This window comes from Kaistia granuli DSM 23481 (assembly GCF_000380505.1).
In the GTDB taxonomy this organism is placed as follows: domain Bacteria; phylum Pseudomonadota; class Alphaproteobacteria; order Rhizobiales; family Kaistiaceae; genus Kaistia; species Kaistia granuli.
Map to the genome: position 1 here is coordinate 228,692 of NZ_AQYH01000004.1, position 55,621 is coordinate 284,312.

The 55,621-nt window shown below is 66.2% G+C and carries 53 protein-coding genes, 1 tRNA gene and 1 riboswitch (2 of these 55 cut by a window edge); of the genes, 29 read left to right on the forward strand and 25 right to left on the reverse strand.

The window, feature by feature from the left end:
* The 7 genes from G342_RS0104965 to phoB form a co-directional block, all read left to right on the forward strand.
* Positions 1-252, forward strand: the end of a protein-coding gene (locus G342_RS0104965) for an ATP-binding protein (RefSeq protein ID WP_018182004.1). Its footprint begins 1,083 nt before the window's first position; only the last 252 of its 1,335 coding nucleotides appear in the window; the start codon falls outside the window, past its left edge; it ends in the stop codon at positions 250-252.
* A gap of 144 nt (positions 253-396) precedes the next feature.
* On the forward strand, positions 397-1,443 hold the full coding sequence (gene pstS, locus G342_RS0104970) for a phosphate ABC transporter substrate-binding protein PstS (RefSeq protein WP_018182005.1): 1,047 nt from the start codon (positions 397-399) through the stop codon (positions 1,441-1,443).
* Positions 1,444-1,568: 125 nt separating this feature from the next.
* Positions 1,569-2,522, forward strand: coding sequence for a phosphate ABC transporter permease subunit PstC (gene pstC, locus G342_RS0104975; protein WP_425402199.1), 954 nt, complete (start codon positions 1,569-1,571; stop codon positions 2,520-2,522).
* Positions 2,523-2,533: 11 nt separating this feature from the next.
* Positions 2,534-3,436 carry a phosphate ABC transporter permease PstA gene (gene pstA / locus G342_RS23285; RefSeq protein WP_018182007.1) on the forward strand — a complete coding sequence of 301 codons (903 nt, stop codon included), beginning with the start codon at positions 2,534-2,536 and terminating at the stop codon, positions 3,434-3,436.
* Positions 3,433-4,218: a phosphate ABC transporter ATP-binding protein PstB gene (pstB, locus tag G342_RS0104985; RefSeq protein ID WP_018182008.1), complete on the forward strand. Its 786-nt coding sequence runs from the start codon at positions 3,433-3,435 to the stop codon at positions 4,216-4,218. Before pstA ends, pstB begins: the two co-directional genes overlap by 4 nt.
* A gap of 25 nt (positions 4,219-4,243) precedes the next feature.
* The gene (gene phoU / locus G342_RS0104990; protein ID WP_018182009.1) at positions 4,244-4,960 is read left to right on the forward strand and encodes a phosphate signaling complex protein PhoU; all 717 of its coding nucleotides are present in this window, start codon (positions 4,244-4,246) and stop codon (positions 4,958-4,960) included.
* 32 nt (positions 4,961-4,992) lie between these two features.
* Entirely contained in the window at positions 4,993-5,691 is a 699-nt protein-coding gene (gene phoB, locus G342_RS0104995; protein ID WP_018182010.1) for a phosphate regulon transcriptional regulator PhoB, read from the forward strand.
* A gap of 231 nt (positions 5,692-5,922) precedes the next feature.
* Here phoB and G342_RS0105000 read toward each other — a convergent pair whose 3' ends face one another.
* Positions 5,923-6,456 carry a GcrA family cell cycle regulator gene (locus tag G342_RS0105000; RefSeq protein WP_026304136.1) on the reverse strand — a complete coding sequence of 178 codons (534 nt, stop codon included), beginning with the start codon at positions 6,454-6,456 and terminating at the stop codon, positions 5,923-5,925.
* Between the two features lie 408 nt (positions 6,457-6,864).
* Between G342_RS0105000 and G342_RS0105005 the strand changes: the two genes are divergently transcribed.
* Genes G342_RS0105005 through G342_RS0105015 form a run of 3 tightly spaced genes read left to right on the forward strand, consistent with a single transcriptional unit; the run spans position 6,865 to position 10,034 of the window.
* Positions 6,865-8,097 (forward strand): aspartate aminotransferase family protein, encoded by a 1,233-nt coding sequence (locus tag G342_RS0105005; RefSeq protein WP_018182012.1) that lies wholly within the window; start codon positions 6,865-6,867, stop codon positions 8,095-8,097.
* An 18-nt stretch (positions 8,098-8,115) separates the two neighbouring features.
* Entirely contained in the window at positions 8,116-9,039 is a 924-nt protein-coding gene (argF, locus tag G342_RS0105010) for an ornithine carbamoyltransferase (protein ID WP_018182013.1), read from the forward strand.
* The gene (locus G342_RS0105015) at positions 9,039-10,034 is read left to right on the forward strand and encodes an Hsp33 family molecular chaperone (RefSeq protein ID WP_018182014.1); all 996 of its coding nucleotides are present in this window, start codon (positions 9,039-9,041) and stop codon (positions 10,032-10,034) included. The genes argF and G342_RS0105015 overlap by 1 nt, the downstream gene beginning before the upstream one ends.
* 182 nt (positions 10,035-10,216) lie before the next feature.
* Here G342_RS0105015 and apaG read toward each other — a convergent pair whose 3' ends face one another.
* Complete coding sequence (apaG, locus tag G342_RS0105020; RefSeq protein ID WP_018182015.1) at positions 10,217-10,609, reverse strand: Co2+/Mg2+ efflux protein ApaG; 393 nt, start codon at positions 10,607-10,609, stop codon at positions 10,217-10,219.
* Positions 10,610-10,828: 219 nt separating this feature from the next.
* Here apaG and mscL point away from each other — a divergent pair, with 219 nt between their 5' ends.
* Together mscL and G342_RS0105030 are read left to right on the forward strand one after the other, a co-directional pair.
* The gene (gene mscL / locus G342_RS0105025) at positions 10,829-11,239 is read left to right on the forward strand and encodes a large conductance mechanosensitive channel protein MscL (protein WP_018182016.1); all 411 of its coding nucleotides are present in this window, start codon (positions 10,829-10,831) and stop codon (positions 11,237-11,239) included.
* 157 nt (positions 11,240-11,396) lie between these two features.
* Positions 11,397-12,563, forward strand: coding sequence for a pyridoxal phosphate-dependent aminotransferase (locus G342_RS0105030; protein WP_040878303.1), 1,167 nt, complete (start codon positions 11,397-11,399; stop codon positions 12,561-12,563).
* A gap of 43 nt (positions 12,564-12,606) precedes the next feature.
* Here the strand turns inward: G342_RS0105030 and G342_RS0105035 are convergent, their stop codons facing one another.
* Positions 12,607-13,104 carry a DUF1801 domain-containing protein gene (locus G342_RS0105035; RefSeq protein WP_018182018.1) on the reverse strand — a complete coding sequence of 166 codons (498 nt, stop codon included), beginning with the start codon at positions 13,102-13,104 and terminating at the stop codon, positions 12,607-12,609.
* Complete coding sequence (locus G342_RS0105040) at positions 13,101-13,952, reverse strand: AraC family transcriptional regulator (RefSeq protein WP_018182019.1); 852 nt, start codon at positions 13,950-13,952, stop codon at positions 13,101-13,103. Before G342_RS0105040 ends, G342_RS0105035 begins: the two co-directional genes overlap by 4 nt.
* Before the next feature lie 249 nt (positions 13,953-14,201).
* Here G342_RS0105040 and G342_RS0105045 point away from each other — a divergent pair, with 249 nt between their 5' ends.
* On the forward strand, positions 14,202-14,960 hold the full coding sequence (locus G342_RS0105045) for an SDR family oxidoreductase (protein WP_018182020.1): 759 nt from the start codon (positions 14,202-14,204) through the stop codon (positions 14,958-14,960).
* Between the two features lie 97 nt (positions 14,961-15,057).
* On the opposite strand, the gene hemA is transcribed toward G342_RS0105045, so the two are convergent.
* Positions 15,058-16,341: a 5-aminolevulinate synthase gene (gene hemA, locus G342_RS0105050; RefSeq protein ID WP_018182021.1), complete on the reverse strand. Its 1,284-nt coding sequence runs from the start codon at positions 16,339-16,341 to the stop codon at positions 15,058-15,060.
* A 264-nt stretch (positions 16,342-16,605) separates the two neighbouring features.
* The gene (locus G342_RS0105055) at positions 16,606-17,802 is read right to left on the reverse strand and encodes an O-succinylhomoserine sulfhydrylase (protein ID WP_026304137.1); all 1,197 of its coding nucleotides are present in this window, start codon (positions 17,800-17,802) and stop codon (positions 16,606-16,608) included.
* Between the two features lie 59 nt (positions 17,803-17,861).
* Positions 17,862-17,942, reverse strand: a riboswitch (SAM riboswitch).
* A gap of 111 nt (positions 17,943-18,053) precedes the next feature.
* On the opposite strand from G342_RS0105055, the gene G342_RS0105060 reads away from it, so the two are divergent.
* Positions 18,054-19,139: a 2'-deoxycytidine 5'-triphosphate deaminase gene (locus G342_RS0105060; RefSeq protein ID WP_018182023.1), complete on the forward strand. Its 1,086-nt coding sequence runs from the start codon at positions 18,054-18,056 to the stop codon at positions 19,137-19,139.
* A gap of 243 nt (positions 19,140-19,382) precedes the next feature.
* Here G342_RS0105060 and G342_RS0105065 read toward each other — a convergent pair whose 3' ends face one another.
* Positions 19,383-20,189: a 2-keto-4-pentenoate hydratase gene (locus tag G342_RS0105065; RefSeq protein WP_018182024.1), complete on the reverse strand. Its 807-nt coding sequence runs from the start codon at positions 20,187-20,189 to the stop codon at positions 19,383-19,385.
* Between the two features lie 199 nt (positions 20,190-20,388).
* On the opposite strand from G342_RS0105065, the gene G342_RS0105070 reads away from it, so the two are divergent.
* The 4 genes from G342_RS0105070 to G342_RS0105085 all read left to right on the forward strand — a co-directional run bounded on the left by G342_RS0105070 (position 20,389) and on the right by G342_RS0105085 (position 24,063).
* Positions 20,389-21,174, forward strand: a complete 786-nt coding sequence (locus G342_RS0105070) for an SDR family oxidoreductase (protein WP_018182025.1) — start codon at positions 20,389-20,391, stop codon at positions 21,172-21,174.
* A gap of 46 nt (positions 21,175-21,220) precedes the next feature.
* Positions 21,221-21,853, forward strand: a complete 633-nt coding sequence (locus tag G342_RS0105075) for a hypothetical protein (RefSeq protein WP_156830807.1) — start codon at positions 21,221-21,223, stop codon at positions 21,851-21,853.
* 87 nt (positions 21,854-21,940) lie between these two features.
* Positions 21,941-23,227: a glycerate kinase type-2 family protein gene (locus tag G342_RS0105080; RefSeq protein WP_018182027.1), complete on the forward strand. Its 1,287-nt coding sequence runs from the start codon at positions 21,941-21,943 to the stop codon at positions 23,225-23,227.
* Between the two features lie 200 nt (positions 23,228-23,427).
* Entirely contained in the window at positions 23,428-24,063 is a 636-nt protein-coding gene (locus G342_RS0105085; protein WP_018182028.1) for an outer membrane protein, read from the forward strand.
* A 133-nt stretch (positions 24,064-24,196) separates the two neighbouring features.
* Here G342_RS0105085 and G342_RS0105090 read toward each other — a convergent pair whose 3' ends face one another.
* A complete protein-coding gene (locus G342_RS0105090; RefSeq protein WP_018182029.1) occupies positions 24,197-25,258 on the reverse strand; it encodes an aldo/keto reductase in 1,062 nt (353 codons plus the stop codon).
* A 95-nt stretch (positions 25,259-25,353) separates the two neighbouring features.
* On the reverse strand, positions 25,354-26,364 hold the full coding sequence (locus G342_RS0105095; RefSeq protein ID WP_018182030.1) for a zinc-binding alcohol dehydrogenase family protein: 1,011 nt from the start codon (positions 26,362-26,364) through the stop codon (positions 25,354-25,356).
* 212 nt (positions 26,365-26,576) lie between these two features.
* On the opposite strand from G342_RS0105095, the gene dps reads away from it, so the two are divergent.
* The gene (dps, locus tag G342_RS0105100; RefSeq protein WP_018182031.1) at positions 26,577-27,056 is read left to right on the forward strand and encodes a DNA starvation/stationary phase protection protein Dps; all 480 of its coding nucleotides are present in this window, start codon (positions 26,577-26,579) and stop codon (positions 27,054-27,056) included.
* A gap of 162 nt (positions 27,057-27,218) precedes the next feature.
* Here the strand turns inward: dps and G342_RS0105105 are convergent, their stop codons facing one another.
* Complete coding sequence (locus tag G342_RS0105105; RefSeq protein WP_018182032.1) at positions 27,219-27,731, reverse strand: BA14K family protein; 513 nt, start codon at positions 27,729-27,731, stop codon at positions 27,219-27,221.
* A gap of 211 nt (positions 27,732-27,942) precedes the next feature.
* Between G342_RS0105105 and G342_RS23290 the strand changes: the two genes are divergently transcribed.
* From G342_RS23290 to G342_RS0105120, 3 genes are read left to right on the forward strand one after another with little or no spacing between them, the layout of a single operon-like run.
* Positions 27,943-29,838 (forward strand): methylmalonyl-CoA mutase subunit beta, encoded by a 1,896-nt coding sequence (locus G342_RS23290; RefSeq protein WP_018182033.1) that lies wholly within the window; start codon positions 27,943-27,945, stop codon positions 29,836-29,838.
* Positions 29,835-32,000 (forward strand): methylmalonyl-CoA mutase, encoded by a 2,166-nt coding sequence (gene scpA / locus G342_RS0105115; protein ID WP_018182034.1) that lies wholly within the window; start codon positions 29,835-29,837, stop codon positions 31,998-32,000. The genes G342_RS23290 and scpA overlap by 4 nt, the downstream gene beginning before the upstream one ends.
* Before the next feature lie 22 nt (positions 32,001-32,022).
* Positions 32,023-32,958, forward strand: coding sequence for a lytic transglycosylase domain-containing protein (locus G342_RS0105120; protein ID WP_018182035.1), 936 nt, complete (start codon positions 32,023-32,025; stop codon positions 32,956-32,958).
* Positions 32,959-33,204: 246 nt separating this feature from the next.
* Here G342_RS0105120 and G342_RS0105125 read toward each other — a convergent pair whose 3' ends face one another.
* From G342_RS0105125 to G342_RS0105150, 6 genes are all read right to left on the reverse strand, one after another.
* Positions 33,205-35,121 carry an ABC transporter substrate-binding protein gene (locus tag G342_RS0105125; protein WP_018182036.1) on the reverse strand — a complete coding sequence of 639 codons (1,917 nt, stop codon included), beginning with the start codon at positions 35,119-35,121 and terminating at the stop codon, positions 33,205-33,207.
* Between the two features lie 130 nt (positions 35,122-35,251).
* On the reverse strand, positions 35,252-36,127 hold the full coding sequence (locus G342_RS0105130) for an ABC transporter ATP-binding protein (protein WP_018182037.1): 876 nt from the start codon (positions 36,125-36,127) through the stop codon (positions 35,252-35,254).
* 10 nt (positions 36,128-36,137) lie between these two features.
* Positions 36,138-37,097 (reverse strand): ABC transporter ATP-binding protein, encoded by a 960-nt coding sequence (locus G342_RS0105135; protein WP_018182038.1) that lies wholly within the window; start codon positions 37,095-37,097, stop codon positions 36,138-36,140.
* A complete protein-coding gene (locus G342_RS0105140; RefSeq protein ID WP_051094120.1) occupies positions 37,097-37,939 on the reverse strand; it encodes an ABC transporter permease in 843 nt (280 codons plus the stop codon). Before G342_RS0105140 ends, G342_RS0105135 begins: the two co-directional genes overlap by 1 nt.
* Before the next feature lie 2 nt (positions 37,940-37,941).
* Complete coding sequence (locus tag G342_RS0105145) at positions 37,942-38,940, reverse strand: ABC transporter permease (RefSeq protein WP_018182040.1); 999 nt, start codon at positions 38,938-38,940, stop codon at positions 37,942-37,944.
* A 185-nt stretch (positions 38,941-39,125) separates the two neighbouring features.
* Positions 39,126-40,229 carry a glycoside hydrolase family 172 protein gene (locus G342_RS0105150; RefSeq protein ID WP_018182041.1) on the reverse strand — a complete coding sequence of 368 codons (1,104 nt, stop codon included), beginning with the start codon at positions 40,227-40,229 and terminating at the stop codon, positions 39,126-39,128.
* A 328-nt stretch (positions 40,230-40,557) separates the two neighbouring features.
* On the opposite strand from G342_RS0105150, the gene G342_RS23295 reads away from it, so the two are divergent.
* Entirely contained in the window at positions 40,558-41,319 is a 762-nt protein-coding gene (locus G342_RS23295) for a GntR family transcriptional regulator (protein WP_018182042.1), read from the forward strand.
* A gap of 96 nt (positions 41,320-41,415) precedes the next feature.
* On the opposite strand, the gene G342_RS25600 is transcribed toward G342_RS23295, so the two are convergent.
* Positions 41,416-42,051 carry a BA14K family protein gene (locus G342_RS25600; protein ID WP_026304140.1) on the reverse strand — a complete coding sequence of 212 codons (636 nt, stop codon included), beginning with the start codon at positions 42,049-42,051 and terminating at the stop codon, positions 41,416-41,418.
* A 589-nt stretch (positions 42,052-42,640) separates the two neighbouring features.
* Between G342_RS25600 and G342_RS0105165 the strand changes: the two genes are divergently transcribed.
* The gene (locus G342_RS0105165) at positions 42,641-43,381 is read left to right on the forward strand and encodes an outer membrane protein (protein ID WP_083931091.1); all 741 of its coding nucleotides are present in this window, start codon (positions 42,641-42,643) and stop codon (positions 43,379-43,381) included.
* Between the two features lie 286 nt (positions 43,382-43,667).
* Here G342_RS0105165 and G342_RS0105170 read toward each other — a convergent pair.
* Positions 43,668-43,742 (reverse strand) — tRNA-Gly (locus G342_RS0105170).
* Positions 43,743-44,065: 323 nt separating this feature from the next.
* Between G342_RS0105170 and G342_RS0105175 the strand changes: the two genes are divergently transcribed.
* The gene (locus G342_RS0105175; RefSeq protein ID WP_018182044.1) at positions 44,066-45,937 is read left to right on the forward strand and encodes a glycosyltransferase family 2 protein; all 1,872 of its coding nucleotides are present in this window, start codon (positions 44,066-44,068) and stop codon (positions 45,935-45,937) included.
* On the opposite strand, the gene G342_RS25150 is transcribed toward G342_RS0105175, so the two are convergent.
* Positions 45,899-46,639: a class I SAM-dependent methyltransferase gene (locus G342_RS25150; RefSeq protein WP_018182045.1), complete on the reverse strand. Its 741-nt coding sequence runs from the start codon at positions 46,637-46,639 to the stop codon at positions 45,899-45,901. The two genes, G342_RS0105175 and G342_RS25150, sit on opposite strands and share 39 nt — an antisense overlap.
* Before the next feature lie 240 nt (positions 46,640-46,879).
* Between G342_RS25150 and G342_RS25155 the strand changes: the two genes are divergently transcribed.
* Entirely contained in the window at positions 46,880-48,919 is a 2,040-nt protein-coding gene (locus tag G342_RS25155; RefSeq protein WP_156830810.1) for a glycosyltransferase, read from the forward strand.
* Positions 48,920-48,951: 32 nt separating this feature from the next.
* Here the strand turns inward: G342_RS25155 and G342_RS0105190 are convergent, their stop codons facing one another.
* From G342_RS0105190 to G342_RS26405, 5 genes are all read right to left on the reverse strand, one after another.
* Complete coding sequence (locus G342_RS0105190) at positions 48,952-49,338, reverse strand: hypothetical protein (RefSeq protein ID WP_018182047.1); 387 nt, start codon at positions 49,336-49,338, stop codon at positions 48,952-48,954.
* Between the two features lie 135 nt (positions 49,339-49,473).
* Positions 49,474-49,776, reverse strand: coding sequence for a hypothetical protein (locus G342_RS0105195; RefSeq protein WP_018182048.1), 303 nt, complete (start codon positions 49,774-49,776; stop codon positions 49,474-49,476).
* A gap of 156 nt (positions 49,777-49,932) precedes the next feature.
* On the reverse strand, positions 49,933-50,145 hold the full coding sequence (locus G342_RS0105200; RefSeq protein WP_018182049.1) for a hypothetical protein: 213 nt from the start codon (positions 50,143-50,145) through the stop codon (positions 49,933-49,935).
* Positions 50,146-50,503: 358 nt separating this feature from the next.
* Positions 50,504-51,664 (reverse strand): FMNH2-dependent alkanesulfonate monooxygenase, encoded by a 1,161-nt coding sequence (gene ssuD, locus G342_RS0105205; RefSeq protein WP_018182050.1) that lies wholly within the window; start codon positions 51,662-51,664, stop codon positions 50,504-50,506.
* Positions 51,665-51,735: 71 nt separating this feature from the next.
* A complete protein-coding gene (locus tag G342_RS26405) occupies positions 51,736-52,113 on the reverse strand; it encodes an NAD(P)H-dependent oxidoreductase (RefSeq protein WP_342665157.1) in 378 nt (125 codons plus the stop codon).
* 512 nt (positions 52,114-52,625) lie between these two features.
* Between G342_RS26405 and G342_RS0105215 the strand changes: the two genes are divergently transcribed.
* Positions 52,626-52,886: a hypothetical protein gene (locus G342_RS0105215; RefSeq protein ID WP_156830811.1), complete on the forward strand. Its 261-nt coding sequence runs from the start codon at positions 52,626-52,628 to the stop codon at positions 52,884-52,886.
* Positions 52,887-52,925: 39 nt separating this feature from the next.
* On the opposite strand, the gene G342_RS0105220 is transcribed toward G342_RS0105215, so the two are convergent.
* Positions 52,926-53,828 (reverse strand): histone deacetylase family protein, encoded by a 903-nt coding sequence (locus G342_RS0105220; protein ID WP_018182053.1) that lies wholly within the window; start codon positions 53,826-53,828, stop codon positions 52,926-52,928.
* A 73-nt stretch (positions 53,829-53,901) separates the two neighbouring features.
* On the opposite strand from G342_RS0105220, the gene G342_RS0105225 reads away from it, so the two are divergent.
* Together G342_RS0105225 and G342_RS0105230 are read left to right on the forward strand one after the other, a co-directional pair.
* Complete coding sequence (locus G342_RS0105225; protein WP_018182054.1) at positions 53,902-54,519, forward strand: class I SAM-dependent methyltransferase; 618 nt, start codon at positions 53,902-53,904, stop codon at positions 54,517-54,519.
* Between the two features lie 73 nt (positions 54,520-54,592).
* Positions 54,593-55,621 carry the 5' portion of an MATE family efflux transporter gene (locus tag G342_RS0105230; protein WP_018182055.1) on the forward strand. It continues 315 nt past the right edge of the window, so 1,029 of the gene's 1,344 nt are visible here — the first part of the coding sequence; the start codon lies at positions 54,593-54,595; its stop codon lies off the right edge, out of view.

The window sequence follows — 55,621 nt, forward strand, 5'->3', positions numbered from 1 at the left end:
CGCGATTTCGGCGCCGGAATTCCGGCCGAACACCTGCCGCGTCTGACCGAGCGCTTTTACCGGGCCGACATCCAGGCAAGCCACGCCCAGCGTGGCACCGGGCTCGGCCTCGCCATCGCCAAGCACATCCTGAATCGGCACCGCGCCCGGCTCCTGATCGAAAGCCGGGCCGGCGAAGGGGCTACCTTCACTGTCGCATTCACCACCTCGCTGACATTGCCTGATTCTGAGAAATCGGAGAAAGCCGTTTGATTTCAGTCCGTTGGACTGTCACAAAACAGTAATGGTATCGTCATAGAACCATTACCTGCCGGCTCTAGGGTCGCCTCGCGTCCCGGTCGTCATCGGCGGGGACAAGCAACCGCAAGTCCCGAACCTTCGTCAGGGAGACGTCAGGTGAAACTCAAGAACTTCGCTCTCGCCGCCGGCCTTTTCGCCGCCACCATCGGCCTCGGTTCGGCGCAGGCCGCCGACATTTCCGGCGCTGGCGCGACCTTCCCCTATCCGGTCTACGCCAAGTGGGCGGATAGCTATAAGAAGGAAACCGGCATCGGCATGAACTACCAGTCGATCGGTTCCGGCGGTGGCATCAAGCAGATCAAGGCCAAGACGGTCACCTTCGGCGCCTCCGACGCGCCGCTCAAGCCCGAAGAGCTCGAGAAGGCCGGCCTGGTCCAGTTCCCGACCGTCATCGGCGGTGTCGTTCCGATCATCAACGTTCCGGGCCTGAAGCCGGGCGAGCTCGTCCTCGACGGCCAGACGCTGGCCGACATCTTCCAGGGCAAGATCGGCAAGTGGAACGACGAGGCGATCCAGAAGCTCAACCCGTCGCTGACGCTGCCGGACATGGCGATCGCCGTCGTGCGCCGCTCGGACGGTTCGGGCACCAGCTTCGTGTTCACCACCTATCTCTCGCAGGTCTCGAAGGCCTGGGCCGACGAAGTCGGCGCCGCTTCGGCCGTCGAATGGCCGGTCGGCCTCGGCGCCAAGGGCAATGAAGGCGTCGCCGCCAATGTCGGCCAGACGCAGGGTTCGATCGGCTACGTCGAGTATGCCTTCGCCGCCCAGAACGGCATGTCCTACGCCAAGCTGGTCAACAAGGACGGCCAGACGGTCGGTCCGGACGCTGCCAACTTCGCCGCCGCCGCTGCCAACGTCGATTGGGCCAATGCTCCCGGCTACTACGTCCTGCTGACGAACGAGCCCGGCGCCACCTCCTGGCCGATCACCGCCGCCACCTTCATCCTGATGTACAAGCAGCCGGATGACGCGGCCGCTGTCGCCGAAGCCCTGAAGTTCTTCAACTGGGCCTACGACAAGGGCGACGCGATGGCCGAGGAACTGCACTACATCCCGCTGCCGGACTCGGTCGTCGCCAACATCAAGGCGACCTGGGCCAAGGAAATCCTTGCCGACGGCAAGCCGGTCTTCGCGGCCAACTAAGCTTGATTTGACAAGGGAAGAGGGGCGCACGGCCCCTCTTCCGAACTTCCATTCAGTGGCTCCCCATGCGGAACCGGGAAAACAACATGGTCGATGCAGCGATGACAGGCGTGACCAGCGCCGGCATGGATAGTGCCAAGCTGAAACGCATGCGGCGGTTCCGGGCCGGGGACGCCACCTTCAGAGGATTGACCTTCGGCGCCGCCCTGACGGTGCTGCTGCTGCTGGGCGGTGTCATTCTCTCCCTGATCCACGGCTCGATCCCGGCACTCTCCACCTTCGGCTTCGGCTTCCTGACCTCGCAGTCCTGGAACCCGGTCACCGAGAAGTTCGGCGCACTGGCGCCGATCTACGGCACGGTGGTCACCTCCTTCATCGCGCTGCTGATCGCCGTTCCCGTCGGCATCGGCATCGCCATCTTCCTGACCGAGCTCTGCCCGCCCTGGCTGAAGCGTCCGATCGGCATCGCCATCGAACTGCTCGCCGGCATCCCCTCGATCATCTACGGCATCTGGGGCCTGTTCGTTTTCGCCCCCTTCTTCCAGACCAAGGTGCAGCCCTTCCTGATCTCGCTGTTCGAGCCGATCCCGCTGCTCAGCAATCTGTTCGCCGGTCCGCCCTACGGTATCGGCATCCTGACCGCCGGCTTCATCCTGGCCATCATGGTGCTGCCTTTCATCACCTCGATCACCCGCGACGTGTTCGACACGGTGCCGGCGGTGCTGAAGGAGGCGACCTACGGCCTCGGCTGCACGACGTCGGAAGTCGTCACCAAGGTGGTGCTGCCCTATACCCGCGTCGGCGTCATCGGCGGCGTCATGCTCGGCCTCGGTCGCGCGCTCGGCGAGACGATGGCGGTCACCTTCGTGATCGGCAACGCCCACAAGATCTCCGCCTCGATCCTGGCGCCCGGCACGACGATCTCGGCCTCGATCGCCAATGAATTCACCGAAGCCGTCGGCGATCTCTACACCTCGTCGCTGATCGCACTCGGCCTGATCCTGTTCGTCATCACCTTCATCGTTCTCGCTGCGGCACGTCTCCTGCTGATGCGCATGAACGTCAAAGCCGGCAATTGAGGCGCGCGACCATGGCAAGCTCTCTCGGCACTACCGCTTCGGCCGGCTATTCGGGCGCGTCCTCGCCCGTCGCCCAGGCGCTCTACCGCCGCCGCCGCCGCAGCAACAAGGTCCTGCTGACGCTCTCCGTCGGCGCCACCATCTTCGGCCTGGCCTGGCTGGTGCTGATCCTCGGCGCGCTGCTCTATGAGGGCTTCAGCGGTCTTTCGCTGGCGGTCTTCACGGAAATGACGCCGCCGCCCGGTTCGGCCGGTGGCCTGCTGAACGCGATCTGGGGCAGCCTGCTGATGACCTTTGGCGGCGTCATCATCGGCACGCCGATCGGCATCCTGGCCGGCACCTACATGTCGGAGTATGGCCGAGGCAACAAGATCACCACCGTGGTTCGCTTCATCAACGACATCCTGCTGGCGGCGCCGTCGATCGTCATCGGCCTGTTCGTCTATGAGGTGGTCGTCGTCCGCATGGGCCATTTCTCCGCCTTTGCCGGCATGGCCGCCCTCGCCATCCTGGTCATCCCGGTCGTCGTCCGCACCACGGAGGACATGCTCAACCTGGTGCCGAACCAGCTGCGCGAAGCCGCCGCCTCGCTCGGCCTGCCGCGTTCGATCATGATCCGCCACGTCGCCTACAAGGCCGCGATGTCCGGCATCGTCACCGGCGTGCTGCTGGCGATCGCCCGCGTCTCTGGCGAGACCGCCCCGCTGCTGTTCACGGCGCTGAACAACCAGTTCTGGAGCACCAATCTCAACGCGCCGATGTCGTCGCTGCCGGTGACGATCTTCCAGTTCGCGCTGTCGCCCTATCCGGATTGGCAGAAGCTCGCCTGGACCGGCGCGCTGCTCATCACCTTTACCGTGCTGGCGCTCAACATCGTCGCTCGCGCCTTCCTCAGCCCCAAGGCTCAAAAATGACCCAGACCGCGATGAATACGACCGGCTTGGCCGAGAAGATCTCGATCCGCAACCTGAAGTTCTTCTATGGCGACAGCCAGGCGCTGAAGACCATCAACCTGCCGCTCTACGAGAAGAAGGTCACCGCTTTCATCGGTCCGTCGGGCTGCGGAAAGTCGACCCTGCTGCGCGTGCTGAACCGGATGTACGACCTCTATCCGCGTCAGCATGCCGAGGGCGAGGTGATTTTCGACGGCCAGAACGTGCTGGATCCCAACCAGGACCGCAACATGCTGCGGGCCCGGATCGGCATGGTGTTCCAGAAGCCGACGCCGTTCCCGATGTCGATCTACGAGAACATCGCCTTCGGCATCCGCCTGTACGAGAACCTCTCGCGCTCCGAGATGGACGGCCGGGTCGAGGCGGCGCTGACGCGCGGCGCGCTCTGGAACGAGGTCAAGGACAAGCTGCACTCCAGCGGTCTCAGCCTCTCCGGCGGCCAGCAGCAGCGCCTCTGCATCGCCCGCACGATCGCGGTCAAGCCGGAAGTCGTGCTGTTCGACGAGCCCTGCTCGGCGCTCGACCCTATCTCGACGGCCAAGATCGAGGAACTGATCGACGAGCTGACGACCGACTACACGATCGCCATCGTCACCCACAACATGCAGCAGGCCGCGCGCGTCTCCGACTATACGGCCTTCATGTATCTCGGCGAACTGATCGAGTTCGACGAGACGACGAAGATCTTCACGTCGCCGAGCGACAAGCGCACCCAGGACTACATCACCGGTCGCTTCGGCTAAGGCCGGGCGCGGGCAGGAGAACGACATGTCCGAACACATTGTTTCCCGTTACGACGAAGAGCTCAACGACGTCGCCCGCCGCATCGCCGAGATGGGCGGCATGGCCGAGCGCCTGGTCGACGTCGCCGTCGGTGCGCTGATCCGGGTCGACACGGCAACCGCCAAGACCGTCATCGCCGACGACAAGAAGCTCGACGCTCTGCAGCGCGAATGCGAAGAGCGCGCCATCATGATCATCGCCCGGCGTCAGCCGATGGCGATGGACCTGCGCGAAGTCATCGCGGCGCAGCGCATCGCCAGCGATCTCGAGCGCATCGGCGATCTCGCCAAGAACATCGCCAAGCGCGTCATGGCGCTGGACGGCCAGCTGCAGTCGAAGCGCTTCAACACCGGCGTCGAGCATATGGCGCAGCTGTCGCTCGCGCAGCTGAAGGACGTGCTGGACGCCTATGCGACCCGCGACGTCGACCAGGCCTATGAGGTCTGGAAGCGCGACGAAGAGATCGACGCCATGTACACGTCGCTCTTCCGCGAGCTCCTGACCTACATGATGGAAGATCCGCGCAACATCACCTTCTGCACGCATCTTCTGTTCTGCGCCAAGAACATCGAGCGCATCGGCGATCACGCCACCAACATCGCCGAGACGGTGCACTATGTCGTGACCGGCCGTGTCCTGGCCGAGGATCGTCCCAAGCAGGACGAGTCGAGCACGACTGCCGTCGTCTACCAGAAGAACTGACCGAAGGTCGGAATAGGCCAGGATAATCGCGAATGACGCCGCGCGTTATGATCGTCGAGGACGAGGAGGCGCTGAGCCTCCTCCTCCGTTACAATCTGGAAGCGGAAGGCTATGCGGTCGAGGTCGTGCCGCGCGGTGATGACGCCGAGATGCGCCTCCTCGAAACGGTTCCGGATCTGCTTCTGCTCGACTGGATGCTGCCGGGGATCTCCGGCATCGAGCTTTGCCGGCGCCTGCGCGCCCGCGACGCCACCCGCACGCTGCCAGTGATCATGCTCACCGCCCGCGGCGAGGAGCAGGAGCGCATCCGCGGTCTCGCCACCGGCGCCGACGACTATGTCGTCAAGCCGTTCTCGGTGCCGGAGCTGATGGCCCGCGTCCGCGCCATCCTGCGCCGCTCCCGGCCGGAAGTGATCGCGTCGCTGCTGAAGGCCGGCGATATCGAGCTGGATCGCGAGACGCACCGCGTCCGCCGCTCGGGCCGCGAGCTGCATCTCGGCCCGACCGAGTTCCGCCTGCTCGAATATCTGATGAAGAGCCCCGGCCGCGTCTTTTCGCGCGAGCAGCTGCTCGACGGCGTCTGGGGCCGCGACGTCTATGTCGACGAGCGCACGGTTGACGTCCACATCGGCCGCCTGCGCAAGGCGGTGAACCGCGGCCGCGTCAAGGATCCGATCCGCACCGTGCGCGGCTCCGGCTATTCCTTCGACGACCAGTTCGCGATGGCCTGAGCCGACCAAGGCGCTCGAACCCTCCCTTGCGGGGGAGCGCAAGGCGGCGCGCGGTTCGTATCGATCGGTATCAATGCAAAAAAAGGCCGCGTGCGAGATCTCGCCACGCGGCTTTTTTGTCTGCTCGGCCCTGAAAACAATTCGGCCGTGCGCCTCGGGGGGAGGGCGGCACGGCCGGAACTGCGACCCGCCTCGGTCAGCGACGAAGGCGGGGAGGGGACGTCGTCGCGATCAGGCGCCGACGGCCTTCTTCTGGCGACGGTCATGCACCGGCTGATAGGCGACCCGCGAATGATATTCGCAATAGGGAATGCCGGAGTTCGAGCGCTGGCCGCAGAAGTGGAAATCCTCGGTGCTCGGATCGCCGATCGGCCACTTGCAGGTCTGCTCGGTCAGCGTGAGGATCGTGGCGTGCAGGCTGATCGGAACGACGACATCGTCCGAGCCGGCCGGCCGGGGCATGCGCCGCGGCTCGGGCGCCATCTGGCCGAGCGGCTTCAGGGCGGTGTTGCCCGCCACCATCGGTCGGACCGGATTGGGCCTTCCCGTTGTCGCGGATCGGCCACTGGTGGCCGCCGCCGGCTTGCGGGCGCGGGCGACCGGCGTCGAGGCCGGTTTGGCGCGACCCGACAGGCTCAGCCGATGTACCTTGCCGATGACCGCATTACGCGTTACGCCGCCGAGCTCTGAAGCAATCTGGCTTGCACTCAAGCCGTCGGTCCAGAGCTTCTTCAGCAACTCAACCCGTTCGTCCGTCCAAGTCATAGCGTGTCCTTGTCGGTCGGAGCGATACCCGGAATCCTGTCGCGGTCGTCAGCCGGGATGCCGGACGACTGTGAACGCCATACTTGGGTCAGGGGGAGGTACCTGCTCGATATTTCGTATCTTAACGGTTGTTAACATACTATATGGCCTGACTCGGTGACAAGAGTCGGCGGGAATCCTAGAGCCGGATCTACGCGTTTTCCCCAACTTGACGGCCAAATCCCGAACCGTGAGTCGGCTCAATCGCTTAGCCGCCACCTGGGGTGCCCACCTGCCGTTTTGATTGACACAAAACGTCGCGACCGTGATATAAGGGCAACGCAGAAAGTGCTGCCCGGCGCGTCGGCCTCGGGCGGCACTTTTGATTTTTTGGCACCCGTTTCCGTGGTTTGATCCGAAGGAGGGGATATGAACGCCCCCGATACCAGCGTAACCAAGACCTCGTCCAGCCTCTACGACACCTTTGCGCGTGCGCCGCTCGAATTCGAGCGAGGTGAGGGGGCCTGGGTCTTTACGCGAGACGGGGACGCCTATCTCGATTTCTCCGCCGGCATCGCGGTGAACACGCTTGGCCATGCCAATCCGGTCCTGGTGCAGGCGCTGACCGAACAGGCCGGCAAGCTGTGGCACACCTCGAACCTGTTCCGGATCCCCGGCCAGGAGCGGCTCGCCGACACGCTGGTCGCCAACACCTTCGCCGACCGCGTCTTCTTCGCCAATTCGGGCGCGGAAGCGAACGAGGCCGCGATCAAGACCGCCCGGCGCTACCACTATGTGAACGGCCAGCCGGAGCGCTACCGGATCCTCACCATCGAGGGCGCCTTCCATGGCCGCACGCTGGCGACGCTCGCCGCCGGCGGCCAGCAGAAATATCTCGACGGCTTCGGGCCGAAGACCGAGGGCTTCGACCAGGTGCCGTTCGGCGACATGGATGCCATCAAGGCGGCGGTGACGCCCGCGACGGCGGCGATCATGATCGAGCCGATCCAGGGCGAAGGCGGCGTGCGCACCTTCCCGAATGATTTCCTGCGCGAGTTGCGGGCGCTTTGCGACGCCGAGGGCATGCTGCTGATCATGGACGAAGTCCAGACCGGCATCGGCCGCACCGGCAAGCTGTTCGCCTATGAGTGGACCGGCATCGCCCCCGACATCCTGACGGCGGCCAAGGGCATCGGCGGCGGCTTCCCGCTCGGCGCGTGCCTCGCCACCAACGAGGCGGCCAAGGGCATGACGCCCGGCACGCACGGCACCACCTTCGGCGGCAATCCGCTGGCGATGGCGGTCGGCAACGCCGTTCTCGACGTCGTCCTCTCCGACGGCTTCCTCGAGCATGTGCGCGAGACGGCGCGCTATCTGAACCAGCGCCTCGGCGCGCTGCTCGACAGCCATCCGGGCGTCGTCGACGACATTCGCGGCGAGGGCCTGCTGATCGGCCTGCATGCGCTGAAGCCGATCCCCGAGGTCGTGGCCGCGCTGCGCGAGCAGCGCATGCTGGCCGCCGGCGCCGGCGACAACGTGCTGCGCCTGCTGCCGCCGCTCAACATCGGCAAGGCCGAAGTCGATGCCGCCATCGACAAGCTCGACGCCGCCTTTTCCGCAATCGAAGGCGGGGCCGCTGACGCGGCCCGTCAATCCGCGTAAGCGGTCGGGATATCCATCATGGTTCGGCATTTTCTCGACCTGACAGACTTCGATTCCGCCACGCTGCGGCAGATCATGGAGGGCGCGAAGCACATCAAGGCGACGCGCAACGGCGCCCGCGACGGCGTCGGCCCGCTCGCCGGCAAGGTGCTGGCCATGATCTTCGAGCAGCCCTCGACCCGCACGCGCGTCTCGTTCGACGTCGGCATGCGCGAGCTCGGCGGCCAGACGCTGATGCTGACCGGAGCCGAGATGCAGCTCGGCCGCGGCGAGACCTTCGCCGACACGGCGCGGGTGATGTCGCGCTATGTCGACGGCATCATGATCCGCATCCTCGATCATGCCGAGCTGCACGAGCTGGCCCGCAACGCCACGGTTCCGGTCATCAACGGCCTGACGCGGCGCTCGCATCCCTGCCAGGTCATGGCCGACATCCTCACCTTCGAGGAGCATCGCGGTCCGATAGCCGGCAAGACCGTGTCGTGGCTCGGTGACAGCAACAATGTGCTCGCTTCCTGGGTGCACGCCTCGGCGCGCTTCGATTTCCGCCTGAAGATCGCGACGCCGGAGGAACTGGCGCCGGCGCACAGCCTGCTCGACTGGGCCCGCGCCAATGGCGGCGAGGTGATCGCCGGCGAGGACGCCGAGGACGCGGCGTCGGATTCCGACTGCATCGTCACCGACACCTGGGTGTCGATGGGCGACAGCGAGGCGGAACGGCGGCATAATCTGCTGAAGCCCTATCAGGTGAATTCGCGGCTGATGGCGCGCGCCAAGAAGGACGCGCTGTTCATGCATTGCCTGCCCGCCCATCGCGGCGAGGAGGTGACGGCGGAAGTGATGGACGGCCCGCAATCGGTCGTCTTTGACGAAGCCGAAAACCGGCTGCACGCGCAAAAGGGCATTCTTGCCTGGTGCATGGGCGGCCCGGAGGCTCTTTGATGGAAAAAATCGAACCTTTCGACGCCGGCTCGATCGACATAGCCGGCGATGACGCCGTGCGGCCCTTCGCCGTGGACGGTCTGGACGTGCGCGGCCGCGCCATCCAGATGGGGCCGGCGCTGTCGGCGCTGCTGGCGCGGCACGACTATCCGCTGCCGGTCTCCAAACTGCTCGGCGAGGCGATCGTTCTCGCCGTGCTGCTCGGCTCCTCGCTGAAGTTCGACGGCCAGTTCCTGCTGCAGACGCAGACGGACGGCCCGGTCGACATGCTGGTCGTCGATTATCGCACGCCCGGCAATATCCGCGCCTATGCCCGCTTCGACAAGGAGCGCGTCGCGGCGATGGAGGAGGCGGGCTCGATGAAGCCGGAGCTCCTGCTCGGCACCGGCATCCTCGCCATGACCATCGACCAGGGCGAGTTCAGCAGCCGCTACCAGGGCATCGTCAAGCTCGACGGCGCCAGCCTGGAAGAGGTGGCGCACGCCTATTTCGCGCAGTCGGAACAGATCCCGACGGTTGTCCGCCTGGCCGTCGCCGAGATGATGACGCGCGAGGATGGCGGCGCCGCGCATAGCTGGCGCGCCGGCGGCATGATGGTGCAGTTCCTGCCGCAGGCGGGTTCCGGCGTGGCGCATCGCGACCTGCCGGGCGGTGACGTGCCGGACGGCCACGAGACCGAAGCCGAGGACGATGATGCCTGGGCGGAAGCGACGTCGCTGGTCTCGACGGTGCAGGACCACGAGCTGATCGATCCGGAAGTGCCGGCCGAGCGGCTGCTCTACCGCCTCTTCCACGAGCGCGGCGTTCGCGTCTATGATTCCATGCCGGTGCGGGACCAGTGTTCCTGCTCGCGCGACCGGATCAGCGGCGTGCTGCGCGGCTTCTCGGCCGAGGAGATCACGGACAGCATCGAGGGCGGCGAGATCGCCGTTACCTGCGAGTTCTGCGGCGCCAAATACAGCTTCGAACCGCAGGAATTCCTCGGCGAGGGCTGAGTTCTCCGCCGGGACGATCCGGACCCTCGCCTGTGGCGGGGGCTTCCTTGACGCAGGCTCGGCGGCGCCAACACGCCGCCGTGGTTCCTCGCACGTCAGCCCATCCAGCGGGATGGATCCCTGTGTGTCGGAGCTGTGCGATTATGGGGTGGCGGCGAGCGTGTTGCCGGGCCTCGAAAATCCTAATGCAGGATGCGGGCGGCGTTCGGGATGTCGAGCGAGAAGGCGGGAATGTCGACCGAGAACATCTCGCCGTCGTCGGTCTGCATCTGGTAGGTGCCGACCATGATGCCGGACGGGGTCGAGAGCGGGCAGCCGCTGGTATATTCGAAGCTCTCGCCGGGCTTCAGCGACGGCTCCTTGCCGATGACGCCGATGCCGCGCACTTCTTCGGTATGGCCGCGGCCGTCGGTGATGCGCCAGAAGCGCGACCGCAGCTTGACGTTCTCAAGCCCGAGATTGACGATCTCGATGGTGTAGGCCCAGACATAGCGGCTCTCGCCGGCCGAGGAATCGTCCTCGACGAAGCTCGGCTGCACGGTCACCTGAATCGATCGCGTAACGGTTCGATACATCGGCTCTTCTCGATATTGGTCCGAGGCTCTTAGCCCCTGCCGAGCGGGCCCGTCAATCGCGCTCGACGCCGCAGGGAGGCCGGCCTCGCCACCCTTCGCTGCCCCGCAAACAGCATTGGTCAGTAAAGCGTACACGTTTCGCGCGTCCCATGCCTGCGCTATAGTCGGCCTGGTCGTGAATCGAGCTTGCCGCGCGAGCCGGGCAAAAGGAACATTTGTATGCTGAAGGAATTCAAGGAGTTTGCCCTGAAGGGCAACGTCGTCGATCTGGCCATCGGTATCATCATCGGCGCCGCCTTCAGCGGCCTGATCAATTCGATCGTCAACGACATCATCATGCCGATCATCGGTGTGATCACGGGCGGCATCGACTACACCAACAAGTACATCCAGCTTGCCGGCGATCCGCAGCCGACCCTCGACGCGGCGCGCAAGGCCGGCGCCACCATCGCCTACGGCAACTTCCTGACGCTCTTGATCAATTTCCTTATCGTCGCCTGGATCCTGTTCCTGGTCGTCAAGGGCATGAACAAGATGAAGCGCGAGAAGGCGGTCGCGCCGGCGCCGGTCGCGACCCCCGAGGATGTGGCGCTGCTCCGCGAGATCCGCGACCTGCTCGCCAAGAAGTAGGCTCTGCGAAGGATAAATTTGCGCCCAGCGCAGCAAACGGCGGCCCTCGGCCGCCGTTTTGTCTTGGTTGGCGCCTAGTTTTCCGCCTGTCACCGAACAAAGACGCCGAGGGTCCCGGGGGGATCCGGCGCCTCAGCCATTGGAAACGTGCGTGTCCATTCACACCGCATTGAATACGCTGCGCCCGGAAGCAAGCCAGGCTCCGGAAAGCGGTATCGTCGAGGTCTTCAACTACGGGCGTGACCGCGCCGGCCTGATCCCGCTCTGGGTCGGCGAGGGCGACCTGCCGACGCCGGCCTTCATCAGCGAGGCGGCGCAGGACGCGCTCCTGGCGGGCGAGACCTTCTACACCCACCAGCGCGGCATTCCCGAGCTGCGGCAGGCGCTGGCCTTCTATCACGCCCGCCTCTACGGCAAGCCCTTCGATGCCGAGCGCTTCTTCGTCACCTCGGGCGGCATGCCGGCGATCCAGATCGCGCTGCGCATGGTCGCGGGCCAGGGTGACGAAGTCGTCGTGCCGACGCCGGCCTGGCCGAATTTCGCCGCCGCCGCCGAAGTCGGCGGCGCCAAGGTGGTCGAGGTGCCGCTCACCTATGGCAATGCCGGCTGGACGCTCGATCTCGACCGCTATTTCGAAGCGGTGACGCCGCGCACCAAGGCGCTGTTCCTCAATTCGCCCTGCAACCCGACCGGCTGGACGGCGACGCGCGCGGAACTGCAGGCTATCCTCGACTTCGCGCGGGCCAGGGGGCTCTGGATCGTCTCGGACGAGGTCTATACGCGCTTCTATTACGAGGGTGAGCGGTCGCCGTCCTTCTACGACGTCGCCGAGCCGGATGACCGCATCCTCTACGTCAACACGATGTCGAAGAACTGGGCGATGACGGGCTGGCGCGTCGGCTGGCTGTCGGCGCCGCCGGCGTTCGGGCAGGTGATCGAGAACCTCGTGCAGTATTCGAGCTCGGGCACGCCGAAATTCCTGCAGCGCGGGGCCGTCGCGGCGCTCGATCAGGGCGACGCCTTCATCGACTTTCAGCGTGAGCGCGCCGAGGCGGCGCGCGAGATCGTCTGTTCCGGGCTGGAGAAGACGGGGCGGGTGCGGCTGGTCCGCCCGGCCGGCGCGTTCTATGCCTTCTTCTCCGTCGATGGCGAGCCGGATTCGCGGGCGCTGGCATTGCGGCTGGTCGACGAGGCCGGTGTCGGCCTTGCCCCCGGCGACGCCTTCGGCGCCGGTGGCGCCGGCTTCATGCGGCTCTGCTATCTGCGCAACCTCGACCAGGTCCGCGAGGCGACCCGCCGCCTGGCCGATTGGCTGGCGAAGTAGAGATCCAGGCGACGGTGAATGGGCGGTGCTAGCACCGCATTTGTCAGTCGAACGGGGGGAGTTTCGGCCGGCCTAGGATAATCGGCGCCGCTTGTTCCGCGGGGCGGATGTCCATGGCAGGCCGAACTGTACCCTTTCGTCGATGATAGGTCAGGGCCGCACGCAAGCAGAGCCTCAATGGCTCGCGCGGCAGAGCCCCCGTCGTGGACACGATGAGTGCGCGATTGCCCTCGAATGCGAAGCTGTCCGCAAAGTGGGTCCGGAACGTTTCGACCAGCGTCGTCCTGCAGTTCAACAACACCGCGCAGTCTCCGGGCGCCGACTTCAGGGCACCCAGCCTGATGGTTGTTCCGCTCTTGCTCGCCTCGGTCAGGTAGGCCGCTTCGCCCCATTTGAGGGTTTCGGTCAGCGGGCCGACGCCTTCGGTTTCCGCGGCTACCGCAAAGACCATCTCGCGAAGCTCCAACAGACGCGCCCGCACGGGCTCGGGGTGGCGCGATAGCGCTACGGCAACGGCCCCGGGGACAGGCGGGGTCTTCATGGGCCTGCCCTGAGAGGCAGGTGAATATCGGTGCGCAGTTCGGTTTGCGGCACCTCGCGTGGGTCGTTGAGGTAGGCTTCGAAGATGGGAGCATCATCCGGCTCATGGCCGGAAGCGGGTAGCCACACGCCCAGAAACCAGCGATAGGCACCGCGCATATCGGCATAGGGACCTGTGTAACTCAGTTTCGCATAGGACCCGCCGCGCAGGACCGTCTCCACCAGAGGCGCATCGATGGTGACGGAATCTGTCACCGGCAGGCAGGCGCGCGACCGCAGTTTCTCCTCCGGCCCGAGGTCGGGATCGTCGAAAAACACCCCGATCATGGCTGGCTGGGCCGGCAGGGCCTGACGGGCGACAAGCTCGGAAAAGAGCCTGCCCATGGCATGGTCGATTTCCATGTAGGAGCCCGTGTGTTCGACCCCCGCACATCGCCGCTCCGGCAAGGCCTCCACCGTCACGGGGAAGGCGCTCGCATCGCTGGCCGCCTTGGCAGCCTTGAAAGCGGCGTGCGAGCCGCTTCTACGGTAGGCAGCGGGGCTCACGCCGAACGCGTCCCTGAAGGCCCGCCCGAACGTGTCGGCAGAGCCATAGCCGGCACGCGTGGCCACCGCTCCGATGTCCAGATCGGAGTTGGACAGCCGATCGGCAGCGCGCTGGAGCCTTAGCCTGCGGATCGTTGCGGCAATCGTTTCTCCGCGCATGGCCGAGTAGATCCGGCTCCAGTGATAGGGAGAAAGACAAGCGACTTCCGCCAGTCGGTCAAAGGAGAGGTCATCCTCCAGGTGGGCATAGACGTAATCGAGCACCCGGTTGAGGCGGTTACTGTAGTCTTCCTGGCTGCGCATAGGAGCCCTCTGTCGTGCTTGAAATCATAGAAAGTCTTGCACGGCGTGGACAGGCAAATCCTGCGGAAGTGCAGGGTCGCTCTCCACGAGCCGTCCTGCCGCCGGCGGGCGGGAAGGCCTCGAAGCGCGAGCCGCCCCGACGCGGCCCATTCAACCGCAGGAAACGGATCGCGCGATGCGGCCGCGCCATGACACCGTGCCTCTGGAACCGCCTCGAAGGGCTGGAAACCAGGACAGGAAAAGGACGTCATGGAGCTGGAAAACAAGTCGATCATCATCACCGGGGCGAGCAGCGGCATCGGCAAAGCGGCAGCCCTGCTGTTCGCGGCCGAGGGCGCCGACGTGGTTCTCGGCGCGCGCCGGTCGAGTGAGCTCGAAACCCTCGCGGCCACCATCAACCAGGGCATCGGCAGGGCCGTGTACCTGGCCGGCGATGTGCGGGACGAGAGCTATGCCAGCGCCCTGGTCGATCTCGCCACAACGTCGTTCGGCGGGCTGGATGGCGCGTTCAATAATGCCGGCATTGTCGGGGAGATGGGCCCGGTCGCCGACATGGGGCTCGACAACTGGAACGCCGTCATCTCGGTCAACCTGACGGCGGCCTTCCTGGCGGCCAAGGCGCAGATCCCGGCCATGAGGGCGCGCGGCGGCGGCTCGATCGTCTTCACCTCGTCCTTCGTCGGCTTCAGCAATGGCGGCCTGCCGGGAATGGGGGCCTATGCCGCGTCCAAGGCCGGCCAGATCGGCCTGGCGCAGTCGCTGGCGTCCGACCATGCCGCGGAAGGCATTCGCGTCAATGCGCTCTTGCCCGGTGGCACGGTCACGCCCGCTGGCGGCGAGGGGAATCCGGGTGTCATGGAGTACGTCGCGAAACTGCATCCGATGAAGCGGCTGGCAGGCGCGAAGGAAATCGCCCAGGCGGCGCTGTTCCTGCTGTCCGACCGGTCGAGCTTCATGACGGGAAGCCCGATGATTGCGGATGGCGGGATGTCCGTCCGGCTGAGCTGACCGGCATCCGGGCGGCAAGGTAAAGACCGTCTCTGCAAACGAAAAAAAGGCCCGCCGGGAGCACCGGCGGGCCTTTTGCATGGGACGGAAAGTGAGGTCAGCCGCCGGCGGGCGGGAAGACCTCGAAGCGCGAGCCGCCGGCGACCATGCGGCCGACATTGGCGGGCGCGGTGCGGCCGAGGGGCAGCCAGAGGCGATGCCAGACGTCGATCAGCGCGTCGCGCAGGCCGTAGATCAGCGCCTCGTCATGGCAGGGCGTCGGCGTGATGCGCAGCCGTTCCGTGCCGCGCGGCACGGTCGGATAGTTGATCGGCTGGATATAGATGCCGTGCTCTTCGAGCAGCATGTCCGAGGCGCGCTTGCAGAGATCCGGATTGCCGACGAACAGCGGCACGATATGGGTCTCGGACGGCATGACGGGCAGGCCGGCATGGATCAGCACCGACTTGGTCAGCTGCGCATGCTTCTGCTGCAGATCGCGCTCGACCTGCGAGGCCTTCAGATGGCGGATCGAGGCGGTCGTCGCGGCGCAGATGGCCGGCGGCAGCGCCGTCGTGAAGATGAAGCCCGGCGCATAGGAGCGCACGGCGTCGACGACGGCGCGGCTCGCCGTGATGTAGCCGCCGAACGTGCCGAATGCCTTGGCCAGCGTGCCCTCGATGACGTCGATGCGGTGCATGACGCCGTCACGTTCGGCCATGCCGCCGCCGCGCGGGCCGTACATGCCGACCGCATGGACCTCGTCGATATAGGTCATGGCGCCGTACTTCTCGGCGAGGTCGCAGATGCCGGCGATCGGCGCGATGTCGCCGTCCATCGAATAGACGCTCTCGAAGACGATCAGCTTGGCGCGGCCCGGGGCCGCTTCCTTGAGCAGTTCTTCGAGATGCTCGAGGTCGTTGTGGCGGAAGATGCGCTTCTGCGCGCCGGAGCGACGGATGCCCTCGATCATCGAGGCATGGTTCAGCTCGTCCGACAGGATCAGGCAGTCGGGCAGCAGCTTGGCGATGGTCGAGATCGCGGCGTCGTTGGAGACGAAGCCGGACGAGAAGACGAGGCCGGCTTCCTTGCCGTGCAGATCGGCCAATTCGGCTTCGAGCTCGACGATCGGATGGCTGTTGCCGGAGATGTTGCGGGTGCCGCCGGCGCCGGTGCCGAGGCCCTGCGCCGTCTCGGCCATGGCGCGGACGACGTCGGCATGGTGGCCCATGCCGAGATAGTCGTTCGAGCACCAGACGGTGATTTCGCGCGCGCCGCGCTCGGAGCGCCAGATCGCATGCGGGAACCGGCCAACGATGCGCTCAAGGTCGGCGAAGACGCGATAGCGCTTCTCGGAGTGGAGAGCGTTGATCGCATCCACGAAAAACGATTGATAGTCCATCAGCAGCGCCCGCTTCCTGGATTTGTTCCAAACTAGTGCAGGATGCTTAAGCTGTCCAACGATCGTTTGGATTGACGCCAGTCAATTCCGCGTCAGTAATCACGGACGGGGCTGCGCCGCCACTGCGCAATTTAGCGCATCCGCGGATTGGTGCTTCGCAGATCGTCGCACCCGGCCCCGATCCGCCCTGCCGGCGCCGGATTGCCAGCGTCGACAGGTGGTTCTGCAAATCGCATCGCCCGCCACGGCAGGGCGGCGCGGCCGTCAGGCCTGGTCGAGCGCCAGCTGCAAATCCTCGATCAGATCGTCGGGATCCTCGAGGCCGATCGACAGCCTGAGCAGGCCCTGGGTGATGCCGAAGCCGAGCCTGGCTTCCTCGGAAAGGCGCTGGTGCGTCGTCGTCGAGGGATGGGTGATCAGGCTCTTGGCATCGCCGAGATTGTTGGAGATCTTGACGATCTCCAGCGCGCCCGCCACCCGGTAGGCCGCTTCCTTGCCGCCGTCGACCTCGAAGGCGATCAGCGTCGAGCCGGCGCCCATCTGCTTCTTGACGATATCGGCCTGCGGATGGTCGGCGCGGCCCGGATAGATCAGCTTCGCCACCTTCGGATGCGCCGCCATCATGTCGGCGACGCGGGCGGCGGTCTCGGTCTGGCGGCGGACCCGCAGATCCAGCGTCTCCAGGCCCTTGAGCAGCACCCAGGCGTTGAAGGCCGACAGCGTCGGACCGGTCTGGCGCAGGAAATTGTGCAGATGGTCGTTCACATAGGCCTCATCCGCCGACAGGATGATGCCGCCGAGCACGCGGCCCTGGCCGTCGATATGCTTGGTGCCGGAATAGACGACGACGTCGGCGCCGAGCTTGATCGGCTGCTGCCAGATCGGCGTCGCGAACACGTTGTCGACGATCAGCAGCGCGCCGGCCTCATGCGCGATCTCGGCCACGGCGGCGATGTCGATCACTTCGAGCGTCGGATTGGTCGGGCTTTCGAGGAAGAAAGCCCTGGTGTTCGGCTGAACCGCGTCGCGCCACTGGTTCAAATCGGTGCCGTCGACGAGGGTCGACTGCACGCCGAAGCGCGGCAGCAGGTCCTCGACGACATAGAGACAGGACGAGAACAGCGCCTTGGCGGCGACGACATGATCGCCAGCCCTCAGCATGCACATCAGCGCCGCGGTGACGGCGGCCATGCCGCTCGCGGTCGAGCGGGCGGCGGCGGCGCCTTCCAGCAGCCGGATCCGCTCCTCGAACATGAAGACGGTCGGATTGGAGAAACGCGAATAGATGAAGCCGGGATTCTCGCCCTTGAAGCGCGCCTCGGCGGCCTCGGCGGTGTCATAGGCGAAGCCCTGGGTCAGGAACATCGCCTCGGACATCTCGCCGAACTGCGAGCGGAGCGTTCCGCCATGCACGAGTTCGGTGGCGGGGCGGCGGGGGCGCTTTGGCTTGTCTTCAGACATTCTGTTTGGGTCCCGATACGAAAAACCCGACGCGACGGTCGGGCAAAAATCGGATGTCGGAGTTCCGGCAACCGACCTTTTAGCGACATTGTTTAACGTGGCGGCAAGCCGGTCGGCTCAAATAGACCACGATCTATGGTTTTTTTGATATGCCTCCGGCGGCTTGGCGTCAACGGCGACTTCTTGCATTCGCGCGGACTTGCCGCATTCCCGTCGCTCGCCTATGCAGTGGCATGAGTTACGGAGCGGGCATGTCAAGCGAAGCAGCAATCGGAATTCTCTCGGCCGAGCAGATCCGGGCCAGCCTCGCGGCCGGCCAGATCCGGATCGAGCGGCCGCTCGACGCCGACCAGGTGCAGCCGGCGAGCCTCGACCTGCGCCTCGGCGCCGTCGCCTACCGGGTGCGCGCCAGCTTCCTGCCCGGCCCCAACGTGCTGGTGAAGGACCGGCTCGCCGAACTGACCCTGCACGAGATCGACCTGACCCACGGCTCCGTGCTGGAGACGGGCTGCGTCTACATCGTGCCGCTGCTCGAAAGCCTGGCGCTGCCGGCCGACGTGCAGGCCTCCGCCAATCCGAAATCCTCGACCGGCCGGCTCGACATCTTCACCCGCGTCATCACCGACCGGGCGCAGTCCTTCGACACCATTCCCGCCGGCTACCAGGGCCCGCTCTATCTGGAAGTGTCCCCGCGCACCTTCCCGATCGTCGCCCGCACCGGCTCGCGCCTGTCGCAGATCCGCTTTCGTCGCGGCGATACGCATCTGAATGACAGCGAGCTCGCCGCCCTCAACGCGCGCGAGCCGCTGGTCGACGGCGATTTCCGCGCCTCGGGCGGCTTGCTGCTGTCGATCGATCTCGAAGGCTCGAACGGCATCATCGGCTACCGTGCCAAGCGCCACACCGGCGTCGTCGACGTCGATCGCCGCGCTGCCTGCGACGTGCTCGACTACTGGGAGCCGATCCCGGTGCGCGGCAAGGCCGAGCTGATCCTCGATCCCGATCAGTTCTACATCCTCGTCTCGCGCGAGGCGGTGCATGTGCCGCCGGACTACGCGGCCGAGATGGTCGCCTTCGATCCGCTGGTCGGCGAATTCCGCGTCCACTATGCCGGCTTCTTCGATCCGGGCTTCGGCCATCAGGCCGCCGGCGGCGCCGGCAGCCGCGCCGTGCTCGAAGTGCGTAGCCACGAGGTGCCGTTCATCCTCGAGCATGGCCAGACGGTCGGCCGCCTCGTCTACGAGAAGATGTCCGAACGCCCCGCCCGGCTCTATGGCAGCGACCTCGGCTCGAACTACCAGGCCCAGGGCCTGAAGCTTTCGAAGCATTTTCGGTAGGGCGCGGCGCAACGGGCATCGGCTTCCGACCAGCGCTTCGCCGTCATCCCCGCGCAGGCGGGGATCCATGCGCCCGTAAGTCTCGCAGCGCGAAGCTCCTCGACTTCGCGGGGATGACGGCGAGCTTGGTCGCAAGCGGTCTTCACCAAGCCTTCAACACCAACCGCCATCCCCGGCAGCCGGCGCCGAGGCAACTCGGGGCGAACTGCCGAAGCCGAGCCTCCGCACTCCGCTTTGGCCCGGCTATTCTGACACCGTGAGCGTCACCTCACCGAGTCCGGTGATCGAGATCTCCACCTTGTCACCGGGCTTGAGCCAGCGGGTTTCGACCAGGCTGCCGGTCAGGACGATCTCGCCGGCGCGCAGCCGGTCGCCCCTGGCCGCCAGGCTGTTGGCGAGCCAGGCCAGCGCCGCGAAGGGATGGCCGAGCACATCGGCGCCGCGGCCGCGCCCGACCTCCTGGCCGTTGATCCGCGTCACCCCCACGACCTCGGCCAGATCGGGCGCGTCGGCGAGCGTGAGCGGCGCGCCCAGCACGGAGCCGGCGGCGAAGAAATCATCGGCGATCAGCGTCGGCGTGTCGGTCTTGCGCCAGTCGGCATAGCGGTCGTCGACCAGCTCGATCGCCGCCATGACGCTGTCGACGGCGCCCGCCATGTCCTCGGCGCGGAATGGCGCGCCGGTCGGATCGAGGTCGCGGCCGAGGCGGACGGCGATCTCGCATTCGATGCCGACCTGGCGGAAATCGGCGGCCGAGATCGTCGCGCCGGAGATATGCGTCGTGCCCTCGAACAATCCGGCGCCGCACGGGTTGGGGATGCCGAGATAGGTCTGCATCACCGGCGTGGTGCAGCCGATCTTCCAGCCGATCCGCCGGCCGTAGCGTCCGCGTGACAGCCTCTGGTGCACGCGCGTCTGCACGGCATAGGCGGTCGCCTCGTCGGGTGGACGGATGGCGTCCGGCAGCAGCGCGAGCGCGCTGCGGTCGAGGCGGGCATCGGCGATCCGCCCGGCGGCGTCGTCGAACTGGGGGAGCGGCTGCAACGGCATGGATCTCTCGATTCGGACCTGTCGGCGGACGGGGCGATGCGGCGCGCGCGAAGTTGCATAGCCGAGACGAGCCCGGCTAGGATCGCGGCCGGATTGGTTCCCGTCCGTGCCGGCCAGCGTGCCGCGCCGCGACGCCGTGAACAAGTCCGGCAATGAAATCAACTCGCGAATTGCGAGAACGGGGCAGGGAAGTTCGCCAATGGAAGCGCGCGTGGACGGCAAGATACTTCTGGTGACGGGCGGCACGCAGGGCGTGGGCCGGGCCGTGGCGCTGGAGGCGGCGCATTCCGGCGCGGAGGGCGTCATGCTGGTCGGGCGCAACCCGCAGCGCGGCGCCGCGGTCGTGGCCGAGCTGGAGGCGCTCGGCGTCGGCGGCGGCTTCGTCTCGGTCGATCTCTCGGCCGCCGACGCGGCCGCCATCGTCATGGACGCGACGCTGGACCGCTTCGACCATGTCGACGGCCTCGTCAACGCCGCCGCCAGCACCGATCGAGGCTCGATCGCCGATGCCGACGTCGACTTCTTCGACACGGTGTTCGCCACCAATGTGCGCACGCCGATGTTCCTGATGCAGGGCCTGATCCGGCATCTGCGTGATCGCGGCGCCCCGGGCTCCATCGTCAACATCCTGTCGGTCAACGCCTATGGCGGCACGCCGGAACTCGGCGTCTACGCCTCGTCCAAGGCGGCGCTGTCGATCCTGACCAAGAACGCCGCCCATTCGCACCGCTTCGACCGCATCAGCGTCAACGGCATCAATCTCGGCTGGGCCGACACGCCGGGCGAGCGCGAGATGCAGGCGGTCAAGCTCGGCAAGGGCGAGGGCTGGCTGGAGGAAGCCGAGGCGATGATGCCCTGGGGCCGGCTGATCAAGCCGGACGACGTCGCGCGCCTGGCGATCTTCCTGATGAGCGACGCCGCCATCCCGATGACCGGGGCGATCGTCGACCAGATCCAGGATTATGTCGTCGGCGTGCGCGACTGAATTGGGAGCGCCACGCCATGCCGCCGGACAGGTCCGCAGGATGATCGTGGCGCTCGCCCTCCGCGCTTGGAACGGCTGTCGCTCGGCCGTTTCGCTCGCGGTGGTCCTCGCCGCGGTCGCCGCGGTGACGGTCGCCTCGGCCGGCGCGGCGGAATCCGGCGCGCCGTCCTGGCAGCGCGCGTTCCACGACTATTCGACCGGGCTCGTCTTCGAGGTGCCGGCGCCGCTCGTCATCGGCAAGCGGCGGGGCCATGCGCGGCATGATCTCGTCATCGATATCGACAGCGCCGACCTGCCCAAGGCCGGTTCCTCGGCCAGCCTGTGTGCCGTCGCGCTGAAGGAGCAGCCGGAGGATGTCCGCGCGCTCGATCAGGCGGCGCTCAACACGCCGGAGATGCTGGAGCAACTGACGCAATCGATGCGCCTGACGCTCAAGCTGCTCGGCCGGGTCGAGACGATCAGGCCGCTCGGCTTCGGCAACGGCGTCCCCGGCGCCGCGGCTGTCATCACGCCGACGCTCGGTCCCGACCACGAGAATGTCCGGCAGTACATCGCGATCGCCGATACCCCGACCTATCGAATCAGTCTTTCCTGTGCCACGACCGCCGCAGCGATCGGCAGGGCCAGCCCTCTCTTCGAGGCGCTCGCCGGGTCGATCCGCATCGAAGCCGCCCGATGACCTTCTGGGCTCCTGCCCGGGACGGCGGCGCAGCGGAATGCGGAACCAGAACGTGGCGTTCGGCCCCTATGCGGACAGGCATGTAACATGACGCTCGACAAGACTTCGCCCGCTCTCGACGTAACGTCGCCAGACGGGGCCATCCTCCGCGCGCTTTTCGACGCCGCGCTGGCGGCCTCGCTGCCGGACGGCCGCTTCGAAGGCCGGCTGCCGCTCGCGCCGAAGGGGCGGACGATCGTGCTCGGCGCCGGCAAGGGCGCGGCGCGGATGGTGCGGGCGTTCGAGGATGCCTGGGAAGCCGCCGGCAACCCGGCGCCGGAGGGCCTTGCCGTTACCCGCTACGGCCACGGCACGCCGACCCGCTTCGTCGAGGTGGTCGAGGCGTCGCATCCGGTTCCCGATGCCGCCGGCATGGCGGCGGCACAGCGCATTCTCGACATCGCCGCTTCGGCCGGTCCCGACGATCTCGTCGTCTTCCTGATGTCCGGCGGTGCCTCGTCGCTGCTGGCGCTGCCAGCGGCGGGCGTGAGCCTCGAGGACAAGCAGGCGCTGAACCGGGCGCTTCTGAAGAGCGGCGCGCCGATCGGCGCCATGAACCAGGTTCGCAAGGCGCTCTCCGCCATCAAGGGCGGCCGCCTCGCCGCCGCAGCCGCGCCGGCCCGGATGGTGACCTTCCTGATCTCCGACGTGCCCGGCGATGATCCCGGCGCGATCGGTTCCGGTCCGACGATCCCGGAGGCGTCGGATCCCGAAGCCGCGCTGGCGATCCTCGCCGAATACGGCATCGCCATCGAGCCGCGCGTCGAGCAGGCGATCCGCGCCAATGCGGTCGAGGCCGGCGCCGGCGGCGCGGTCGAGATGCTGGCGACGCCGAAGATGGCGCTCGATGCGGCGGCGGAAGCGGCGCGCGCGATCGGCCTGACGCCGCTCGTGCTCGGCGACGCGCTGGAAGGCGAGGCGCGCGACGTCGCCCGCGTGCTGGCGGCGATCGGCATCTATGCGGCGGCGCATGACCAGCCGGTGGCCAAGCCCTGCGTGATCCTGTCCGGCGGCGAGACCACCGTCACCGTGCGCGGCAGGGGACGGGGCGGCCGCAATGCCGAGTTCCTGCTGGCGCTCGCCGTGGCGCTCGATGGCCACAAGGGCATCGCCGCGATCGCCTGCGATACCGACGGCATCGACGGCTCGGAGGACAATGCCGGCGCCTGGATCGACGCCGGCAGCCTCGGCGAGGCGAGGGCGAGGGGTATCGATCCCGTCGCCCGGCTCGCCAACAATGACGGCTACGGCTTCTTCGAGGCGCTCGGCCGGCTCGTCGTCACCGGTCCGACCCTGACCAACGTCAATGATTTCCGGGCGATCCTGGTGCGGTAGGGCCGATCGGCCGACAGGCCCCGCCCGCCCGCTTCTGTTGCAGGGATGCCGCAGCGGCCGCCTTCCTTTCGGCCGCATCTTGACGGACGCCGCTCGCATACCGATTTCAGGCTTTCATGGGCCGTGATGGCGCCTTTTTTGGCCGCCATGATACGCATGGCGGTGGGTATCGACGGAGTTTGGGTTCGAGAGGGTACGAGATGAGGCAACTCTTTTTTGCGGGCGCGGTGTTCGTAGCGCTGGCGAATGCGGCATCGGCTGCCGACATCTCGGTCAACGAACCCGTTCCGGTGGCTCCCGCCCAGACGACGACTTTCGACTGGAACGGCTTCTATGCCGGCGTGCATGGCGGCTTCGGCTGGGGCAGCGGCACCAAGGACGCCGATTTCCTCGACAGCGTCAGCGGCGGCCTGTTCGGCGTTCAGGCCGGCTACAACTATCAGGCCAATCCCTGGCTCGTCGGCTTCGAGACGGACATCGCCTATAGCGGGCTCAGCGACAGCGTCGGCGACGCCGCGTTGGATCTGAACTGGCTCGGCTCGACCACGGCCCGGATCGGCTTCACCTATGACAAGTGGCTGTTCTACGGCAAGGGCGGCGTCGCCTATGGCGATGTCGAGGCCAAGGTCGCCGGGGTGGGTTCCGACAGCCAGTGGGCCGTCGGCTGGACGGCCGGCGCCGGCGTCGAATACGGCTTCACGCCGAACCTCACCGGCCGGCTCGAATATGACTATGTTGACCTCGGCAGCAAGACGATCCTCGAAGGCACACCTGCCCAGGCCGATGTCGGCGTCACCTCCAACGCGGTCAAGGCGGGCCTGAACTACAAGTTCTAGGGCGCGTCTCGGCTGAGTGGATCCCGGGACTTCGCCCGGGATGACGGCGAGGGTGGTGGGCCGTCTCCAAGGTCAAATCCCGAAACAAGAAAGGCCCGGACTTGCCGGGCCTTTCGCTTTTCTCCCGTCCGGCTCAGTCGGCCAGATAGGGTTGCAGGAAAGCGCGATCGGCCGCGCCGAGGCGGTCCGGCGCTGCCGCGACCTGATGCCAGTAGGGATAGTCGAGCGGCTTCTGGCTGACTTTGTCGAGCCGGGCGCGCTCTTCCGCCGTCAGCTTGAGGTCGGCGGCGGCGAGATTGTCCTGGAACTGCGCGTCGGTGCGGCCACCGATGATGGCCGAGGTCACGCCCGGCCGGCCGAGCAGCCAGGCGAGCGCCACCTGCGCGCCCGAGACGCCGCGCGAGTCGGCGATCGAAACCAGCTCGTCGACGATGTCCCAGAGCCGGTTCCAGTTGTGGATCGGCGGCTCGGTCCAGCCCTGGAACAGGCGGCTGTCCTTCGGTGTCTCCTTGTCGCGCCGATGCTTGCCGGAGAGCAGGCCGCCGGCGATCGGGCTCCAGACCAGGATGCCGAGCTTCTGGTCGAGCGTGATCGGCACCAGCTCCTGCTCGGCCTCGCGCGCCTGCAATGTGTAGTGGATCTGCTGCGAGACGAAGGGGATGCGGTGGTCGCGGCGGGCGATCTCCATCGCCTTCATGATGTGCCAGCCGGAATAGTTGGAGCAGCCGATGTAGCGCACCTTGCCCTGGCGGACGAGGCTGTCGAGCGCCTCCAGCGTCTCTTCCAGCGGCGTGACGCCGTCCCACTGGTGCACCTGGTAGAGGTCGATGACGTCGGTCTTCAGGCGGCGGAGGCTCGCCTCGCATTCGCGGATCAGATGGTAGCGCGACAGGCCGCGATCGTTCGGGCCGTCGCCCATCGGGAAACGCGCCTTGGTGGCGAGAAGGACGCCGTTCTTGCGCTTGCCGCCGAGCGCGTTGCCGATGATCTCCTCGCATTCGCCGCCCGAATAGGCGTTGGCGGTGTCGAGCAGGTTGACGCCGGCGTCGATCACCATGTCGATCTGGCGCTGCGCGTCCTTGACCTCGGTGATGTCGCCGACCTTGGCGAAGCCGCCCTTCCGGCCGAAGGTCATCGTGCCCATGGTGAGCACCGAGACCATCAGTCCCGAATTGCCGAGTTGCCGATATTCCATTGTCCGCTCCCGCACTTGTCGCGGCCTTCGCCGCTGAACTTTGACAGCACCGTCCAGCATTCGGACGGCGCTGTCAAAACGAGAGTGGGACGAAATCAGACCTCGATGAGCGCCTTGATCAGGCCGCGCTTGTCATGGCTCCAGAGCGGCATGTCGGTCACCATCCGGTCGAGCGTGGTGCGGTGGGTGGCGAGCGCGTCGAGCGGAACCTTGCCTGCCTTGATCGAGGCGACGACATGGTCGAAATCGACCTTGGTGGCGTTGCGGCTGCCGATCAGCATCATCTCGCGCTTGTGGAACTCGGGATCCGAGAACGAGATCCGGTCCTTGACGATCGAGACCAGAACATAGGCGCCGCCATGCGCGACCAGCGCGAAGCCGGCCTCGATCGCCTGCGCGTTGCCGGTGGCGTCGTAGACGACGTCGAAGCCCTCGCCGCCGGTGCCGGCCATCAGCTCTTGCTGGGCGTCCGGGCCGGTCAGCGCCGACTTTTCGAAGCCGAGCGTGTCGCGGGCGAAGGCGAGGCGCTCCTCGCTGGCGTCGAGCAGCGTCACCTCCAGGCCGGCGATGCGGGCGAAGATGGCGACGCCGAGGCCAATCGGGCCGATGCCGACGACGAGCGCGCGGCCGCCTTCCGGCTGCGAACGACGGACGGCATGGGCGCCGATCGCCAGGAACTCGACCATGGCCGCGTCGCGTAGCGACAGGCCCTCGGCCGGGTAGAGATTGCCGGCCGGCATGACGATCTTCTCGGCCATGCCGCCATCGGTGTGGACGCCGAGCACGCGCACCGCCGTGCAGCAGTTCGGCTTGTTCTTGCGGCAGGCGACGCAATGGCCGCAGGCGATATAGGGGTTGATGACGACCGGCGTGCCGACCGCGAGCGCGACGCCTTCGCCGACCGCCGAGACGACGCCGGACAGCTCGTGGCCCATGACGCGGGGATATTCGAGGAAGGGGTGCTTGCCTTCGAAGATGTGATAGTCGGTGCCGCAAATGCCGACATGCTTGATGTCGACGACAGCGAAGCCGGCCGCGGGCGCCTCCGGTTCGGGCCGCTCGACGAATTCCAGCTTGCCCGGCTCCACGCAGATCACAGTTTTCATGAGGTCCTCTTCGACATCCTACCCAGCGTGACGGTCCTAGCGCAGGTGGTCCGCCACTGCCAGACGCCAGCGATGGCGGTGGTGGGAAATCTGCGCTGGCGGCGATCGCCGGGGCCGGCTGCGACAACGCGTCCGGCGCTCTCGACGGATCCTTGCCGCGCCGGACGCATTGTCCGAATATGCCTTTGAATCATCCATCCAAGGAGAGTGCGATGCCGCCCAGAAAGACCGCGATCGATCTGAAGTCCAATACCAAGACGGCGGCCATCGAATTGCTGAACGCGATCCTTGCGGACAGCATCGATCTGGCGCTGGTCACCAAGCAGGCGCACTGGAACCTGAAGGGCCTGCAGTTCATTGCCATCCACGAGATGCTGGACGGCTTCCGGACCGAGATCGACGGCCATGCCGACACGGTGGCGGAACGCGCCGTGCAGCTCGGCGGCTTCGCGCTTGGCACCAGCCAGACGGTGGCGGCATCCACCAAGCTCGCGCCCTATCCGACCGAGATATCCAAGATCAAGGATCATCTGGCGCAGCTGATCGAGCGCTATGCCCATGTCGCCAACGAGGTCCGCAAGGGTATCGACAAGGCCGACGATATCGGCGACGCCGACACCACCGACATCCTGACGGCCTATTCGCGCAGCCTCGACAAGGCGCTCTGGTTCCTGGAATCGCACGTCGAATAAGGGCGAAGCCCCACACATGATTTGAGGCCCGCCGTTCGGCGGGCCTTTTTCTTGGCTCCGATTCCAGCGCCGGTGTCCGATCGTCGCCAAGGGTAGATGTTGGCAGACATGACAAGGCCCGCCGAGGCGGGCCTTGTGCCTGTTGACCGCGGGCTGCGGACCCTAGTCGTAGGGCGAGTAGCACTGCTGGCGCGGTCCGTTATAGGGCTGGAAGGTGTTGTCCGAAGCCCGGTAGGACCGGTAGCGATTCTCGCACCACTGATAGTGGGCCGCCGTATAGCCGCCACGATAGGTCGGCTGCGCGATGACGGAACCCACGGCCGCGCCGACGCCGAAGGCGGCGAGCGGATACCACCAGCCATTGTAGTAGCGGTAGCCGGGCCGCTGGTAGCGGTAGCCGTAATGGCCGTTCCAGTAGCCGGGCCGGTAGCCGGGTCGGTAACCGGGATGATAGCCGGGCCGATAGCCCGGGCGATACCCGGGCCGGTAGCCTGGGCGACGCATGTAGTCGTTGCGGTGCGGGCCGCCATGCCGGACGTCGATGATATTCGAGGTCGGACTGGCAGCGATTTCCGGCACGACGAGCACCGGGGCCGCCATCGCCGGAAGCGGCGTGGAGGCCAGCAAGGCGGCGGTCAGCGTGCCGCCGCAGAATTTGGCGAGGAAACTGGTCAAGGCGAGATCATCCTTTCGAATAATGTCTTGGCCGCACGAAAGCTTACTCATCTGACCGATCAATTCGCAAACATTGGTTTCGTTCCAGTCTGAGGGCGCCCGCGACCGTCTCACCCGTTGAACCGCGGCGCGACGAGGCCTATCCATGGGCTGGATCTGGCAGCCTTGGATGGCGATGCCACGCCATCGAACGGGAAGGATCAACGAGGCGATGACCAAGGCGCAGACCAAGGCGCAGGCCGCATCCGAGTTCCGCCTGGCCAGCGAGGCCGAATGGCACCAGCTGGCGGTCAAGGCCCTGAAGGGCGCGGATTTCGAGGCGAAGCTGGTTTCCCGCACGGCGGACGGCATCCGCATCGAGCCGCTCTATGCCAAGGCGGAGGGCAAGCGGGCGCGGCCGGCGCGGGCCGGGGCCGGAGCGTGGCGCAACACGCAGCGCATCGATCTTCCCGATGCCGAGGCGGCGCGGACGCAGGCGCTCGACGATCTCGCCCATGGCGCGTCCGGTCTGGCGCTGGTGTTCGCCGATGCGCCTTCGGCGCGCGGTTTTGGTCTCGCGGAAATTGACCCCGACACGCTCGCCCGCGCGCTCGATGGCGTGATGATCGACCTGATCTCGCTGCGTCTCGAAGCCGGAGCTGTCGCCGCCGAGGCGGCGCGCGGCCTGCTCGATCTCGTCCGGGCACAGGGCCTCGACCTCGACAGCCTCGACCTCGATTTTGGCCTCGATCCGCTCTCGGTTTTCGCGATCGAGGGCGATGCCGGCGTCGTGGAACCGATGCTCGACGCGGCCGCCGAACTGGCCCGATCGTTCGGCGCCGACGCGGCGAGCCGGATCCTGCGTGCCGATGCGCGGATCTGGCATGACGCCGGCGCGTCGGAGGCGCAGGAGCTCGCCCTGATCCTTGCGAGTGGTGTCGCTTATCTTCGCGGCCTCGAGGCGCGCGGCGTGGCGCTCGATGCCGCGCGGCGGCGGATCGGCTTCCTGCTCGCGGCGGATGCCGACGAATTTCTCGGAATCGCCAAGTTCCGGGCGCTGCGCCGGCTCTGGGCGCGGGTCGAGACGGCGTGCGGCCTCGATCCCCGGCCGATCCGGCTCGATGCGGAGACGAGCTTCCGGATGCTCACCCGGCGCGATCCGCATGTGAATTTGCTGCGCAGCACGGTCGCAGCATTTTCCGCCGGCCTCGGCGGGGCCGACAGCGTCACGGTGCTGCCCTTCACCCTCGCGCTCGGCCTGCCGGACGCCGATGCCCGCCGCATCGCCCGCAACACGCAGACGATCCTGATCGAGGAAGCCGGCCTCGGCCATGTCGTCGACCCGGCCGGCGGCGCCGGCGGCTTCGATGCGCTCACCGACGCGCTCTGCGAGAAGGCCTGGGCGATCTTCCAGAAGATTGAGGCGGAAGGCGGCCTCGCTACGGCGCTTGCGAGCGGCTTCGTGGCGCGAGAGATCGCCGCCGTCGCCGACAAGCGCGAGCGCGATATCCGCCGCCGCAAGCTGCCGATCACCGGCACCAGCGCCTATCCGGACCTCGCCGAAGCGCCGGTATCCGTGCTGGCGGCGTCGGCACCGGCGCATGCGCCTGCGGCCGACCCCGCCCGCATCGTCCCGCGCCGCACGGCCGAACCGTTCGAGCGCCTGCGCGACCGCGGCGAGGCGATCGAGGCGCGACGCGGGAGCCGGCCTCATGTCTTCCTCGCCAATCTCGGTCCGCCCGCCGCCTTCGCCGCCCGCGCCGGCTTCGCCAGGGACCTGTTCGAGGCCTCGGGCATCGCAGCACCCATGAATGACGGCTTTCTCCATGTCGACGCGCTGGTCGAGGCGGCGCTCGTGGCCAAGGCCGATGCCGTCTGCCTTTGCTCGTCCGACGAAGTCTATGAGCGCGAGACCGGCCATGCGGTCTATGAGGGCGAGACGCTCGCCGAGGAAGCGGCGCGTCGCCTCAAGGCTGCCGGCGTCGGCCCTGTCGTGCTGGCGGGCCGGCCGGGCGAACGCGAGACCGCCTATCGCCATGCCGGCGTCGTAGCATTCCTCTATGTCGGCTGCGACGCAACCGAGTATCCGGGCCTGTTGCTCGACGGGATCGACGAGGCAGTGAAATGAGCCGCATACCCGATTTTGCGACGGTTCCCTTCGCCGACGTGGCCCTGGCGCCCGAGGCGGATGGCGCACCCTGGCTGACGCCGGAAGAGATTGCGGTGAAGCCGCTCTATACGGCCGCCGACCGCGACGGGCGGGAGGCCATCGACAGCTTCCCCGGCACGGCGCCGTTCCTGCGCGGGCCGTATCCGACCATGTATGTGAACCAGCCCTGGACGATCCGCCAATATGCGGGCTTCTCCACGGCCGAGGATTCGAACGCCTTCTATCGGCGCAATCTCGCCGCCGGCCAGAAGGGTCTTTCCGTCGCCTTCGATCTCGCCACCCATCGCGGCTATGACAGCGACCATCCGCGCGTCGCCGGCGATGTCGGCATGGCGGGCGTGGCGATCGACTCGATCTACGACATGCGCACGCTGTTCTCCGGCATCCCGCTCGACAGGATGAGCGTGTCGATGACGATGAACGGCGCCGTGCTGCCGATCCTGGCGCTCTATATCGTCGCCGCCGAGGAGCAGGGCGTGCCGCCGGAGAAGCTTTCCGGCACGATCCAGAACGATATTCTCAAGGAGTTCATGGTCCGCAATACCTATATCTACCCGCCGGAACCGTCGATGCGGATCATCTCCGACATCTTCGCCTATACCTCGCAGCATATGCCGAAGTTCAACTCGATCTCGATTTCCGGCTATCACATGCAGGAAGCGGGCGCGACGCAGGATCTGGAGCTCGCCTATACGCTCGCCGACGGCGTCGAATATATCCGCGCCGGGTTGAAGGCCGGCCTCGACATCGACCAGTTCGCACCGCGACTGTCGTTTTTCTGGGCGATCGGCATGAACTTCTTCATGGAAGTCGCCAAGATGCGGGCCGCGCGCCTGATCTGGGCGAAGCTGGTGAAGCAGTTCGAACCGAAGAACGAGAAGTCGCTGGCGCTCCGCACCCATTGCCAGACCTCCGGTTGGTCGCTCGCCGCGCAGGACGTCTACAACAACGTCATCCGCACCACGGTTGAGGCGATGGCGGCGACGCAGGGCCATACCCAGTCGCTGCACACCAACGCGCTCGATGAGGCGCTGGCGCTGCCGACCGATTTCTCCGCCCGCATCGCCCGTAACACGCAGATCTTCCTGCAGCAGGAGAGCGGCACGACGCGGATCATCGATCCCTGGGGCGGCTCCTATTATGTCGAGGCGCTGACGGCCGAGCTCGCTGCCCGCGCCATGGCGCATATCGACGAGGTCGAGAAGCTCGGCGGCATGGCGAAGGCGATTGAGGCCGGCATCCCGAAGCTCCGTATCGAGGAAGCCGCCGCCAAGACCCAGGCCCGCATCGATTCAGGCCAGCAGACTGTGGTCGGCGTCAACAAATACCGCCTCGACGACGAGCCGGCGATTGATGTGCTCAAGGTCGACAATTCCTCCGTCCGTGCGCAGCAGATCGAGAAATTGGCGCGGCTCCGCGCCGAGCGCGATCCCGCCGCGGTGGCCGCGAGCCTCGAGGCGCTCGCCGCTTCGGCGCGCTCCGGCGAGGGCAATTTGCTGGCGCTCGCCGTCGACGCCGGCCGCGCCAAGGCAACCGTCGGCGAGATCTCGACCGCGCTGGAAAAGGCGTGGAAGCGCCACAAGGCGGTGATCAAGGTCAATTCCGGCGTCTACCGCGAAGGGTTTGGCGAGCACGGCGCGTCGATCGAGCGTCTGGCCGCGCTGGTCTCCGAGTTCACCCATGACGAGGGCCGGGCGCCCCGCATTCTCGTCGCCAAGATGGGCCAGGACGGCCATGACCGCGGTCAGAAGGTGATCGCCACCGCCTTCGCCGATATCGGCTTCGACGTCGTCATCGGCCCGCTCTTCGCTTCGCCGGAAGAGGTCGCCGCGCACGCGATATCCGAGCAGGTGCATGTCGTCGGCGTCTCGTCGCTCGCCGCAGGCCATCTGACGCTGGTGCCGGAACTGAAGGCGGAACTGGCGCGGCAGGGCCGGCCGGACATCATGATCGTCGTCGGCGGCGTGATCCCGCCGCAGGATTTCGAAGCGCTGATGCAGGCCGGCGCCGCCGCGATATTCCCGCCCGGCACGCCGGTGACAGAGGCGGCGGCGGACCTTTTGGAAAAGCTGCGCGGTCATCTCGGCTTCGCGCAGAAGCATCCTTCGGCCTATGTCTGAGCGGGCGGGGAGGTTGGTTCGGATGTTTCGACTGCCTCCCGCTATTCGCTGGCTGCCCGTCCTGCTGCTGGCAGCCATCCAGATGCCCTCCGCCGCTCGCGCGGCCGAGGAGACGACGGTGCAAACGATCTGCCGGCTGATCGAGACGGCGGCTGACGCGCATGGCCTGCCGCGCGATTACTTCACAAGGCTGATCTGGCGCGAGTCGAGCTTCCGCCCCCATGTCACCAGCAGCGCCGGCGCGCAGGGCATCGCCCAGTTCATGCCCGGTACGGCGGACGAGCAGGGGCTGGACGATCCGTTCGATCCAGAACTGGCGATTCCCGCCTCGGCCAAATATCTGAAATCGCTGAAGAACCGGTTTGGGAATTTGGGCCTCGCCGCTGCAGCCTACAATGCCGGCCCGACGCGGCTGGCGAAATGGATCGACAGCGGCGGCTATCTGCCGATCGAGACCGAGGACTATGTCGCCTTCATCACCGGCCGTAGTGTTTCCGACTGGAATACCGGCGCGGTCGAGGTGCTGCCGCCCAAGGGCGGCGCCGTGACGGCGCCCAAGCCGAAGCAGGCCGAGGCGAAGCTCGCCGATCCGAAATCGGCCGCCGTCCGCGAGGCGGCCAGGGCAGCCGAAGCGAGGGAGAAGGATTGCGTGACGCTGGTGGCGGCGATCCGAAGCTATGCGCCGTCGCTGATCGAGGGCGCCTACGCGCCGTTCGGCGTGCAGCTTTCCGGCAATTTCTCCAAGAGCCGGGCGATCGCCTCCTATCACCGCCAGGTGGCGCGCTATCCCGCGCTGCTGGAGGGCAAGCCGACGCTGATCCTCGGCAAGCGCGGAGCGGGCAGGGGAAGGCGGGCCTTCTATCGCGTCCGGTTGCCGGCCGACACGCTGCGCGAGGCGAACCAGTTCTGCCAGTCGCTGCAGAAGGTCGGCGGCAGCTGCGTCGTGCTCCGGAACTGAGGCGAAGGGGCTCGAATGCCCTATTGCCTGATCACAGGGGTATCCGCCGGCCGGCCTCGCCAAGATTGCCGCCGTCATCCCCGCGCGGGCGGGGATCCATGCATCCGGGTTTTGGGAGGCCGGTTCGGCAAAGGCTTCGGCTGAATGGATCCCCGCCTGGGCGGGGAGGACGACCTAGAGGCAATGCCAAACAAAAAATCCGGGAGACTCGCGCCCCCCGGATCCGGTTCTATCCAATGCTGTGGATCAGCCCTTGTTCGGCTCGATCTTGGCGGCGATGAACTTGAAGTTCGACCACCACCACCACGGGCCTTCATAGTAGTTGTCGGCGCTCGGGTAGTTCTTCCAGTAGGTTTCGTTGACCGGCACGAACTTCGAGGTGCCGAACATCTCGATCGAGGGCAGGCCCTTGACCAGATCCTTCAGCATCTCCGTGCCGAGCGGCACGACCTGCGGGTCGTCGGCCGGGATCGAGCGCAGCGTGTCGATCTTGGCGGAGAGCACGTCGTCGACATAGCGGCCCTGGTTCGACGAGGCAGCGGTGCCGTTCGGGCGGACATAGTCCTTGTGCCAGCCTTCGAGGCGGACGAACGGATCCGGCACGATGCCGCACGAGGCGCCCCAATAGGAACCGACTTCGTAGTCGCCGGTATTCTCGGCCGTGAAGAACGGCCCGCCCTGCATCTGCTGCACCTTGGCGTCGATGCCGAAGGCTGCCCATTCATTGGCGGCGGCGAAGGCGAGGCGCTGCGACTGCACCTCGAAATCGGCCGGCGCCAGGATGTTGATCACCCAGGGCTTGCCTTCCGGCGTCATCCACTTGTCGCCCTGCTTCTTGAAGCCCTGGGCTTCCAGCATCTTGGTGGCCTGTTCGGGATCGAACTTCCACCAGCCGACGCCGAGCAGGTCGCGCAGCTGGTCGGGATCGGTCGGGATCGCCTCGACGCCTTCCGAGCGCAGCTGTTCGCCGATCTTGATCGCGTAGTCCGGATCGAACGGCTTGTAGCCGTCGGCGAGCGCGAACTCCTTCAGCCAGGGCACCATCGGCTTGTGATAGGTGTCCATCAGCACCTTGGTCGGCGGCAGGGCGAGCGGCGAGGCGCGCAGCATGCCGGAGAAGGTGGCGATCGAGGCCTGCTGCAGGTTCATGGCGAGCGCCAGGGCCCAGCGGGTCTCCGCCTTGTCATAGGGCGGCTTCGAGGTGTTGAAGTGGATGCCGCGCTCGCACGGATCGTCGAGATTGGCATAGGGGAAGCCGCCGAACCACGCCTTCACCTTCGGATTCTGCTTCTGCAGGATGTCGAGGCTTTCCGGCGAGATGTCCGTTAGGATGTCCATCTGGTTCTGCGCCATGGCGAGGACGCGCTTTTCCTCGGTGCCATAGGAGCGGAACAGGACGTATTGCGCCTTCGGCTCGCCGACGATCTGGCCGATGTCGGAGTTCTTCCAGTCGTCGCGCTTCTCCCACAGGAACCACGAGCCGTTCGGATCCGAGCTCTTGTATTTGTAGGCACTGATCGTGACGGGCGGGAAGTTGGTGAAGGTTGCCGGGTCTTCCTTTTCCCAGATGTGCTTGGGCACGACGTGGAAGGGGTTGCCGTAGATCAGCGAGCCGAGCACCAGGGTGAGGCGCGGCGTCGGCTTGGTGGTCTCGATCTCGATCGTGTGATCGTCGATCTTGGTGAAGCCCTTGATCGCGGCCTTGAAGGCGGCGCTGTAGGCGATCGAGTCGGTCTTGGCGATCATGTCCGCCGTGAACACCACGTCATCGGCGGTGAACGGCTTGCCGTCGCTCCAGTTCAGGCCCTCGCGCAGCTTGACGCGGAACTTGGTGTATTCCTTGTTGAGCGGCTCCGGCATGGCGGCGGCGAGATCGGGGATCTGCTTGCCCGAGGCCGTGTCGATGTCCCACATCAGGGCCGAGGCCATCTGATGATAGCCGTGATTGATGGTGACGCCCTGCTGGTAGGGGTTCATCGTGCCCGGATTGGAGACGCGGGCGTTCAGCATGTCGACGATCAGCGTCTGATCGCGCGGCGTGCCGACATCGGTCATTTCCTGGCTGAAGGCGGGCGCCGCCGTCAGCATGGTGCTCGCCATGAAAAGGGCGGCACCCAGAACGGCGATGCCGCCGCGGCGTGGTTTCCGGATCGTCTCGGTCATGCGTTTCCTCCTCGATTGTGGTGTGCAGTCAGGCAGTCGGACGTCGGCGCGCGAAACCGCGCTCTTGTGTCTGGCTCTGGAAACCGGGCTGTTGTCATCGGCTCCTCGCGTTCGGCGTCCGTAGTTCCTTTCATGCGCGCGCTCGCAGCGGCTCGGCGTCGCGGGCCAGCGCGTCGGCCTTGATCCGGTCGATCTCGGTCCAGCGCTCGCCCAGCCGCGGAATGGCGGCCATCAGCTCGCGCGTATAGTCCTCGCGCGGATTGGCGAGGATATCCTGCGGTACGCCGGCATCGACGATGCGGCCCCTGTTCATGATCACCACGGTATCCGAGAGGTAGTAAGCCGTCGAAAGATCGTGGGTGATATAGACGAAGGAGACGCCCTTTTCCTCCTTGATCGTCTTGAACAGGTTGACGATGTTCATGCGCAGCGAGGCGTCGACCATCGAGACCGGCTCGTCGGCGACGATGAGCTTCGGGTTGGGGATCAGCGCACGGGCGATCGAGATGCGCTGCAGCTCGCCGCCGGAGAACTGGCGGATATACTTGCCGCGAATGCGGTCGAAGGAGAGCCCGACCGAGCGCAACGCGCCTTCGGCGATCTCGGTGGCGTCCTTGTCATTGTCGGCGACCTTCAGATTGCGCGCCGTGGCGATCAGATAGCTGTCGAGCTGCAGATAGGCGCTGAAGGCCTCGAACGGGTTCTGGAAGATCGGCTGCACCAGGCGGCGGAATTCGAAATCGTCGATCCGGTCCTTGTGCTTGCCGGTCAGCGGCCGGCCGCCGAGGCGGATCTCGCCGCTGGTCGGCTCGACCAGGCGCAGGATCATGCGCGCCAGCGTCGTCTTGCCGGAGCCGGATTCGCCGACGATCGAGAAGACCTGCGGCTTGGCATCGAGCGTCAGGCTGACGCCGTCGACGGCGGCGATCTGCTTGCCGCTGAACAGACCGCCGGCGCGGTAGTTCTTGCGGAGCGCGTTGATTTCGAGAACGGGCTTGTCGGACATGCTCGGTCCCTCAGCGGAAGTGACAGGCGGAGGCATGGTTCGGCGCCTTGTCCGCGAGGGGCGGCGAGACCTTGCGGCAGATCGCCTGTGCCTCCGGGCAGCGCGCGGCGAAGCGGCAGCCTTCCGGCGGCGAGGCGAGGCTCGGCGGCCGGCCCTCGAGACCGACGCGCTCGCCCTTCTGGCCGACGCGCGGCAGCGCGCCGATCAGCGCTTCCGTATAGGGATTGCGCGGGCTTTCGAAAACTTCGGCTGTCGGCCCGACCTCGACGATCTTGCCGGCATAGGCGATCGCGATGCGGTCGGTGATCTGGTAGTGCACGCCGAGATCATGCGAGACCAGCACCAGCGTGTTCTTCAGCCGCCGCTGGATCTCGACCAGCATCAGCAGGATGCGCTTCTGCACGACGACGTCGAGCGCCGTCGTCGGTTCGTCGGCGAGGATCAGCCGCGGCCGCACGAAGGCGGCGATCGCCACCAGCACGCGCTGCCGCATGCCGCCGGAAAGCTGGTGCGGATAGCTGTCGAGCACGGTTTCCGGCAGGCCGAAGCCGGCGAGGAACTCGACGATGCGCTGGCGCAGTTCCGCCTTGCTGCCCTTCTTCTCGCGCTTCGGCAGCGCGTCGACGATCTGCTTCTCGATCTTCATGATCGGGTTCAGCACGCTCATCGAGCCCTGCGGCACGTAGGACATCACGTCCCACCAGAGGTCCTGGAACCGGTTCGCCTCGCTCGTCGTCGTGCGGCCGCTATCGGGATCGGTGAAGCGGCCGGTGACCTGGCCGCCGGCCATCTTCAGGCCGCCGGAGAAGTCGCCATAGAGCGTGCGCATCAAGGTGGACTTGCCGCAGCCGGATTCGCCGGCGATGCCGAGGATCTCGTTGTCGTTGACCGTCAGCGAGACGTCGTCGACGGCGGCGACGAAGCTGTCCGGTGTGCCGTAGCCGGCGCGGACATTCTTCAGTTCGATCATCAGCCGATCCTCCGGGCTGCCGAGCGGATCGCGAGACCCGAGGAAATCAGGAAGAGCGAGATGAACATCAGCACGATGGCGAGCACCGGCGCGCCGACCCAGAGATAACGCTGGGCGAGAAGGGCCTGATATTTGAGCGCCCAGTAGATCATCGTGCCGATGGTTGCCTGCTGCGCGCTCGACAGGCCGATGACGGCGAGGCTCGTCTCGGTGGCGATGCCGACCAGCACCGTGTTGATGAAGTTGGCCGCCGACCAGCCGGCGATATAGGGGAAGATGTGGCGGCCGAGGATCTTGTAGCGCGGCTCGCCGGAGAACCAGGCGACGTTGATGAACTCCCGCTCGCGCATGGTCAGCGCCACGGCTCGCACCTGGCGGGCCGGATAGGGCCAGTTGAACAGCACCAGGGCGACGCCGACCAGCGGCAGCGACAGCTGGCCGCCGAACAGGGCGGCGAGCAGGATCAGGATCGGCAGGCTCGGGATGCAGAGCAGCGCGTCCATGAAGAAGGAGAGGATGCGGTCGATCCAGCCGCCGGAATAGCCGGCCGCGAGCCCGGCGAAGACGCCGATCAGCGTCGAGAAGAACGCGACGGTGAGGCCGAGGATCAGCGAGTTGTGCAGGGCCCAGGTCAGGAGCCAGAAGATGTCCTGGCCGAGATTGGTGGTGCCGAGCAGATGGGCGAAGCTGGCGCCCTGGTTGCGCGGCGCCTTGTACCAGGTGAGCGGGTTGGTCGGGGCGAACCAGGGCAGGATCAGCCCGAGGATGACGAAGATCGCGAGCAGAGCGAGGCCGAGGCCGAGCCGGAACGAACCGATCTTGGGAAGCTTGAAGGCGCGCATGATCACCTCGCCCGGATGCGTGGATCGAGGAGCGGGTAGGTCAGGTCGATGATCATCGTGGCGGTGGCGACCGCGACGATCGACAGGCTGATCGTGCCCATGAGGAGGTTGTAGTCGCCCTGGATCACGGCCGTGTAGATCAGGTGACCGAGGCCCGGATATTCGAACAGAATTTCCGTGACGATGGCGCCGTTGAACATCAGTCCGATCTGCAAGGCGAGGAAGGTGATCTGCGGCAGGATGGCGTTGGGCAGGATGTAGCGGGTCAGGATGCGGCCGTCGCCGAGGCCCTTCAGGCGCGAATAGCGGACGAATTCTTCCTCGGCCAGCTGCGTCGTCTGCGCCTTGACGCTGATCACCCACCAGCCGAACACCACCAGCACGATCGAGAGCGCCGGCAGGAACGAGTTCCAGATCACGCTCCGGATGAAGGCGAAGCTCCAGGGCGCGCCATGCACCGAGGCGGTCAGGGGAAAGATCGGCCAGATGTAGGAGAACAGGATCGAGAGCACGAGGGCGAGGATGTAGTAGGGGATCGGATAGACGATGATCGCCAGCCCCTCCATGATCCGCGACGAGGCGCGGTTGGGACGCCAGCCGGCCCACAAGCCGACGAAGTTGCCGAGCACCCAGGCGATCAGCGTCGACGACAGCAGCAGCCCGAAGGTCCAGGGCAGCGCCTGCGCGATCAACTGGCTGACCGGGGTCGGATACATGGCAAGCGACGGACCGAAATCACCGGTCAGAACGATGCGCTTGATGAAGTTCCAGTATTGCGTGAGCATCGACCCCTTGAGGCCGAAGGCGTCGGTCAGCGAGGCTCGCAAGGCGTCGGCCTGGGCCGCGTCCATATAGGCGCCCTGCGAGCTGACCTGGGCGAGCATCGCTTCGACGGGGTCATTGGGGGCGAAGCGCGGTACGAAGAAGACCACGGTCAAGCCGAAGGCGATCACCAGTACATAGGAGATCAATCGGGTTGCGATCTGGCCGAGAAGTCTCATGGGCGGTGGTCCCGTCCTGTTGCATCGGGCTCGAGAGGCCGGCAATCGCTGGCGGCGACCGCGGCGGCCTGGCATTGCCGGGGTGTGGCGCCCCGGCAATGCTTGCTTGATGCGGTTCTTGCGAACCGGGATGGCGATCGGTCCCAGCAACCGGACCGCCATCCGCAGAAGATCCGGGCGAGGCCTCAGATGATCTCGAGGTAATCGCGATCCGGCAGCGGCGGGAACGGCGAGGCCGGGATCGTCTGGTACCAGAAGGCGACCGAGGCGATGTCGTCCTGCAGCGGCAGGTAGCGGCGGTCCTTCTTCTCCGTTCGCCAGCCCAGCGCTTGGATCGTCACCTTCAAATCACTTTCGAAGCGGATCGGATCCATGATGTGCCAGCGATACATGCCGAAGCGGGTCTGCGAGCGATAGGTGCCGTCCGGCCGGATCACCTGCGGCAGGCCGGCATAGGCGGTGGTGAACTCGCGGTATTCGCTCGTCATGGTCGGGTCGACGACGCCGCCGTCGAAGTTGTAAGCGCCGCAGAAATAGTCTTCCGTGCCGGTGCCGCAGATGGTCGGGTATTCCTTGTCGCCATCCATGAAGAACTTGATCTCGCCTTCACCCCACCAGCCGGCATTGTTGACGCCCCAGGCCATGTAGGTGCCGACATAGTGACCCTGACCCTTGACGCCGTCGAGGATGACGTAGTCCTCCTTGAAGGGCAGCGGGTTGGTGCGGCGGAACTGTGCGTGGAAATAGGCGGCGTCGGCCGGAACCTCGGTCAGCGTGTAGTTGATCTGGTAGTAAACGATGGCGTGGTCGGTCGGATCGCGGTTTTCCAGCGTGATCCGGCAGTGCTTCCGGAACGGCATTTCCCAGTAGCAGTTGAAGGCGCGGCCGGGATTGACGCAGACCGCGAGCGAGGAAACCTGCGCATACTGGTTCCAGCCGGCGCAGAAGAAGTCGCCGAGCGGGCTCTCGACCGAGGGATGCTCCTGGCCGTCCCAGTAGATGCGGAGGATCAGGTCGCGCCAACGCACATTGGCCGGCGTCAGCCAGATCTGCTGGATCGCGCCGGGACCCTCGATGTCGGCGATGACCCGCGTTTCGCCCGCCTCCATACGGATCGAGGGCGATACCTTCCAACCGAGGCCGCTGCCGTCCTTGCCGAGGCCGCGGGCACAGCTGGCGCCGGTGCCTTCCAGCGCCATGCCGCCCTTGCCCTTCTCGCCGGTGAAGTTTTCCGGGCTGATCGAGCGGGTCTTTGCCTTGGACAGCAGTGAAAGATTCCCGAGATGCATCCCGAGTCCGGAAAAGCCCTCTGACATTTTTCCTCCATGTCAGTGCATGCGACGTCGCTCCGTGGCGATCAGTAGATCGACGGCCTGCGCGTGGTCATTTCAATATTGAAAGGTGGTGATTTAGGGCAATAGTCATCCTACCGCAGCGTTCTATGCTGCGATATGATCACTTTGATCAATTTTCGTCTGCTGCGTGGCGTGGTGACCTTGGCGTTGTGTTTCCAACCGGGAGAATTTTCTTATTTTTATTTAGGCGCTTTGATCGAAACGTTGTTGTTCGACGCGTCTTATTGATGTGAGATGCTAGGATCCTAGTTTGGGGGTGTCAATGGCCATCGCGATGTCGCGGAGAAAATCTCAGACAGGCGCCGAGCTTCCGCCGGGCGACAATCCGTTCCCGGCCGATGCGGTGATCGACCGGTCGCGGCCGATCGGCGAGCAGGTCTATGCGCTGCTGCGCCGGGCGATCGCGCACTGGCATCTGCTGCCCGGCGATCCGATCCCCGAGGCGCTGGTGACGCGGCGCTTCGACATCTCCCGTTCGCCGCTGCGCGAGGCGTTCCGCCAGCTCGCCTCCGACGGGCTGGTGGTGATCCGGCCGCAGGCGGGAACCTATGTCTCGCCGGTAGACCGGCTGCGCTGGGAAGAGGGGCGGATCATTCGCCGCGCGCTCGAGATCGAGGGCATCCGTCGCGCCGCGCTGCATGTCTCGCAGGCCAATCTGGACGAGCTGGAGCTCCTGCTGCGCCAGCAGCGCCGCGCCGCGGAGGCCGAGGATTTCGAGGAGCTGATCGATCTCGACGACCGCTTCCACGCGGCGATCTGCAATCTGAGCGGCTTCCCCCGGCTCTGGCGCATGATCGATGGCGCCAAGGCGCAGATCGACCGCACCCGCTTCATGGCGCTGCCGGAAATGGGGCGCGCGGATGCGACGCTCGCCGAGCACCAGGGCATCGTCGACGCGCTCGCGGCCCGCGATCCGGATCTCTCCGTGCAACTGCTCGTGCGCCACCTCGACCGCTCCGACGAGGCGATGGCCCAGCTCTTTGCCGGCGAGGACTTCTATTCCGGCATTCCCGCCCGGGACTAGCCTGCTACGGCCGGGTCCTGCTGTCATGCCCAAGGCGAAGGAGGGCAAAAAGAAGCCCGCCGGAGCGGGCTTCTCGAACTTCGGTGTCGTCGCGGCTCAGTTATAGGGCGACCGGCACTGCTGGCGCGGGCCTTCATAGGGCTGGAACGAATTGTCCGAGGCGCGGTAGGAGCGGTAGCGGTCCTCGCACCAGCGCAGGTGATTGCTGGAGAGGTGCGGCGGCGCGACTTCCTGCGGCTGGTTGGCGATGGCGCCGCCGAGCAGCGCGCCGACTCCGAAGGCCGCCAGCGGATACCACCAGCCATCATTGCCGCGGCGATAGCCGGGGCGCGGATCGCGGTAGCCCTGGTGACCCTGCCAATGGCCGGGACGGGACGGGCCGCCGGACCAGCCCGGCTTGCCGGGACCGTTCCATCCGCCCTGACCCGGTCGACCCGGACCGCCATGGCCCGGACGTCCGGGGCCACCGTGGTTCGGGCCGCCATGGCTGGGGCCGCCCCAGCTGGGATTGCTCGGCCCGGGACGGCCGGGCTTGCCGGGGTTGTTCGATCCGGGACGACCGGGGCGGCAGCCCTGCGGCGGGCAGTTCTGGTTGAACTGGGCGTCGATCCGCAGCGTCGGGGCGCTGCCCGGGTTGACGATCGGCAACGGCGCGGCCTGCGCCGGCATGGCCGCGGCCGCGAAGGTGAGCGTCAGGGCGGTGGCGCAGATCTTCTTCAGATCCATGGAAATTCCTTCTCGATAGCGATCAGCGGTCTGATCGGGGGGCCGTCCCGAAGGGAACGGTCGCCGGCACCGGCTCGAACCGGATCGGCGCGGTTGCGCTGGAGTGCGGATCGAGAATACCAACTTATGGTCAGTATAGCTGATGAAATGAACCAAAAGTGTGATCGCCGTCATAGGCTTGCCCGGAGCGAGGCCGAGGCCTGCGGGCTGGCCGCCCCGGCCGGACCGCCGCGAATGGTTCGCGCCCTGTCGCTTCCGTGCAGCTGGGAAGCGGACCGATCGGGTGTCGCGATGATTCGAAATCGGGCTAGCACCGCCGGCCTGACGGCTGACTTGGCGTCCGGATCGCAGAAAATGCCGGTTCCACGTGAGGGAAGTTATTGCAGCGGGCAATTGGGAATTGAACCCACGGCATTCAGCTTGCGGCCGCGCGGCCGCCGGCGCAGATCTCGGTCCCGCTGCTTGTCTCACCCTGCAGTTTCGCAGGACGGAATTGGTCCGATCAATACTTCTGGACAAGTGAAAGCATACTTGAATCGCAACTAGTTGCTCGACATAGTCGCCGCCGGAATAAGAACGGCTCCAAGCGATACGAATGGGGCATGAATATCATACGGCGCGGCGGCCGCGCCGCGGCAGGAGTTTCGATTTGAGATTTCACTTTGCGACGGCCGCATCTACGGCATTCGGTATTCTGGCTTCGACACTCGCTTTCGCCGACGACGTCCCCCCTCAGTGGACTGGCCTCTATATGGGACTTGGGGTGACTGGCAGTCACTTGGAGACGGATCAGTATTCGCCGGCTCAGCTGGGATTTTCGGGGTATCAGGCAGCGACTTATGGCGGCACGCACTTCTATGGCTTTGTGCAAGGTGGCGCCGATCTGCAGCTGGGCAAGGCAGTGCTGGGCCTAAGACTGCGGCATGAGATGACCGGATCCGATGGCGACCACTTTCTGAAGGTTGATGAGGTCGTGTCGTCAAACGCCGTGGCCATTACGACACTCTCTGCCCGTATCGGCTATCTGCTCCAGCCCCGGATATTGGTATACGCCAACGCTGGCCCGGCATTGGGGCAGTTCAATTACTCAAGTGTCGATGAACGCTGGAACCTTGTTGACGCCAGCCTCGACGCCAGCCGTTTAGGCGTCGCGGTGGGGGCGGGCGCCGAATATCGGCTCAGTGAGCACGTATCGATGTTCGCCGAATACACCCACACAAACTTTTCCAAAGACAGTTCGACCTTCAACTACGGTGATGCCTACCCTGCAAACTGGACCTACGAGTTCAAGCATCGGTTGGACTCGGTTCAGATGGGCATGAATATCCGCTTCTGATCTCCTGGCATCGACGCAGGTCGGGACTGCCGCTGCTTCGAAGAACTCGCCGTACCACCGATCTCGCCAGCACGAACCAGGGCCGATAGGTCGATCCCGACGATCCAGCCGGCGGTGGATATGCGTAGGCGGCGGTAGGACACGGCAGGTCCGGGAACGGGATAGCCCGAGCAAATCTCGGGACTTCTTGCGCCAGAGTGACCATGAATGGCCGCGGCAGGCCCATCTTGTTGTGGTGTGCAGTGAATGCTGAAGTCGGTAAAGTATTGATCTTATTGGTAATTATTGGAGCGGGCGATGGGAATTGAACCCACGACATTCAGCTTGGGAAGCTGACGTTCTACCTCTGAACTACACCCGCATCGCAACTTTTGCTTCGCTTTTCCCGGAGCTCCGGCCAGGCGCCGGTTCAGGGAAAAGCATGGGATCGTTTGTACCTGCATTGCCCTGACTTGATCAAGGGCATCGCCGCACCGGTTCGCTGCTTTCGAACCGTCTTCGCGGCGAGGCGGCTGCCTCGCGATGCCGCAGGTGGCCGGGAGGGATACCTTCGAGGGCGCTTGACGTTAGGCCGCGCCAACATGCGGTGCTAAATTCACATTGCCATGATGTCCAACCCCGACGGCGAACGATCTGCCGTCCATTCGCGAGTCCTGCGGGGAGTGTGATTTAGTGGATCGAATCTTGTCCTACTGCATCGCGGTGAAGAACCGTCCGGATGAGCTGCTCCAGACCCTTTCGTTCAATCTCGAAGAGAACAGTCGGTTTTCCGAGGTCATCGACTTCGTGGTGGGGGTTTTCGACGGCGACACGGCACTTGTCGGCCGACTGGAGGCGGAGCACGCCGAAGACATTCGTTCCGGCTATCTGAAGGTATTCCATCTCGGCGGCCTGGATGTCTGGCATTTCGGCCGTGCCAAGAACCGGTTCAGGTCGCTGCCTATCGGAGCGCTGTTTTCCAGCCTGGACGCCGACAATTTCGTATCGGCCGAGGAAACGGGCCAGATCCTCGACGCCTATTCGGAATATGGTGCCGACTTCATCTTCCATCACTTTTCCGGCCGATGGGGCGATGGAACCTGCGGCCGCGTCACCCTTGGGTCCGAGACATATCGGGCCGTCGGCTATGACGAAAGTTTCATGCCGCGTCAGTTCGACGAGGTCGATTTCATCGTCTCCTCGCTGCGACATGACAGAAACCTGCCGTTGCTGGCCTATTCCGAGGGCGGCATTTTCGGCCAGTCGCCCTCGGCGCAGCTCTGTCTCGATGAAATCGGCATGGTCCTGCGGAGTGTCGTGAAGCCCGATCTGCGTCGCAGGCTGCCCCTCAATCCCAAGGGCCAAGACTACGTCCCTGTCGATCCGGTCCTCGAGCAGATGACGCTGTTCAATCGCGCGCGGTGCCTTGCCAAATGCGCGCAGACGGCGGAGGCGGCGGAAAAATTTCTCGCCGCCGTCAGGGCCGCGGCCGATCGACTGGTCGATGGGCTCGACAGGACCGATGTCCTCCGGAGCTTCTTCGGGATGGCCGAGTTCCCGGCATTTCGCGACGGCCCGGTGCCCGTCATCTCCTGCATCCGCGATGACGGTCAGTTTCTCGACGACTGGTACCGGCACTACAAGAAGCTCGGCTGCGGCCCGTTCTTCATCGTGGACAACGGTTCGTCCCCGCCGATCCGGGAACTGCTGCCCCATGACGACGTCCATGTCCTCACACCGGCGGCGGGGTGCTACCGATCCTGCAAGAGCGTCTGGATCAAGGCGGCGATGAAGGCCTTCCTCGGCGAGGGGCGCTGGGCCGTCACCGTGGATTCCGACGAACTGGTCGACGTCCTCGGCGACTGTGGAACGATCGGCGAGGTCGTCGACAGGGCGACGGCCGCCGGTCATCGCTTCGTTCCGGGCATGCTGGTGGACTTGCTTCCGGGGCCATCCCTGGATGCCGAGGCGGCGCTGGCGCAGGGCAGCTCCGTCGTCGAGGTCTTTGATCATCACCTCTTCGACGCCGGGGGGGACCGGAGGGGCTATGTCGACAGCGACGCAATCCGATGGGCGTTCGGTCGTCACTGGTTGACCAGCTTTTGCGTGGATGTGCGCTATCGGCTGTTCGGAACCGTCGACGTTCTGCGAAAGGTTCCGCTGATTCGGTACGAGGAGGGGATTCGGATTAACCAGGGGTTCCATGACGTGGCCTATGCCGATCAGAAGACCCTCCCCAGCGCGGTTTGGGGCGGCGACTTCCTGCTGCCGATCCGTCACTACAAGCTCTCGAAGCTGTTCCAGCCGGCGACTCGCCTGGATATGGCCACCGCCGCGGCCGCCCCGGCCGCGTATCATCCACGGACGCGGGAGAACCTCCGAAGAATGGCGTCGACGCCGCAGGAGGACGTCACCCGAAGCCTTCAGCGGCTCGGCCTGCGGAAGTATGACGCGGATTTCTTCGATGGCCGGCAGATCCACAAGGCTGCCCGTCGCAAGGGCCGGGGGGCGGCGCTACGGACGCTGTGGGCGAGGATATCAGGCCGGGCTCGGGAGAGCGGGATCTTCGGGCGATAACCGCATGGCCCATTGGCGGGCGGCGTCCATCCGGATGATTTCAAAGGCCCCGCGCCGGCTGAAGTCGCGCACCGCTCGGAAGACGCCGTGGTGTCGATGGTTCGGGTCGATCTGGCAGTCATCGCCGAGGATCAGGCCACCGGGCTTCAGGACGCGCGCGACGGCGTCCAATTCGTCCAACGTGCCCTGATAGCTGTGCGTGGTGTCGATGTAGACCCAGTCCAGGGTCGCCGGCTGGAGTTGGGACAGCCAGTCCAGCGAGGCCGAGACGACGATCGCGGCCTTGCCGTCCATGCGGGCGGCGCGCGCCTGGACGGCGAGAAGCGCGACCGCGGTGGTGAGCCTGCCGTGATCGGTGTAGTCGCCCCAGTCCGGGTAGTCATCGCCGAAGGCGAGGTGCCAGACATCGACCAGGTAGAGCTTCGTCGGTCGGGCTCTCTCGAACAGAGCCTGGGAGAAGGCCCCGGTGAAGACCCCCAGCTCCGCGCCGACGCCGCCGCGCGGAATGAGGTCGAGGATGGCGAGCCGGTCCGAGACGCGATCCCGCTGTTCGACGACCTCGAGGGAGGGGTGCGCCTGCTTGAGCCGCTGGATCTCCGGAATCTCCGGCCGGGGAGGGCGCGGCATCACGGCTTGCGGGGCGCTGCGCGCCGCCGGCGGCTTCGGTCGGAGCATTTCCCTGATTGTGCGAACCAGCTCCATCGGGCTATCCCGGCTCCATTCGACGCAGGATGACAGCGCCCCGTCGACGTGTCCAGCGCACGGAAAGCGTCTCGGGGCTGGCGCCTCCCGCTGTCGTCCGGCCGCTCCGGGCATGGCGTCGCCTCGTGCGGGCCCGTCGTGATTTGCCGGTGTCTGGTCCGTCGATCGGCAGTTGATTAGCCAACCTTTGGCTTGCTATGGGGAATCGGGGCGGGTGGCTCAGCCACACGAGGGTAACTGGTGCATCAGGCAATCCGAGCAGCCCAGGCGACCGGAGAGACTCTGGAAGCGACTTTTCTTTACGCGACGAGGCAGATGGAGGCCGGCGCCCATGGGGAGGCCGATGCCTTGCTTTCCGGCTTCGCTGACAAGGTGGCGAGCGCGGCGTCAAGCTGGCGGTTTGGCGAAAGCCCGGCGCGTCCAGCCGCCTCGATCATCGTCGTCAGCTACAAGACCGTGCCGGGTGTCGAGCCCGCCATCGCAGCGATCGCCGGTCAAGCCCGCGACGAGAATTGCGAAGTCATCCTCGTCGACAATGGCAATCCGGATCTCGAGGCGATCGGCCGCCGGTATCTGGATGGCGCGCGGATGGTCAAGTCGCCGTTTCAGACGGGCTGTTCGCTCGGCCGTGATCTCGGGGCCTCTTTCGCTACCGCGCCCTATCTGATCTTCGTCGATGACGACGGCCTGATCGAGCCGGGCTTCGTCGCCGCCCTGCTGCGCGCGGCGGCCGAGACCGGCGCGATTGCCGTTCGCGGCCGCGTGGTGCCGCTGACAGCGGGAAGCCCCATGGCGCAGCACTATGATCTTGGCGACAGGCGCGCGCCGGCCTTCATCAACGCAGAGGGTGCCTCGCTATGGCAGCGGGACGCCTTTCGAAACGCGGCGGGCTTTCATCCGCTGCTCGCCGGTCACGAGGGGCATGATCTCTGCGCCCGGCTGTTTCGCTTCCACGGGCCGTTCGCGTTCTTCTATGAACCGTCGGCTGTGCTGCGGCATGACTATGCCGACGATGCGAAGGGCCAGGCTGCCAAGCAGGCGCGTTACGATCGCAATGTCGCCTTCGTCCAGAGCCGTTCGCCTGACGCGTGGCAGATCCATTTCCGCATTGGCGCCCTCGGCCGCGAGGGACGTTCGGCCTATCTGGCGGCGCACCATCATGCGGTGCCGGCCGACGCCGTCGCGACGCCGGTGTCGATCCTGACGACGGCGCGCAACGGCGCCGAATGGCTGGCGGATTTCACCGCGTCGTGGAAGGCGCAGACGCAGGCGGACTTCCAGCTGGTCTTTGTCGATGATGGCTCGACCGATGGGACCGCCGATCGCGTCGAGGCGCTGTGGCGGGGCGACGACCGGCTGACGCTGGTGCGGACTGCCGGCGGCGGTCGCGGCGCGGCGCTCAACGTGGCGCTTGCTCATGCCAGCCACGATATTTGCCTGATCGCCGATGTCGACGATGTCAGCACGCCGGATCGGATCATCCGCACCACCGAGATCTTCCGGAAACATCCGGAACTCGACTATCTCTCCTTCCTGGCTTTCAACGAGACCGACTTGTTGCGGATCGGGTCGCCGCGTTCGCCGTTCCTTGGCGACATGAACGTGCGTGCGCTGTTCGGCATGCCGGCCTCGTTCCCGAGTTTCGCCTTCCGAAAGGTGCGGTTTTCCCGGCCCTTCGACGAGACCCTGTCGGGCGGCATCGACTGTCGCTGGGTGAAGGACAATCTCGCGGCCGAGGGGGTCGCCGGGCGGCTGGTGCACGAGCCGGTCGTCTACTACCGCCGCCATGACGGGCAGATCACGACGCTGCACAAGGAGCGGCAGCAGGCGCTCCGGAAGGAAATCATCGACTGGAGCTTCAGCCGCATCCTGGGGGCTTTGTCCGAGACGGATCACCAGATGATCGATGCCCTGATGCTGGGCGCGCCGCTGACGAAGGCTCAGCAAGCCGAGATCGCCGGCTGGGTCGCCGGCTTTCTGGGCCGGAACGACGAACTCGGCGTGTTCGACCGAGGTGAGCTGGGCGCCGCCCTGCTTGAGCGGCTGGAGCCGCTGACCGGCAGAGCGCCGACCCGGGCGGAAGCGAGCGACGCGCAGGTGCGGGCTCTGCGACGCATTGCCGAGCAGCATATCTCGGAAGGGGAATTCAAACGGGCGCGCCGGGCGCTGCGCGAGGCTCTGGAAGTGTTTGAGGCCAAGGCGATCTGGCGGCGCCTGCTTTCGGCGCACCGCTACGCGATCGTCCGCTACTTTGTGAAGGCGAACCCCTTCCGGGAGTGAGGCGGGGCGCGCCGTGAGGGTGGATCGAGCGGCTAGGGCTCGGGATGATCGTGGCGCCGACCACGGTGCTTGGGCTCGTCCGTGGCGCTCGATTCACCCTCCGGCGTCGTTTCAACGGCCGGGGCCGGCGGTGTCGCCTGCGGCTCGGTGAGCGCCGCGGTTTCGAGGGCCACGGCTTCTGCTGCCGGCTCTGGCGTTGCCTCGGGAACTTCGGAGGCGGATTTGGCGGTTCGCTCTTCTGCCGAAAGGCCCGGCGCCAGTTGGTCGAAGCGCTCGGCGATCCAGCGGATATGATCAAGCACCGGCCCGCGGCTTGCGCCGATCGGCGCCTCCGCCAACTCCCGGAGATCGGATCGCAGCAGGCCCATCAGGGCGGAGATTTCCTGCAGGCTGTCCTTCAGTCTCGTGGTCGCGGCCATGTCGGCGATCCTCTTCTGGCTGACTGGGCTACCAACGCCGGCGCGCGGGCCTCGTTCCCGGATCGTCCCAAAAGCGACGCCCCGCCGAGAGGGCAGGGCGTCGGTACGGGGAACGCCGCATTGCGGCGTCCGCGACTACTGGATCTGGGTGCAGAAGGTCTTCACCGCCGCGGAGTAGCGCAGCGGCTCCGCCGTGACCTTCTGGTTGCAGGTGTTCTTGGCGGCCGTCAGCTGCTCGGCCGTCAGGCCGGCGCCGCCGGTCGTGATGTCGAAGCCGAAGACATCCTCGTCCTTGATCTGGGACTTGACCGGGTCCATGCCGCTGGTGGCGCCGTCCGGTCCGCCCGTGCCATTGTTGTCGCTCGTCTGCGCAAGCGCCGGCGAAGCAGAGAGTGCCAAGAATGCGGCCATGGCAATCGTATATTTGAGACTGATCATTGCTTTCCTCCTGTCATGATCATTCTGGCAGGGGAATTGATTATGGTTCCTGCCGGATATCGCGATCAGGCTTCTGCCTAACCAATAGTTAATGAATGGCAGACTTGGAGGATGGTTCCGAAATTCTATGAAATTCTCTCGGCGCCTGAGGCTCGTCTAGGAGGTCCTCATGCCGATCGCCGGCAGCCGGCCGCGAACGAAACCGAAGGATATGCGCTCGGTCCGGGCGTCGATGGCCATCAGCAGCGTCTCGATGACGGCGCGGGCATCGCCCTGATGCGCCGTGATCAAACTCTCGACACGCTGGTCCAGGACGCTTTCGTCCAGGGCGCTCTGGGCGCTGTCGATCTCTACGGCCGGCTCTGCCATCACACTGCTACTCCATGGGTCTTGTTCCTATTTTGTTCTCATTGGAGCGAGAGTCAATGCGCGGTGTGGCGTCTGTCCAACACGAAATCGGACGGCGGAAGAAGCCGGCGGCGCGCGGGGCGCGGGTTCGTGGGGCCAGAACGAGAAAAGCCCCGCCAGTCGTCCCGGCAGGGCCTTTTTCCGAAGCGTTTGAACGCCGATCAGAAGCGGTAGTTCACGCCGACCGTCGCGGTCTGCGACTTCAGGCCGACGTCGAAGGATTCCTGGAACGGCGACGTGAAGGAGTAGGTCTTGGTGCCGTAGTCCGTGTAGAGATACTCGGCGCGAGCTTCGGCGGAAGCCCGCTTCGCCAGGTGGCTTAGGACGCCGAGGTGAGTTTGCGGGCCGCCTCGTCGACGCCGAACTCGTTCTGGATGGCGCGGCTGACGGCGCGCCGGCCAACGTCGATGCCGAGCGCCGGGAACAGCAGCTCGGCGACGCGGTAGGCTTCCTCGAGATGGGGATAGCCGGAGCCGATCACCGTATCGATGCCGAGCGCCTGATATTCGCGCAGCCGCTCCGCTACCTGTTCGGGCGTGCCGACCAGCGCCGTGCCGGCGCCGCCGCGCACCAGTCCGACGCCCGCCCAGAGATTGGGACCGACGAGAAGCCGGTCGCGCCGGCCGCCATGCAGTTCCGCCATGCGGCGCTGGCCGACCGAATCCATCTCCTTGGTGAAGCGCGCCTGGGCGATCGCGATCTGGTCGTCGGTGATCCGGCTGATCAGCTTGTCGGCCGCCGCCAAGGCCTCGTCCTCGGTTTCGCGGACGATGAAGTGCAGGCGGATGCCGAAGCGCAGCCGCCGGCCTTTCGCGCTGGCGCGGGCGCGCGCCGTGGCGATCTTGGCGGCGACGGCCTCCACCGGCTCGCCCCAGGTCAGATAGAGCTCCGTCTTCTCGGCAGCGAGATCGATGCCGGCCTCCGAGGAACCACCGAAATAGAGCGGCGGCGGCGTCTGCACCGGCGGAAAGTCGAGGCGGCCCTTCTCGATGCGGTAGTGCTTGCCCTCGAAGTCGACGCGTTCACCCGAGACCAGGCCCTGCCAGATGGTCAGGAACTCGTTGGCCTGCTCGTAGCGCTGGTCATGCGGCAGGAAGACACCGTCGCCGGCGAGTTCGACCGGATTGCCGCCGACCACGACATTGAGCAGCAGCCGTCCGTTCGAAAGCCGGTCGAGCGCCGCCGTCTGCCGCGCGGCATAGGCCGGCTGGACGACGCCGGGCCGCAGCGCGACGAGAAATTTGAGCTTTTCCGTCACCGTCGCCAGGCCGGCGGCCGTGACCCAGCTTTCCTCGCAGGCCTGCCCCGTCGGCAGCAGCACGCCGCCATAGCCGAGCCGGTCGACGGCCTGCGCGATCTCGCGGAAATAGGCGAATTCCGGCGGTCGCTGCTGGGTCTCGGAGCCGAGATAGGTGCCATCGCCATAGGTCGGGATGAACCAGAAGAAGTGGAGCGGCGTGGTCGCTGGGCGTGGGGTCATCGCATCGCCTCGTGGTGGGTTCAGGTGGCTGGTGCCAACCTTTTCGGAACGCATCCGGCCGCGCTCTCAGCTCAGGCCGGCTGGAGGGCGGGAGCGGGTTCGATCAGCCGGGCCAGCTGGCTGGCGGCGACGCCGATCCGCTCCGAAAGGGCGGGGCCGACGGCGCCATCGTCGAAATCCTTTTCCGTCGCATAGAGGCCGGTCGGCACGATCTGCGTGTTGAAGAAGCCGAAGAGCGGCCGCAGCTGGTGCTCGATCACCAGCGCATGCCGTTCGCTGCCGCCGGTCGCGCCGAGGATCACCGGCTTGCCGGCGAGCTGCTTCGGGTCGATCAGATCGAACAGGTGCTTGAACAGGCCGAGATAGGAGCCCTTGTAGACGGGCGAGGCGACGACCAGCGCATCGGCGTCGAGGATGGCCTCGAAGGCCTGTCGTGCCGTACCGGCCAGGTCCCGGCTCGAATAGGCGCCAGCCGAGGCTCGGCTGCAGGTCGAGAATGTCGAAGACGGTGCTGTGGCCGTCGGTCAGGCGGGTCGTCTGCGTCACGATCGTCTCGACCAGGGCCCGGGTTCGCGATGGACGGGAGATGTTGCCGGAGATCCCGACGATAAAGGCCCCCGAGGTGGATCGCCCGGCCCTCGCGGCGGTCGATCGCGCAGGATCCGAATTCGAAAGGGATGGTCTTGGATGGCTGGGCACGATGATCTGTCCGCTGGCAGGGAGGCACCATTGGATAGAAAGACGACCATTCCTATCAAGAAACACTTTGTTGTCGCGGCTCGACTTGTTGGAAAGGAAATCCCTGGCCGGCTGGGATGCGAGATTCCGCCGGCACGGCCCTTCGACAGTCTTGTGATGGTCATCACTGACTCTGACGCTACGTCATGGTGGAACAGCGCCACGGCAGACGACGTTGAGCATCGTCGGGAACAGGGGACGCCGCGGCGCGGCGCAGATCAAAATGGCAGCCTTCAGTATCCGCACCATGACCAGCGTCATTGGATCCGCCGCGTTGGTCGCCTTCGCCGTCACCGCCTATAGCGGCCAGGCGGTCAGCCGTACCAGCGGCGCCAAGGACCCGACCGCGCTCTCCCTGTTCGACAAGGCATCGGTCGGCGGCCGCAAGGGCTGCGAGATCCAGTCCTGGCCCTATATCGCGCCGGAATGCCTGCAGGCTGCCAACAGCCAGGAAGGGCAGTGGAGGCCGGTGCGCCGGCTCTGACGTCCGGGCGCGTCCCACGCGCTCCTCGTGCCGAAAAACTTAGCCCGCGAACGCCGCCGCCGCGTGATGAAGCAGCGCGTGGCGGCGGGCGATCGGCTCGACGTCGGCGCCATAGCCGCCGCCGATGACGCCGGCGAGCGGAATGCTGCGTCCCCGTACGGCCTCGATCACCACGCGATCCCGCTCCGCCAGCCCGGCATCGGAGAGCGACAGCCGGCCAAGGCGGTCGTCCGCGTGGGGATCGACGCCGGCATTGTAGAAGACGATGTCGGGATGCATGCGGTCGAGCAGCGGCGCCAGGATCTCGTCGAGGGCCGCCAGATAGGCGCGGTCTTCGGTGCGGTCGGCAAGTCCGATGTCGATCGTCGATTGCCGCTTGCGGACGGGGTAATTCTTCTCGGCATGCAGCGACAGCGTCGTGACATTGGCGTCGCCCAGGAAGATCTCGGCGGTGCCGTCGCCCTGGTGCACGTCGCAATCGACCACCAGCGCGGTGCCGATCCGCCCCTCGGCCATCAGCACCCGGATTGCCACGGCGACATCGTTGAAGGTGCAGAAGCCGGCGCCCTGGTCGCTGCGCGCATGATGGCTGCCGCCGGCCGTGTTGGTGGCGAGGCCGTGGGAGAGCGCCAGCCGCGCGGCGAGGATCGTGCCGCCGGTGGCGGCGCGGGCGCGGCGGACCACGGTCTCGTTCATCGGCAGGCCGATCTCGCGCTCGATCGCCGGCGGCACGGCGAGCGCCAGCACGGCGTCGACATAGTCGCGGTCATGCGCCAGCGCCAGCTCGGCCGCGCTGGCCGGCTCCGGCACGACGAAACCCGCCGGCGCCAGACCGTCGGCGACGAGGATCTCGGCCAGCCGCCGGTATTTCTGCATCGGGAAGCGATGCTCGGCGGGGATGTCGGCGGTGTAGGCAGGATGATGGACGATCGGCGGCGGCATGGCGGAACCCTATCCGATATCGCCCCGGCAGTTCCATAAGGTGTAGAGTGCCGGCACCGTAGCGAGGTGCGCCATGTCTTCCTCGTCCGACACGGAACATTGGGATGCCGTCTACGGCGTGAAGGCCGAAGACGAACTCAGCTGGTTCGAAGCCTCACCCGAGCGATCGCTCGCCCTGATCGCCCGCTCGGGCGTCGACAAGGCCGCGCCCGTCATCGATGTCGGCGGCGGCGTCTCGCGCCTCGCCGAGCATCTTCTCGCTTCCGGATATTCCGACGTCAGCGTGCTCGATATATCCGGAGAGGCCATCCGCCAGCTGCTGGCGCGGCAGACGCCGGACTCGCCGCTGCAGGGGATCGACGCCGACGTCACCACCTGGCGGCCCGACCGACGCTACCGGCTCTGGCACGACAGGGCGGTGTTGCACTTCCTCATCACCGACGAGGCGCGCGAGGCCTATCGCCGGACCCTGCTTGCGGCGCTGGCGCCGGGCGGCCAGGCGATCATCGCCACCTTCGCGCCGACCGGGCCGGAACGATGCAGCGGACTGCCCGTCCGGCGCTATGGCGCAAGCGAGCTCGCGGCGTTCCTCGGGCCGGATTTCAAGCTGATCGAGAGCCTGATGTTCGATCATGTGACGCCGTGGGGCGCGGCACAGCACTTCCACGTGGGACGGTTCCGCCGAAACTGAGCGCGGGCGCGCGCTGGTGATCGACGGCGCGCCGTCGAACGGCTATCGGTGTCGTCCAGTCCACGAGCACCGCATGACAGTCCCCACCCCAGCGTCCGTCGCCATCCGCCCGTTCGAAGTCACCCATCGCGGCATCCTGTCGATCGCCGTGCCGATGACGCTCGCCTATCTGACGACGCCGCTGCTCGGCCTGGTCGGCATGGGGGTGATCGGCCGTCTCGGCGATGCGGCGCTGCTCGGCGCCGTGGCGCTCGGCGCGGTCATCTTCGATTTCGTCTTCGCGACGTTCAATTTTCTCCGCAGCGGCACCACCGGCCTCGTCGCCCAGGCGCTCGGCGCCGATGACCGCACCGAGATCCAGGCGACCTTCTACCGGGCGCTGATCGTCGCCTTCGCCATCGGGCTCGGCGTGCTGCTGCTGTCGCAGCCGATCCTGACCGTGGCGCTGGCAGCGCTCGGCGGCAGCCCGGCCGTGCAGGCGGCGACGACGGAATACTATTCCGTCCGGGTCTTCTCGACGCCGTTCGCGCTGGCGAACTACGTCATGCTGGGCTGGCTGATCGGCCTAGGCCGCTCGACGCTCGGCCTGTTCCTGCAGACCTTCCTGAACGGGCTCAACATCCTCCTGAACCTCGTCTTCGTGCTCGGCCTCGGCTGGGGCATCGCCGGTTCGGCGCTGGGCACGACAATCGGCGAGGCGGTGACGGCGATCCTCGGCCTCACCCTGGTGGTCTCCCGGCTCGACCGCGCGCATCGCCCGTCCCTGGCGCAGATCCTCGACCGCAGGCAGGTCTTCCGCATGATCGCCGTCAATCGCGACATCATGATCCGCTCGTTCACGCTGCTGTTCGCCTTCGGCTTCTTCGCCTCGCGCGGCGCCAAGATGGGCGATGTCGTGCTGGCGGCGAACGCCGTCCTGATGAACTTCTTCCTGGTCGGGGGCTATTTCCTCGACGGCTTCGCAGCGGCCGCGGAGCAATATGCCGGCCGCGCCATCGGTGCGCGCTACAAGCCGGCCTTCATCCGCTCGATGAAGCTGACGCTCGGCTGGGGCTATGTGCTGGCTGCGATCGCCGCCTGCTGCTTCTGGTTCGGCGGCCCG

What these genes read in the sequence shown, in the direction of transcription:
- G342_RS0105130 (WP_018182037.1), bottom strand. Translation starts at nt 36,127, where the DNA reads ATGTCCGACAAGCCCGTTCTCGAAATCAACGCGCTCCGCAAGAACTAC.
- G342_RS0105140 (WP_051094120.1), bottom strand. Translation starts at nt 37,939, where the DNA reads ATGCGCGCCTTCAAGCTTCCCAAGATCGGTTCGTTCCGGCTCGGCCTC.
- apaG (WP_018182015.1), bottom strand. Translation starts at nt 10,609, where the DNA reads ATGTATCGAACCGTTACGCGATCGATTCAGGTGACCGTGCAGCCGAGC.
- G342_RS0105070 (WP_018182025.1), top strand. Translation starts at nt 20,389, where the DNA reads ATGGAAGCGCGCGTGGACGGCAAGATACTTCTGGTGACGGGCGGCACG.
- pstC (WP_425402199.1), top strand. Translation starts at nt 1,569, where the DNA reads ATGGATAGTGCCAAGCTGAAACGCATGCGGCGGTTCCGGGCCGGGGAC.
- G342_RS0105055 (WP_026304137.1), bottom strand. Translation starts at nt 17,802, where the DNA reads ATGTCTGAAGACAAGCCAAAGCGCCCCCGCCGCCCCGCCACCGAACTC.
- argF (WP_018182013.1), top strand. Translation starts at nt 8,116, where the DNA reads ATGGTTCGGCATTTTCTCGACCTGACAGACTTCGATTCCGCCACGCTG.
- G342_RS0105190 (WP_018182047.1), bottom strand. Translation starts at nt 49,338, where the DNA reads ATGGCCGCGACCACGAGACTGAAGGACAGCCTGCAGGAAATCTCCGCC.
- G342_RS0105215 (WP_156830811.1), top strand. Translation starts at nt 52,626, where the DNA reads ATGGCAGCCTTCAGTATCCGCACCATGACCAGCGTCATTGGATCCGCC.
- G342_RS23290 (WP_018182033.1), top strand. Translation starts at nt 27,943, where the DNA reads ATGACCAAGGCGCAGACCAAGGCGCAGGCCGCATCCGAGTTCCGCCTG.
- G342_RS0105165 (WP_083931091.1), top strand. Translation starts at nt 42,641, where the DNA reads ATGGGGCATGAATATCATACGGCGCGGCGGCCGCGCCGCGGCAGGAGT.
- G342_RS0105045 (WP_018182020.1), top strand. Translation starts at nt 14,202, where the DNA reads ATGGAGCTGGAAAACAAGTCGATCATCATCACCGGGGCGAGCAGCGGC.
- pstA (WP_018182007.1), top strand. Translation starts at nt 2,534, where the DNA reads ATGGCAAGCTCTCTCGGCACTACCGCTTCGGCCGGCTATTCGGGCGCG.
- phoU (WP_018182009.1), top strand. Translation starts at nt 4,244, where the DNA reads ATGTCCGAACACATTGTTTCCCGTTACGACGAAGAGCTCAACGACGTC.
- G342_RS0105090 (WP_018182029.1), bottom strand. Translation starts at nt 25,258, where the DNA reads ATGGAATATCGGCAACTCGGCAATTCGGGACTGATGGTCTCGGTGCTC.
- G342_RS0105065 (WP_018182024.1), bottom strand. Translation starts at nt 20,189, where the DNA reads ATGCCGTTGCAGCCGCTCCCCCAGTTCGACGACGCCGCCGGGCGGATC.
- mscL (WP_018182016.1), top strand. Translation starts at nt 10,829, where the DNA reads ATGCTGAAGGAATTCAAGGAGTTTGCCCTGAAGGGCAACGTCGTCGAT.
- G342_RS0105005 (WP_018182012.1), top strand. Translation starts at nt 6,865, where the DNA reads ATGAACGCCCCCGATACCAGCGTAACCAAGACCTCGTCCAGCCTCTAC.
- G342_RS0105145 (WP_018182040.1), bottom strand. Translation starts at nt 38,940, where the DNA reads ATGAGACTTCTCGGCCAGATCGCAACCCGATTGATCTCCTATGTACTG.
- G342_RS0105150 (WP_018182041.1), bottom strand. Translation starts at nt 40,229, where the DNA reads ATGCATCTCGGGAATCTTTCACTGCTGTCCAAGGCAAAGACCCGCTCG.
- G342_RS0105195 (WP_018182048.1), bottom strand. Translation starts at nt 49,776, where the DNA reads ATGATCAGTCTCAAATATACGATTGCCATGGCCGCATTCTTGGCACTC.
- G342_RS0105035 (WP_018182018.1), bottom strand. Translation starts at nt 13,104, where the DNA reads ATGAAGACCCCGCCTGTCCCCGGGGCCGTTGCCGTAGCGCTATCGCGC.
- dps (WP_018182031.1), top strand. Translation starts at nt 26,577, where the DNA reads ATGCCGCCCAGAAAGACCGCGATCGATCTGAAGTCCAATACCAAGACG.
- G342_RS0105220 (WP_018182053.1), bottom strand. Translation starts at nt 53,828, where the DNA reads ATGCCGCCGCCGATCGTCCATCATCCTGCCTACACCGCCGACATCCCC.
- phoB (WP_018182010.1), top strand. Translation starts at nt 4,993, where the DNA reads ATGACGCCGCGCGTTATGATCGTCGAGGACGAGGAGGCGCTGAGCCTC.
- G342_RS0105080 (WP_018182027.1), top strand. Translation starts at nt 21,941, where the DNA reads ATGACGCTCGACAAGACTTCGCCCGCTCTCGACGTAACGTCGCCAGAC.
- G342_RS25150 (WP_018182045.1), bottom strand. Translation starts at nt 46,639, where the DNA reads ATGGAGCTGGTTCGCACAATCAGGGAAATGCTCCGACCGAAGCCGCCG.
- G342_RS0105135 (WP_018182038.1), bottom strand. Translation starts at nt 37,097, where the DNA reads ATGATCGAACTGAAGAATGTCCGCGCCGGCTACGGCACACCGGACAGC.
- G342_RS0105085 (WP_018182028.1), top strand. Translation starts at nt 23,428, where the DNA reads ATGAGGCAACTCTTTTTTGCGGGCGCGGTGTTCGTAGCGCTGGCGAAT.
- G342_RS0105060 (WP_018182023.1), top strand. Translation starts at nt 18,054, where the DNA reads ATGTCAAGCGAAGCAGCAATCGGAATTCTCTCGGCCGAGCAGATCCGG.
- scpA (WP_018182034.1), top strand. Translation starts at nt 29,835, where the DNA reads ATGAGCCGCATACCCGATTTTGCGACGGTTCCCTTCGCCGACGTGGCC.
- ssuD (WP_018182050.1), bottom strand. Translation starts at nt 51,664, where the DNA reads ATGACCCCACGCCCAGCGACCACGCCGCTCCACTTCTTCTGGTTCATC.
- G342_RS0105125 (WP_018182036.1), bottom strand. Translation starts at nt 35,121, where the DNA reads ATGACCGAGACGATCCGGAAACCACGCCGCGGCGGCATCGCCGTTCTG.
- G342_RS0105015 (WP_018182014.1), top strand. Translation starts at nt 9,039, where the DNA reads ATGGAAAAAATCGAACCTTTCGACGCCGGCTCGATCGACATAGCCGGC.
- G342_RS23295 (WP_018182042.1), top strand. Translation starts at nt 40,558, where the DNA reads ATGGCCATCGCGATGTCGCGGAGAAAATCTCAGACAGGCGCCGAGCTT.
- G342_RS0105000 (WP_026304136.1), bottom strand. Translation starts at nt 6,456, where the DNA reads ATGACTTGGACGGACGAACGGGTTGAGTTGCTGAAGAAGCTCTGGACC.
- G342_RS0105200 (WP_018182049.1), bottom strand. Translation starts at nt 50,145, where the DNA reads ATGGCAGAGCCGGCCGTAGAGATCGACAGCGCCCAGAGCGCCCTGGAC.
- G342_RS0105040 (WP_018182019.1), bottom strand. Translation starts at nt 13,952, where the DNA reads ATGCGCAGCCAGGAAGACTACAGTAACCGCCTCAACCGGGTGCTCGAT.
- hemA (WP_018182021.1), bottom strand. Translation starts at nt 16,341, where the DNA reads ATGGACTATCAATCGTTTTTCGTGGATGCGATCAACGCTCTCCACTCC.
- pstB (WP_018182008.1), top strand. Translation starts at nt 3,433, where the DNA reads ATGACCCAGACCGCGATGAATACGACCGGCTTGGCCGAGAAGATCTCG.
- G342_RS0105095 (WP_018182030.1), bottom strand. Translation starts at nt 26,364, where the DNA reads ATGAAAACTGTGATCTGCGTGGAGCCGGGCAAGCTGGAATTCGTCGAG.
- G342_RS0105225 (WP_018182054.1), top strand. Translation starts at nt 53,902, where the DNA reads ATGTCTTCCTCGTCCGACACGGAACATTGGGATGCCGTCTACGGCGTG.
- G342_RS0105120 (WP_018182035.1), top strand. Translation starts at nt 32,023, where the DNA reads ATGTTTCGACTGCCTCCCGCTATTCGCTGGCTGCCCGTCCTGCTGCTG.